The 57,671-nt window shown below is 75.2% G+C and carries 40 protein-coding genes (1 of these 40 only partly in view); 6 read left to right on the top strand and 34 right to left on the bottom strand.

The features are described 5' to 3' along the window. Nucleotides 1-163: 163 nt before the first annotated feature. The 20 genes from ACZ7JZ_RS14080 to ACZ7JZ_RS13985 form a co-directional block, all read right to left on the bottom strand. Complete coding sequence (locus tag ACZ7JZ_RS14080) at nucleotides 164-832, bottom strand: 4'-phosphopantetheinyl transferase family protein (RefSeq protein WP_470937875.1); 669 nt, start codon at nucleotides 830-832, stop codon at nucleotides 164-166. A 49-nt stretch (nucleotides 833-881) separates the two neighbouring features. After that, on the bottom strand, nucleotides 882-1,919 hold the full coding sequence (locus tag ACZ7JZ_RS14075) for a C45 family autoproteolytic acyltransferase/hydolase (RefSeq protein WP_470937872.1): 1,038 nt from the start codon (nucleotides 1,917-1,919) through the stop codon (nucleotides 882-884). Continuing rightward, nucleotides 1,916-2,521, bottom strand: a complete 606-nt coding sequence (locus tag ACZ7JZ_RS14070) for a GNAT family N-acetyltransferase (protein ID WP_470938100.1) — start codon at nucleotides 2,519-2,521, stop codon at nucleotides 1,916-1,918. Before ACZ7JZ_RS14070 ends, ACZ7JZ_RS14075 begins: the two co-directional genes overlap by 4 nt. Before the next feature lie 92 nt (nucleotides 2,522-2,613). Beyond that, complete coding sequence (locus ACZ7JZ_RS14065) at nucleotides 2,614-2,907, bottom strand: phosphopantetheine-binding protein (protein WP_470937869.1); 294 nt, start codon at nucleotides 2,905-2,907, stop codon at nucleotides 2,614-2,616. Beyond that, on the bottom strand, nucleotides 2,900-4,462 hold the full coding sequence (locus ACZ7JZ_RS14060) for an AMP-binding protein (RefSeq protein ID WP_470937866.1): 1,563 nt from the start codon (nucleotides 4,460-4,462) through the stop codon (nucleotides 2,900-2,902). The genes ACZ7JZ_RS14065 and ACZ7JZ_RS14060 overlap by 8 nt, the downstream gene beginning before the upstream one ends. Continuing rightward, the gene (locus ACZ7JZ_RS14055) at nucleotides 4,459-8,064 is read right to left on the bottom strand and encodes a non-ribosomal peptide synthetase (RefSeq protein WP_470937863.1); all 3,606 of its coding nucleotides are present in this window, start codon (nucleotides 8,062-8,064) and stop codon (nucleotides 4,459-4,461) included. The genes ACZ7JZ_RS14060 and ACZ7JZ_RS14055 overlap by 4 nt, the downstream gene beginning before the upstream one ends. Continuing rightward, nucleotides 8,061-10,358: a class I tRNA ligase family protein gene (locus tag ACZ7JZ_RS14050; protein ID WP_470937860.1), complete on the bottom strand. Its 2,298-nt coding sequence runs from the start codon at nucleotides 10,356-10,358 to the stop codon at nucleotides 8,061-8,063. Before ACZ7JZ_RS14050 ends, ACZ7JZ_RS14055 begins: the two co-directional genes overlap by 4 nt. Beyond that, the gene (locus ACZ7JZ_RS14045; protein ID WP_470937857.1) at nucleotides 10,355-11,503 is read right to left on the bottom strand and encodes an NAD(P)/FAD-dependent oxidoreductase; all 1,149 of its coding nucleotides are present in this window, start codon (nucleotides 11,501-11,503) and stop codon (nucleotides 10,355-10,357) included. The genes ACZ7JZ_RS14050 and ACZ7JZ_RS14045 overlap by 4 nt, the downstream gene beginning before the upstream one ends. Then, a complete protein-coding gene (locus ACZ7JZ_RS14040) occupies nucleotides 11,503-12,819 on the bottom strand; it encodes a lysine N(6)-hydroxylase/L-ornithine N(5)-oxygenase family protein (RefSeq protein WP_470937854.1) in 1,317 nt (438 codons plus the stop codon). Before ACZ7JZ_RS14040 ends, ACZ7JZ_RS14045 begins: the two co-directional genes overlap by 1 nt. A 110-nt stretch (nucleotides 12,820-12,929) precedes the next feature. Continuing rightward, nucleotides 12,930-14,288, bottom strand: a complete 1,359-nt coding sequence (locus ACZ7JZ_RS14035; RefSeq protein ID WP_470937851.1) for an MFS transporter — start codon at nucleotides 14,286-14,288, stop codon at nucleotides 12,930-12,932. Beyond that, complete coding sequence (locus ACZ7JZ_RS14030; protein ID WP_470937848.1) at nucleotides 14,285-15,691, bottom strand: ATP-grasp domain-containing protein; 1,407 nt, start codon at nucleotides 15,689-15,691, stop codon at nucleotides 14,285-14,287. Before ACZ7JZ_RS14030 ends, ACZ7JZ_RS14035 begins: the two co-directional genes overlap by 4 nt. Then, nucleotides 15,688-16,902 (bottom strand): saccharopine dehydrogenase C-terminal domain-containing protein, encoded by a 1,215-nt coding sequence (locus tag ACZ7JZ_RS14025; RefSeq protein ID WP_470937845.1) that lies wholly within the window; start codon nucleotides 16,900-16,902, stop codon nucleotides 15,688-15,690. The genes ACZ7JZ_RS14030 and ACZ7JZ_RS14025 overlap by 4 nt, the downstream gene beginning before the upstream one ends. Beyond that, a complete protein-coding gene (locus tag ACZ7JZ_RS14020) occupies nucleotides 16,892-17,947 on the bottom strand; it encodes a saccharopine dehydrogenase (protein ID WP_470937842.1) in 1,056 nt (351 codons plus the stop codon). Before ACZ7JZ_RS14020 ends, ACZ7JZ_RS14025 begins: the two co-directional genes overlap by 11 nt. A gap of 277 nt (nucleotides 17,948-18,224) precedes the next feature. After that, the gene (locus ACZ7JZ_RS14015) at nucleotides 18,225-19,370 is read right to left on the bottom strand and encodes a cytochrome P450 (protein ID WP_470937839.1); all 1,146 of its coding nucleotides are present in this window, start codon (nucleotides 19,368-19,370) and stop codon (nucleotides 18,225-18,227) included. Nucleotides 19,371-19,428: 58 nt separating this feature from the next. Beyond that, nucleotides 19,429-20,610 (bottom strand): acyl-CoA dehydrogenase family protein, encoded by a 1,182-nt coding sequence (locus ACZ7JZ_RS14010; RefSeq protein ID WP_470937836.1) that lies wholly within the window; start codon nucleotides 20,608-20,610, stop codon nucleotides 19,429-19,431. Between the two features lie 14 nt (nucleotides 20,611-20,624). Beyond that, a complete protein-coding gene (locus ACZ7JZ_RS14005) occupies nucleotides 20,625-23,033 on the bottom strand; it encodes an iron-containing redox enzyme family protein (RefSeq protein ID WP_470937833.1) in 2,409 nt (802 codons plus the stop codon). A 2-nt stretch (nucleotides 23,034-23,035) separates the two neighbouring features. Next, a complete protein-coding gene (locus ACZ7JZ_RS14000; protein ID WP_470937830.1) occupies nucleotides 23,036-24,103 on the bottom strand; it encodes a 3-oxoacyl-ACP synthase in 1,068 nt (355 codons plus the stop codon). Then, complete coding sequence (locus tag ACZ7JZ_RS13995; protein ID WP_470937827.1) at nucleotides 24,100-24,981, bottom strand: isocitrate lyase/PEP mutase family protein; 882 nt, start codon at nucleotides 24,979-24,981, stop codon at nucleotides 24,100-24,102. Before ACZ7JZ_RS13995 ends, ACZ7JZ_RS14000 begins: the two co-directional genes overlap by 4 nt. A 76-nt stretch (nucleotides 24,982-25,057) precedes the next feature. Further along, the gene (locus tag ACZ7JZ_RS13990) at nucleotides 25,058-25,891 is read right to left on the bottom strand and encodes a thioesterase II family protein (protein WP_470938096.1); all 834 of its coding nucleotides are present in this window, start codon (nucleotides 25,889-25,891) and stop codon (nucleotides 25,058-25,060) included. An 87-nt stretch (nucleotides 25,892-25,978) separates the two neighbouring features. Then, nucleotides 25,979-26,473, bottom strand: coding sequence for a hypothetical protein (locus ACZ7JZ_RS13985; RefSeq protein WP_470937824.1), 495 nt, complete (start codon nucleotides 26,471-26,473; stop codon nucleotides 25,979-25,981). Between the two features lie 267 nt (nucleotides 26,474-26,740). Here ACZ7JZ_RS13985 and ACZ7JZ_RS13980 point away from each other — a divergent pair, with 267 nt between their 5' ends. Beyond that, nucleotides 26,741-27,625, top strand: a complete 885-nt coding sequence (locus ACZ7JZ_RS13980; RefSeq protein WP_470937821.1) for a helix-turn-helix transcriptional regulator — start codon at nucleotides 26,741-26,743, stop codon at nucleotides 27,623-27,625. 63 nt (nucleotides 27,626-27,688) lie between these two features. On the opposite strand, the gene ACZ7JZ_RS13975 is transcribed toward ACZ7JZ_RS13980, so the two are convergent. Next, nucleotides 27,689-28,648 (bottom strand): DMT family transporter, encoded by a 960-nt coding sequence (locus ACZ7JZ_RS13975; protein ID WP_470937818.1) that lies wholly within the window; start codon nucleotides 28,646-28,648, stop codon nucleotides 27,689-27,691. A 108-nt stretch (nucleotides 28,649-28,756) separates the two neighbouring features. Beyond that, nucleotides 28,757-30,715, bottom strand: coding sequence for an APC family permease (locus ACZ7JZ_RS13970; protein WP_470938092.1), 1,959 nt, complete (start codon nucleotides 30,713-30,715; stop codon nucleotides 28,757-28,759). Nucleotides 30,716-31,292: 577 nt separating this feature from the next. On the opposite strand from ACZ7JZ_RS13970, the gene ACZ7JZ_RS13965 reads away from it, so the two are divergent. Then, complete coding sequence (locus tag ACZ7JZ_RS13965) at nucleotides 31,293-31,505, top strand: hypothetical protein (protein WP_470937815.1); 213 nt, start codon at nucleotides 31,293-31,295, stop codon at nucleotides 31,503-31,505. A 76-nt stretch (nucleotides 31,506-31,581) separates the two neighbouring features. Here ACZ7JZ_RS13965 and ACZ7JZ_RS13960 read toward each other — a convergent pair whose 3' ends face one another. The 3 genes from ACZ7JZ_RS13960 to ACZ7JZ_RS13950 form a co-directional block, all read right to left on the bottom strand. Then, the gene (locus ACZ7JZ_RS13960) at nucleotides 31,582-32,058 is read right to left on the bottom strand and encodes a cupin domain-containing protein (protein ID WP_470937812.1); all 477 of its coding nucleotides are present in this window, start codon (nucleotides 32,056-32,058) and stop codon (nucleotides 31,582-31,584) included. A 161-nt stretch (nucleotides 32,059-32,219) separates the two neighbouring features. After that, nucleotides 32,220-32,579 (bottom strand): hypothetical protein, encoded by a 360-nt coding sequence (locus tag ACZ7JZ_RS13955; RefSeq protein ID WP_470937809.1) that lies wholly within the window; start codon nucleotides 32,577-32,579, stop codon nucleotides 32,220-32,222. A gap of 133 nt (nucleotides 32,580-32,712) precedes the next feature. Beyond that, nucleotides 32,713-34,797, bottom strand: coding sequence for a glycosyltransferase family 4 protein (locus tag ACZ7JZ_RS13950; RefSeq protein WP_470937806.1), 2,085 nt, complete (start codon nucleotides 34,795-34,797; stop codon nucleotides 32,713-32,715). Between the two features lie 173 nt (nucleotides 34,798-34,970). On the opposite strand from ACZ7JZ_RS13950, the gene ACZ7JZ_RS13945 reads away from it, so the two are divergent. Then, complete coding sequence (locus tag ACZ7JZ_RS13945; protein ID WP_470937803.1) at nucleotides 34,971-36,350, top strand: glycosyltransferase; 1,380 nt, start codon at nucleotides 34,971-34,973, stop codon at nucleotides 36,348-36,350. Between the two features lie 22 nt (nucleotides 36,351-36,372). On the opposite strand, the gene ACZ7JZ_RS13940 is transcribed toward ACZ7JZ_RS13945, so the two are convergent. Next, nucleotides 36,373-36,789, bottom strand: coding sequence for an RNHCP domain-containing protein (locus ACZ7JZ_RS13940; protein ID WP_470937800.1), 417 nt, complete (start codon nucleotides 36,787-36,789; stop codon nucleotides 36,373-36,375). A 28-nt stretch (nucleotides 36,790-36,817) separates the two neighbouring features. Next, nucleotides 36,818-37,201: an RNHCP domain-containing protein gene (locus ACZ7JZ_RS13935; protein ID WP_470937797.1), complete on the bottom strand. Its 384-nt coding sequence runs from the start codon at nucleotides 37,199-37,201 to the stop codon at nucleotides 36,818-36,820. A gap of 433 nt (nucleotides 37,202-37,634) precedes the next feature. Between ACZ7JZ_RS13935 and ACZ7JZ_RS13930 the strand changes: the two genes are divergently transcribed. Together ACZ7JZ_RS13930 and ACZ7JZ_RS13925 are read left to right on the top strand one after the other, a co-directional pair. Further along, nucleotides 37,635-38,237 (top strand): TIGR03086 family metal-binding protein, encoded by a 603-nt coding sequence (locus tag ACZ7JZ_RS13930; protein ID WP_470937794.1) that lies wholly within the window; start codon nucleotides 37,635-37,637, stop codon nucleotides 38,235-38,237. A gap of 185 nt (nucleotides 38,238-38,422) precedes the next feature. After that, nucleotides 38,423-39,535, top strand: coding sequence for a sugar ABC transporter substrate-binding protein (locus tag ACZ7JZ_RS13925; RefSeq protein WP_470937791.1), 1,113 nt, complete (start codon nucleotides 38,423-38,425; stop codon nucleotides 39,533-39,535). 112 nt (nucleotides 39,536-39,647) lie between these two features. Here ACZ7JZ_RS13925 and ACZ7JZ_RS13920 read toward each other — a convergent pair whose 3' ends face one another. From ACZ7JZ_RS13920 to ACZ7JZ_RS13910, 3 genes are all read right to left on the bottom strand, one after another. Then, on the bottom strand, nucleotides 39,648-40,076 hold the full coding sequence (locus tag ACZ7JZ_RS13920; protein ID WP_470937788.1) for a hypothetical protein: 429 nt from the start codon (nucleotides 40,074-40,076) through the stop codon (nucleotides 39,648-39,650). A gap of 109 nt (nucleotides 40,077-40,185) precedes the next feature. Further along, nucleotides 40,186-41,205 (bottom strand): ArsR/SmtB family transcription factor, encoded by a 1,020-nt coding sequence (locus ACZ7JZ_RS13915; protein WP_470937785.1) that lies wholly within the window; start codon nucleotides 41,203-41,205, stop codon nucleotides 40,186-40,188. 194 nt (nucleotides 41,206-41,399) lie between these two features. Then, nucleotides 41,400-41,879: a MarR family winged helix-turn-helix transcriptional regulator gene (locus ACZ7JZ_RS13910; protein WP_470937782.1), complete on the bottom strand. Its 480-nt coding sequence runs from the start codon at nucleotides 41,877-41,879 to the stop codon at nucleotides 41,400-41,402. 107 nt (nucleotides 41,880-41,986) lie between these two features. Here ACZ7JZ_RS13910 and ACZ7JZ_RS13905 point away from each other — a divergent pair, with 107 nt between their 5' ends. Continuing rightward, the gene (locus ACZ7JZ_RS13905) at nucleotides 41,987-42,466 is read left to right on the top strand and encodes a MarR family transcriptional regulator (RefSeq protein ID WP_470937780.1); all 480 of its coding nucleotides are present in this window, start codon (nucleotides 41,987-41,989) and stop codon (nucleotides 42,464-42,466) included. A 58-nt stretch (nucleotides 42,467-42,524) separates the two neighbouring features. Here the strand turns inward: ACZ7JZ_RS13905 and ACZ7JZ_RS13900 are convergent, their stop codons facing one another. From ACZ7JZ_RS13900 to ACZ7JZ_RS13885, 4 genes are all read right to left on the bottom strand, one after another. Beyond that, entirely contained in the window at nucleotides 42,525-43,496 is a 972-nt protein-coding gene (locus tag ACZ7JZ_RS13900; RefSeq protein WP_470937777.1) for an AraC family transcriptional regulator, read from the bottom strand. 329 nt (nucleotides 43,497-43,825) lie between these two features. Further along, nucleotides 43,826-44,074, bottom strand: a complete 249-nt coding sequence (locus tag ACZ7JZ_RS13895; protein WP_470937775.1) for an MbtH family protein — start codon at nucleotides 44,072-44,074, stop codon at nucleotides 43,826-43,828. A gap of 37 nt (nucleotides 44,075-44,111) precedes the next feature. Continuing rightward, nucleotides 44,112-56,183, bottom strand: a complete 12,072-nt coding sequence (locus ACZ7JZ_RS13890) for an amino acid adenylation domain-containing protein (protein ID WP_470937772.1) — start codon at nucleotides 56,181-56,183, stop codon at nucleotides 44,112-44,114. Then, nucleotides 56,180-57,671: the end of an amino acid adenylation domain-containing protein gene (locus tag ACZ7JZ_RS13885; RefSeq protein WP_470937769.1), read on the bottom strand. It continues 3,833 nt past the right edge of the window; 1,492 of the gene's 5,325 nt are visible here — the last part of the coding sequence; the start codon falls outside the window, past its right edge; the stop codon is at nucleotides 56,180-56,182. Before ACZ7JZ_RS13885 ends, ACZ7JZ_RS13890 begins: the two co-directional genes overlap by 4 nt.

Genomic DNA, 57,671 nt, shown 5'->3' with positions numbered 1-57,671 from the left:
GCCCCCACCCCCCCCTCCCCGCCGGCTGCCGGTGTCAGCTCCCGCCCGCGTCCGTGGGCCGCTGCGGGTGCGCGAAGGGTACGGGCGCCCGGAAGCGGGCTCGGCGGGCGCCCCTCCCCCGGCGCACCGGGGGAGGGCAGGTGCGGCCCTCCCCCGGTTCCGGTTACGCACGTCCCGTCGCCGGGGGCCAGCGGATGAAGCGGGTCGGGGTGCGGTCGTGGGAGACGACCGCGGTCATGGCGGTGGGGGCCTCGTGGACGGTGGTGTGGCCGTGCCAGGGGGCGGTGTCGCGGCCCGTGATCCCGCGGAGGGTGACCGTACCGTCGGGGGCGAAGGCCAGGTCCACGTCCGCGGCGCCCTTGGCGAGGCCGCGGCCGGTGGCCTTGACCGCGGCCTCCAGCAGGGTCCACGCCGGGTAGAACGCCGTACCCGGCGCCGTGCCCGGCAGGGCCGGGTAGACGAAGGAGAGGACGTCCATGTTGGCCGCCTCGGGTCGCAGCAGCTCTATGTCGACCCCGAGGGGGCCGGTGTCGGTGGCGCCGACCAGCAGCAGTCCGTCGGAACGGGACCAGCTGACGTGGGTGCCGGGGTGGTCGGGGAGGTGGGGCTTGCCCTCCCCGTCGTAGGCGATGGAGAGGTCGCGGGCCGGCAGGCCGAGGCGGCCGGCCAGGAGGGTGCGGACGGTCAGGCGCGCCCGGTAGAAACGGTGGGCGGCGCGGGCGTGGGCGAACTCGCAGCCGCGGCGCAGCTCCTCCTCGGTGAGGCCGTCGGGGTAGCGGTCGCTGATCTCGGAGGGGTCGACCCGGTCGAGGTCGACCAACCAGGCGTCCATCACATGCGTTTCCTTTCTGCTCCGGAGCTCCGGGTCCGCAGGGGGCGGACTAGAGCGCGAACTCCTCCGTGGTCGAGCGGGACGGGTCTCCGGGGCGCAGGTGGAGGCGGCCCCGGGCCGGTTCGAGCACCACGGCGGCGACGGTGCGCTCGGCGCGGATGTCGCCGCGGTCGGGGACGAGGACGGGGGGCTGCGCGAGGTGCGCGAAGTGGGCCTCGGGGGGCGCGTCCGCGGGGAGCGCGTCGAGGATCGCGGCGGCGGCGCGCAGTCGGCGCAGGGAGGAGTTGCGGGCGAAGACGTTCAGCTCGTCGGCCGCGGTGAAGTCGGGGTGGAGGAAGTGGTTGGTGTGCGCCACCCCGGGTCTGCCCTCGGTGATGCGGAGGTCGCCGCCGAGGAACTCGACGTACAGGGCCCGTTCGCGGTCGCAGAGGGTCAGGGAGCGGGAGCTGGCGAGCGGCAGTTCGGCGAGGATCTTGAGGGCCTGCCGGGTGTCGGCCGCCGTGTCGAGGACGTGGCGGATCGCGAGGTACGGGGGCACGCCCGGGCGCCAGTCGCCGCCGAGGACGAGGTTGAGGCCGACGGCGAGGCCGTCGCTGTTGACCCCGAGATAGCCCAGGAGGCCGGCGAAGGAGAGGACCAGGGAGCGGCGCGCGCTTCCCTCGCGGGCGATGCGCAGGACGCTGATGTGGTCGTCGAGGTTGCCGTTGAGGTCGACGGTCTGGGCGAGGACGGGCGACGCGGGGTGGTGGCGGGCGTAGGTGGTGCAGTCCCCGGCCGTGGGGATCCTGGAGTAGCCCATGATCTCGCGGCGGAGCTGGAGCAGCCACGCCTCGTCCCCCGTGATGCGGGCGCCCGCGGCCAGGCCGCTGACCTCCTCGGCGAGGTCGGGGAGGGCGGCCGCGACCGCCGCGCGGTACGCGGCGATCGTCGGCGTCAGGGCGGACAGGGTGAACGGCTTCCCGGGGGCCAGGTGGTTGAGGCGGGCCAGGCCGTCGTCGAGGAAGGCCCGCAGGGGGCCGGCGAGGGCCTCGCCGTGGGTGCGGCCGATGTCGTAGGGGCTGCCGGAGGCCTCGATGAGGATCGTCATGACGGCCCGGCCACCTTGGGGCGGGCGGCCAGGGCCGCCTTGACGGCGGGCCACTCGGCGCGCAGGACGCTGTAGAAGACGGCGTCGCGGCGGCGGCCGCCCGGCATGTAGTTGAAGCTGCGCAGGACCCCCTCCTCGGTGGCTCCGATGTTGCGCAGCCCGCGGCGGGCCTGGGTGTTGAGGACGTCGGTCTTGAACTCGACGCGTTCGGCGCCGAGGGTTTCGAAGGCGTGCTCCAGCAGGAGGTACTTGGCCCACCGGTTGATGCCGGCGCCGCGGAAGTCGCGGCCCAGCCAGGACCAGCCGATCTCCAGGCGCCGGTCGGCCTCGGCCATGCTGCCGATGCTCATGCTGCCGGCGATGCGGCCGGTGCTGCGGTCGGTGATGGTGAAGACGGCCCGGCGGCCTGCGGCGTGGTCGGCGAGGTTCGCGGCGAAGAAGGCCTCGAAGTCGGCGTCGGTGTCGACGGCGGAGACGAAGTAGCGCCAGATGTCGGGGTCCATGGCGACGGCGTGGATGCCGGCCCGGTCGGCCTCGGTGAGCGGGGTGAGGGCGACGTGCTCGTTGCCGAGCGCGGCGGCGGCGGTCTCGGCCCAGGGCAGGGCGGCGGGGGGTACGGCGAACGGTGCGGCGGGGGCGGCCGGGGCAGGGGCGGCGGCGGGCGCGGCGGCGGGGGCGGTCTCGGTGCTCATGCTCAGGCTCCTGCGGTGGCGGGGTGGTGGCGGGTCAGGGCGGTGGTGACGTCGCGCAGCGTACGCATCGCCGCGAGGTCGTGCTCGGTGAAGTGGGCGAGGTCGACGCCCGTCTCCTCGCAGAGCTCGGTGAGGAAGAGCACCTTGTTGAGGGAGGTCAGTCCGTACGCGGCCGTCATGTCGGCGTCGGCGTCGAGGGCCTCGGGGTCCATCTCGGGGATGAGGACCAGGGAGAGCTGGTCGCGGGCGGCGGCCTCGATGGCCGGGGACGCGGCGGCGGGGGTGTTCTCAGGCATGGATTCCGGTCTCCTGGTCGTGGAGGGAGGCGTGGTAGGCGGCCCGGATGGCCGGGCGCTTGGGCTTGAACTGGGAGGTGAGCAGGCCGTTCTCGACGGTGAACGGGGTGTCGGCGACCACGGCGCGGGCGATGCGCTCGTCGGGTCCGGTCGCGGCGTTGGCCACGGCCAGGCGGGCGGCGATGGCCGCGTGGTCGGCCGGCAGGGCCGCCGGGGAGACCACGGCGACGAGGTCGGTCTGGGTGGGGCTGAACAGCACGCACTCGCCGACGGCCGGATCGGCCTTGACCAGCTCCTCGATGGGCCGGACCACGATCTTCTTGCCGTTGTCGAGGACGATGACGTCGTCGGCGCGGCCCAGGACGAAGAGGTAGCCGTCCTCGTCGATCCGGCCGAGGTCGCCGGTGCGGACCGTGCCGTCGGGGGCGAAGACCTTCTCGGAGTCCCCGGGCCCGGCGTACGCGTAGCGGGTGGCGACGGGGTGGGTGCTGCGGACGTGGATGACCCCGTCCGCGTCGAGGACGACCTCCTTGCCGGTGAGGACCCGGCCCACGCTGCCCTCGCGGTGGGCGCCGGGGTGGTTCTTGGTGACGATGCAGGTCTCGTTCATGCCGTAGCCCTCGTAGAGGGGCAGGGCGGCCTCGGCGTAGAAGCGGTGCAGGTCGGCGGAGGCGGGGGCGGAGCCGGTCCACAGGTAGCGGATCCGGTCGCCGAACAGGGTCCGGCAGGTCGCGGCCAGGGGGGTGCCCTCGGGGGCGCGCCGGTGGCGGGCCGCGAGCTGGCGCCGGGCCGACTCGAAGAAGGCGGGGACGCCCATGACCACGGTGGGGCGGGTGCGGCGCAGCGTGGCGAACGCGGCCTCGTAGGTGGTGACGGTGATGTCGTGGCCGTGCAGCAGGGCGGAGTAGACCCAGTAGCGCTGCTGGAGGAGGGAGAGCGGGAGGAAGACGAACAGGTGGTCCTGCGGCCCGTGGCCGAGGATCTCCTGGACGGCGGCCAGGGAGCTGTCGATGCTGCCGGCGGTGGCGGCCAGCCCCTTGGGCGTACCGGTGCTGCCCGAGGTGAACTTGACCGTGGTGGCGTCCCGGGGGCCCCAGGAGACCGGCGGGAGCGGGTCGGCGGCGCTCTGCGCGGACTCCCCGGCGTACTCCTCCGTGGCGGGCAGTACGCCGTCCAGCGGGTGGATCCCGGCGGCCGGGGCGGCCGGCGGCCGGTCGGTGAACAGCAGGCTCAGCCCGTACCGCTCCATGAGCTCCCGGTCCGGCGTGAACTTGCCCGGCTCCAGGCCCGCGGTCTGGGCGCCCAGGCGCAGGGCCGCGAGGTCGAGCAGCACCCATTCGAGGCCGTTGGCGGCGAGGATCCCGATCCGGTCCCCCGGGCCGGTCCCGAAGGTGCGGCGCAGATGGCGGGCGAGCGCTCCGGCCCGCTCCCAGACCTCGGCCAGGGGCAGGGTGCGGGTCCCGTCGAGCCGGGCGACGGTGAGGCTGCCCCCGGCCTGCGGGGGTTCGGAGGCGATGCGCTGGACCGCGGGCGGCGGGAACGCGGGGCGGTTCACCGGCCGGTCCTGGCGGCGAGGGCGCGGGCGAGGGCGCGGACCGTGTCGAGTTCGGCGAACTCGTCGAGGGTGAAGGTGGTGCCGCACTGCTTGCGGATCGCGGTGAGGATGCGGGCCGCGGCGATGGAGTCCCCGCCGAGGGAGGCGAGGGTGTCGCGGGGGCCGACGGCGGGCAGGCGCAGCACGGTCGCCCAGATGTCGGTGAGGAGCTTCTCCGCGGCCGCGACCGGGCCCGGGAGGGGTCCGTCGGACGCGCCGGACCCGTCCGGAGCGTCGGTGCCGTCGGTGCCGTCCGCGGCGCCGGACGGCCCGCCGGATGCCTCCGCGCCGCCCGGCTCGGGGACGAAGGCGGCCAGCGCCGTGCGGTCGACCTTGGCGTTCTTCGTCAGCGGCAGGGCCTCGTGCCAGACCACCACCGACGGGACCATGTAGTCGGGGAGGTCGGTGCGCAGGGCCCGGCGGATCTCCGCGGCGGCGGGGCGGTCCGCGCCCGCGGGCACCAGGTGGGCCACCAGCCGTCCGCCGTGGGCGGCGACGACGGCCTTGGCCACGGCGTCGAGCGCGGCGAGCCGGGTCTCGACCTCGCCGGCCTCGATGCGGTAGCCGTTGACCTTGATCTGGAAGTCGGTGCGCCCCAGGATCTGGATGTCGCCGTCGGGGAGGTAGCGGCCGAGGTCGCCGGTGCGGTAGAGGCGCTCGCCGCGCCCGGGGTCGTGGTGGAAGCGCTCGGCGGTGCGCTCCGCGTCGTTCCAGTAGCCGCGGGCCAGGCCCGTGCCCGCGGCGACGATCTCGCCGGTGACCCAGTCGGGGCAGTCCTGGCCGTCGCGGTCCAGGACGTACGCGCGGTTGTTGGCGTTGGGGCGGCCGTAGGGGATGGACTCGCTGCCGTCCTCGTGCGCGCCGACGGGGTGGAGGATGTTCCAGATGGTGGTCTCGGTGGGGCCGCCGAGGGAGACGACGTCCAGGCCGGGCACGAGCCGGCGCAGGGCGGCGGGCAGGGCCGGGGGCAGCCGGTCGCCGCTCATCATCACCAGGCGCAGGGCGGGCGGGACGTCCCCGTCCGCGCGCGCCTGGTCGTGGAGCAGGCCGACGATGGCGGGTACGGAGTTCCAGACGCTGACGGCGTGGGCCCGGCACAGGTCGAGCCAGTGGGCGGGGTCGACGGCCTTGTCCCGGTCCGGCATGACCAGGGCCGCCCCGGCGGACAGCGCCCCGAAGACGTCCCACACCGACAGGTCGAAGTTGAAGGCGCTGATGGCGAAGAACCGGTCGCGGGGGCCGATGCCGAAGCGGGTGTGGCAGTCGGCGACCACGTTGGCGACGTTGCGGTGGGTCACCATGACGCCCTTGGGGGCCCCGGTGGTGCCGGAGGTGTAGAGGACGTAGGCGAGGTCGTCGGGGTCCGAGCCGGCCGGGCGGGGCGGGACGGAGGCGGGTCCCGCGGCCGGTGCGGTCAGGTCCAGCACCGCGGCCGTGCGGCCGGGGCCCCCGGACTCCGGCGCCGTCCAGCCCGCGTTGGTCAGCACGCAGCGGACCCGGCCGTCGGTGAGCATGTACTCCTGGCGGGCGGCGGGCAGGGCCGCGTCGACCGGGAGGTACGCGGCGCCCGCCAGCACGGTGGCGAGGATGCCGATGATCTGCTCGGGGCCGCGGTGCATGACCAGACCGACGAGCTCGTCGCGGCCGACTCCGTGCGCGCGCAGCCAGGTCGCGGCGTGGGCGGCCCTGCGGAGCAGTTCGCCGTAGCTCAGGGCGGTGTCCGAGGTCAGGACGGCGGGTGCGTCCGGGGTGCGCGCGGCCTGTGCGGCGATGGCGTCGCCGAGCATCTCGGCGGGCCGGGCGACCCGGGTGTCGTTGGCGGCGCGGCGCCGCTCCCGCTGGGCGGGCGGCAGCAGGTCGAAGCGGTGCCGCTGCCAGGCGGCGGGGTCGGTGAGGGTGCCCAGGAGGCCCTCGTAGCCGTGCGCGAGGTCGTCGAGGAGGCCCTCGGGGAAGAGCTCGTCCACGCCGTCGAGCTGGACGACCAGTCCCCCGTGCTGCTCCATGGCGAAGGCGTTGAGCCAGATCTGCGGGGTCTGGCTGACGGTGAAGACCTCGGGGCCGAACAGTTCGAGGGTGGAGCCGTCCACGTCCGAACTTGCGTGTCCGATGGCGCTGTTGAAGGTGAACGGCATCCGGGCCGCGGTGACCCCGCCGCGGCGGCGCGCCAGTTCGGCGAGCACCTCGGTGCCGGAGTGGTGGCGGTGGTCGAGGTCGGAGTGCAGGCGCTGCTGGAGGGCGCGGGCGCGGTCGGCGAAGGGCCGGGACCGGTCGACCTCCGCCTCGACGAGGAGGGTGTCGGAGAACTGGCCGATCGCCTCGAAGACCCGGGGGTGGACGGGCGGCCGCTGGGCGAGCGTGGTGGTCAGGGTGAACCGCTCCCCCGCCCCCCAGACGGCCAGCGTCTCGGCGTAGGCGGCGATCAGCAGGGCCGAGGGGGTCAGGCCGGCGTCCTCGGCACGGGCCTTGAGGGCCGTCCAGGCGGCGCGGTCGAGGCGGACCTGCCGCTGTGTGAACCGGCTGGCGGCCAGGGCGGCGGGGCTGGTGCGCAGGGGCAGGTCGGGGTGCGGGGCGAGGTCGTCGGCGCGGGAGTTCCAGTGCTCGCGGGAGCGGCGGGCCGGGGCGCGGCCGCGGGCCGCTTCGAGGGCCGCGAGGTAGTCCTCGTAGGGGAGTTCGGCCGGGGCGCCCTCGCCGGCGGGTCCGGCGGCGGGGCTCTGGTAGGCGTGCCACCAGGCCCGGAAGAAGAGGAACATGCTGATGCCGTCCATGACGAGCCCGTCGTGGCTGACGTGCAGGACCATGGCCCCGTCGGTGAGGAGGGTGACGTCCACGGCGAGCAGCGGGCCGGTGTCGGCGGGCAGCACCCGGTGGGAGCGCTCGGCCCGCAGTTCCCCGCGGATGCGGCGCTGTTCGGCGGGGGTGCGGCCGCGCAGGTCGAGCCGTCCGATGCGGGGCAGGGCGAGGGGGCCGGTCGCGGTGGTCTGCCGGAGGCCGGAGGCCGCGCCGGTCGCGGGTTCGTCGGCGGGGAAGCGGGAGCGCAGGGCGCTGTGCGCGGCGACGACGGTGTCCAGGGCGGACTGGAGCCGGTCGAGGTCCCAGGCCCCTTCGATCTCGTGGTAGACGTGGCTGGCCACGTCGCCGATCTCGAAGATGCCGCCGCGGCCGAGCAGGTAGCTGCGCTGGAGCGGGGTCAGGGGGAAGCCGGGGCCGCCGCGTGCGGACTCGTCGGCCAGGTGGGCGACCAGGGCGGGTTTGGCGGCCTTGATGCGGGCGATGAAGGCGGGGTCCATGCGGTCGCGGCTGCCCTGGAGGTGCAGGTCGCCGTCGACGAGGCTGACGGCGAGGCCGCGTTCGGCGATCTCGCGCAGGACCTCGCGGGGGTCGCCGCCCCCGGGGGCGGGGTAGGCGGCGGGTACGGGGCCGGGTCCCGTGTGGGCGTTCACTCGGGGTCCTTCGTCGGTGGGCCCGGGCGCGGCGGACGCTTCGGGCACTGCGGGTACGGACGGCACGGCGGGCGCGGCGGCAGCGGTGGATGCGGCGGGCGCGGTGAGCGTGTCCGGGCTCATCGGGCGGCCTCCTGCCCGGTGAGGGCGGCCACGGCGGCGGGCTCGGCCCGCCCGGCGAGGACGGCGGCGAGTTCGGCGACGGTGCCGCCGTGCAGGAGCTCGTCCATCGACAGGTCGACGTCCAGGGCCTCGAGGATCTGGTACTGGACGGTGACGGCCTGCAGGGAGCCCGCGGCGAGCTGCACCAGGGTCCGCTGGGAGACGTCCTCTCCGGCGTCGAGCCGCAGCGCGGTGCGGACGACCTCGCTGAGCCAGGGGGTGAGCGGCGGTGCGGCCGGGGCGGTGGCGGCGGCCGGGCCGGTGGCGGTGTCCGCCGAGGGGCGGAAGAACACCGCGTCGGCGAGGGTGACGGTGCTGCCGGGGGCGAGGAGTTCGACGGTGGTCGGCCAGTCGGCGGGGGCGGCGGGCATCCCGAGGGCGGCGGCCAGTGCGGCGGCGAAGCGCGGCATCAGCGGGGCGGCGGCGTGGGCGAGCAGCCGGGCCGCGGCGAGCTCCAGGGCGAGGGCGGTGCGGCTCTCGTCGGACCAGTCCTCGGCGTCGGCCAGCAGTTCCTCGCCGCGGGCGAAGCGCAGGGCGTCGCGGACGATGCCGTCGAGTTCGGCGGCGGCCTGGTTCAGGGAGAACGCCTCGCCGGAGAGGGCTCCGGTGACGGCGGTGAGGCGGCTGCCGAGGCGGGACAGGAAGGCCGTGTGCTCGGGGGTCCAGTTGCCGGCGTCGGGGGCACTGCCGCCGTGCCGCTTGGCGACGCGGGCCCCGAGGTCGTTCAGCCAGCGCTGCCAGGTGCCGATGAGGGTCTCGTCGAGGGCCTGCTCGTAGGCCGCGCGCCGGAAGTCGGTGCGCTGCCCCTCGGGCCGGGTGGCGGAGAGGAACCAGCGGACTGCGTCGACGGAGTCGGGGCCGAGGATCTCCTTGCCCCAGATGGCGTGGCGCCGGCTGGTGGAGAACTTCTCGCCCTCCAGCAGGTAGAACTCGTTGACGTGGTAGTCGATGTCGGGCTTCCAGCCGGGGTGCGCCAGGCCGTACAGCACCGGGTAGAGCACGGAGTGGTAGAAGCTGTTGTCGTAGCCGAAGAAGTGGACGATCTTCCAGTCGTCGGCGGGGGCGTCCGCCCGCCAGTCCCGGCCGAGGCGGGCGCCGAGGGCCTCGATGCCGTGGAGGAAGCCGAAGGACATCTCGGGCCACACCCAGACGACCTGTCCGCTGGTGTCCTGCTCCTTCGGCTCGATGCCCCAGCCGGAGGGGTGGGTGAGCGGGATGTCCAGGGCGGGCCGGCGGAACAGCCGCTCGGCGAGGTCGCGCAGCCGCGCCGGGACCCGCCCGGTGCGGTGGTGCGCGGTGATCTCGGCGCGGAACTCGTGCAGCGGCAGCGACCAGCGGACGGCTCCGGCGCGGCGGACGGCGCCCGCGGCGGAGGCCGTCGACCGCGGGGCTTCCAGGTCGGCGACGGTGTTGGGTTCGCCGCACTCCTCGCAGATGTTGCCGCCGGTGGGGTGGGCGCAGCCGGGGCAGCCGCCCCTGACGTCGACCTCGTACAGGTAGCGGCCGGTCTCGGCGTCGTAGAGGGCGCCGTGCTCGGCGGTGGAGATCCGGCCGGAGGAGGCCATGCGGGAGAAGAAGTCCTGGAGGCCCTCGCGGTAGCCGGGTGCGGTGCCCGTGACGGTGTACTGGTCGAGGGGGATGTCCATCAGCCGCAGGGTCTCGGCGATCTCGGCGCTGTAGTGGGCGGCCGTCTCGGCGGGGGTGCGGCCCTCGCGCTCGGCGGCGGCCAGGACGTAGCTCTGGAAGTCGTCGCTGCCGGTGAGGTGGTAGGCCTCGGTGCCGGTCATGCGCTGGTGCCGGACGAACACGTCGGCTCCCAGGTAGGGGCCGGAGAGGTGGCCGAGGTGGAGGTCGCCGTTCGGGGTGGGCGGGGTGGAGAAGACGAACACGGGCCGGTCGCCGAAGGCGGTCCGCACCGGGGCGGCGGCCCCGGCCAGGGCCCGTCCGGCGTCGCGCCAGTACTGGGTGAAGAACACCAGGTCGGTGTCGCCGGTGTTGGTCAGGACGTGGGTCTCGAAGGGCTCGAAGAGGACCACGGTGCCCGGGGCGGCGGCGTGGCGGCCGGTGTCGGTGTCGAAGGCGCCCGAGCCGGCGACGACGACGAACAGCTCGGTCTCGTCGTGGTGGTGGCGGTCGGCCGCGGCGCCGGGGGCCACCCGGCCCCAGCCGGCGCCGGTGCCGAGCCCCTCGACGGAGCTCATGTCGATGCCGAACGCCTCGTGGAGGGCGTCCGTCCCGTAGCGGGTGATGATCATTTCGTGGCCTTTCGGAGGGCGGGGACGACCAGGTCGGCCGCGCGGGAGGCGAGGGCGGGCGCCAGGCGGTAGCCGGAGCCGGAGGCGGCGCCGGCGAAGACCAGGCGGCCGGTGCCGTCGAGGGGGCGGACGATCGGGGGGCCGCCGCCGGGGGCGTACGCGTCGCAGAACACGCGCCCGGAGTCGCAGGCCGCGGCCATCGCGGGGGCGTAGCGGGCGAGCAGGGCGCGGGCCTCGGCGAACTGGTCCGCGGAGACGGCGGGTCCGGCGGCGGCGGGCGGGACGTCCCACTCCTGGCAGGTGTAGCTGAACAGCCAGTGCCCGCGGTGGTGGAGGGGGAGCAGGAAGGCGTCCTCGGCGTGGAAGACGACGGCGCGGTCGTCGGGGGCCGGGGGGAGGTCGACGTGCAGGGCGACGATCTTCTTGACGCGGGCGCCCAGGGGGGCGACGGCCCCGGCCCAGGCCGGCTCGTCCAGCCAGGGTCCGGGGGCGAGCACCACGTGCTCCGCGGTCAGTTCGGCGCCGCCGCTCAGGGTCACCCGGACGGATGCGGGGCCGGTTTCGAGGGCGGTGACGGCCACCCCCTCGCGGAAGGAGACCTGCGGCCGGAGTCCGGCCGCGAGCTGCTGGGTGAGGGCGTGGACGTCGGCGTACTGGCAGCCGTCTCCCTCCCAGAGCCCGTACCCGGCGGGCAGGGCGGGGACCTGCGGGGGCAGGGCGGTCGAGCGGCGGAGCCGGGCGCCGGGCAGGTACGCCTGCCGCAGGGCCGGCTCGTCGGCCTCGGGGGCGAGGACCGCCATGCCGAGGGGGTGGACGGGCAGGGCGGGGCGGGCCGCGAGGAGGTCGGCGTAGAACCGCTCGCTCTCGGCGGCCAGTTCGCGGGTGGCGGGGTGGGCGCCGCGGGGGAAGTGCAGTCCGGCCGAGCGGCGGGTGGCGCCGCTGCCGATCAGGTCGCGGTCGAGGACGGTGACGCGGGTGCCGGGGGCGCGGCGCACGATCTCCCGGGCGGTCAGGGTGCCGAGGATGCCGGCGCCGACGACCGCGACGGTGGTGCGGGCGGCGCGCGCCGGGGCTGCGGGGCTCGTCGCGGCCGGGGCGGCGGGGCCCGGGGGCGGCGCGGCGGGGGCGGCGGGGGCGGTGGGCATCAGGCGCTCCACTCCGGCGCCGACTGCTTGCCCGCCCAGTCGATGAAGGAGGCGAGCTGCTCGTCGCCGCGTACGCCGCTCAGCCGGTCGGCGATCCGGCGGCTGCGCCAGGCGTTGAGGCTGAGGTTGGGGTCGGCCAGGCCGCGCTGGCCGCGGACGGCGTTCTGGAGGAAGACGGAGCGGTCCGGGGGCCCGTCCCACAGGACGGCGTAGTCCTCGTCCACGCGGAACTCGTCGCCCTCGCGGGCGAGCCGGTCCGCGATCGGGGCGAGGAAGTCCGTGGGGGCCGGCCGGTAGCCGGTGGCCCAGACGACGAGGTCGGCGTCGAAGCGCTCGGCGGTGCCCGGTTCGCCGTTGTGGCGGGCCGTCACCTCCCAGCCGCCGTACGGGCCGGGCCGTACGTCGCACACCTCGCGGTGGGGGTGGAGGGCCACCAGGTCGGTGTGTCCCTCGATGAACCGCTGTACGTAGATGCCCTGGTAGATCTCGCGGAGGGTGGACTCGGAGATGCCGTCGCTGGTCAGGATGTGGCGGGCGTTGAGGGAGTGCCGCGCCTCGCGCGGGAGTCCGTAGAAGTAGTCCGCGTGGCTCGGCATGTACATGTCGTTGGTGAACGGCGAGTCGTCGATCGGGAAGTAGTTCTGGCGCCGGGAGATCCAGGACACCCGGCGGGGCAGGCCCGCGCCCTGGCGGGAGATCAGGTCGAGGAAGGCCTCGGCGCCCGACTGGCCGCCGCCGATGACGACGACGCGCTTGCCGGCCACGTCGGCGGCGCGGGTGAGGTAGTCCGCGACGTGGAACTGGGTGGGGCAGAGCAGCCCCTCGGCCAGCGCCGGCACCCAGGGCCGGGTGCCGACGCCGACGACGATGTTGTCGGCGGTGAGGGTGCGGCGGTCGGTGCGGACGGTGAAGACGGAGTCGAAGCCGACCTCCTCGACGGACTCGCCGAACACGATGTTCTCGTTGCGGCGGCTGGCCCAGGCCAGGTAGTTGCGGAACTCCCGGCGCGGGACGTCGGCGAACTGGGCGTTGAGGAAGTGGTACACCCGGCCCTGGTCGTGCAGGTAGGAGAGGAAGGAGAACGGGTTCCCGGGCTCGGCCAGGCTGACCAGGTCCTTGAAGGTGGAGACCTGGAGGGTGGTGCCGGGGATCTGCTGGCCGTCGTGCCAGGTGAAGGCTTCCTTCCGGTCGATGAAGGCGTTCGTCACGCCGGGCCGGCCGTGCAGCATGGACGCCAGGCTCAGATTGGCCGGGCCCGCCCCGATGCCGATGCAGCGGTAGTGCGCCGCACCGGGCCGTATGCTCTCGTGCCCCATGTCGGACCTCTCGTTTTCGGGCAGCGCGGGGCGCCGCCGTGTGCGTGGATGCGGTGAGGGTGTGGCGGTGGGGGTGCGTGTGCCTGTAGGGAGGCGGGAGGTGCGCGGTGTCAGCGGGCCGCGGAGGACGCCTGCGGGAGCTCGGCGGCGGCAGGCTCGGGCCGGGCCCCGGCCGGGGGCTCGGCGGCCTGCGGGGTCTTCGCCCCGGCCGGTCCGGCCGGTCCTGCCGGTCCGGCAGCCCGTACGGCGATCAGGCCGAACACCGTCGCCACCAGCGAGAGGGCGCCGACCAGCGGCCAGACCAGGGCGCCGGTGTGCAGGTAGAGCCAGGTCCCGGCCATGGGGCCGAGGGCGGAGCCGAGGCCGAACACGAACTGGAAGCTGCCGATGTAGCGGGACCGCAGGTGCCGGGGGCCCGCCGTGCCGGGGTAGGCGAAGACGGCCGGGCCGCCGAGGATCTCGCCGAGGGACCACACCAGGGTGCCGATGACCACGGCGGCCGGGCCCAGCGGGAGCCCGTAGCAGGCCACCCCGGCGCCGACCAGGGCGAAGCCGAGGCCCACGGTGATCTTCAGGGGCCAGTGCTGGGACAGCTTGGTGACCAGCAGTTCGAAGGCGATGACGATCACGCCGTTCAGGGCGACCGCGAAGGTGTACCAGAAGAGCGCGATGCCGGTGTCCGCCAGGAACAGCGGGAGGGTGGAGAGGTACTGCATGTACACGGCGGAGTGGAAGAGGGCCGCGACCAGGTACAGCAGGTAGCGGCGGTCGCGCAGGACGGCCCGGTAGCCGGAGCCCGCCCCCGCGCCCGGATCCGCATCCGCTGCCGGGGCCGCGGCCGGCGCCGGACCGCCCCGCCCGGTGCGGGGCTTGGCGGGCAGCACGGCGCGGGCGGCGACGGCGTAGCCGAGGGCGATGGCGGCCTCCGCCCAGAAGAGCAGCGTGTACGTGCCGCCCCCCGCGTGGTAGAGCGCGTATCCGAGCAGTGGTGCGGCGGTGGCGCCGATGTTCAGCCCGAACCGGTACATCGCGAAGATCATGATCTGCCGGTCGCCGTCGGTCTCCTCGGCGAGCAGCGTGGCCGAGGCCGGCCGGAACAGCTGGGCGGCCAGGCTGACCAGCGCGATCGCGGCCAGCATGAGGCCGTACGAGGGCAGGTAGAGCAGCGCCGCGGTGAGCACGGCGGTACTGCCCATCGACAGGGTCGTCGCGCTGCGGATGCCCAGGCGGTCGGCGAGGGCCCCGCCGACGAGCGAACCGGCGACCGCCCCGGCCCCGTACACCCCCAGGGCGATGACGGTCCGGCCCTCGGAGTGGCCGCGGGCGGTGAGGAAGAGGACGAGGAAGACGTGGAGGAACCCGCTGAGGCGGTTGACGAGCACTCCGGCGAGGACGGTCTTCACGGCCGGGCCGGAGTCCCGGAACGTGGCCCACACGGTGGGGCTCGTGGCGGGACCCGCGGCGCTCATCCGCGCTCCTGCGGTGCGACGGTGACGGTGACGGCGGCGCGGACGCGGGCCTCCAGGGCGTCGAGCCCGGCGGGGGTCGGGGCGTCGATGAGGAAGGTGACGGCCCGGTCGTCGGAGCTGGCGGGCGGGCGCAGCACGGCCCCGGCCTCCTTCAGGACGAGTACGGCGCGCAGCGCGGGCGGGTCCCCGGGCAGCCCCGGCGCCATGGCCGGCCAGGCGGCGGCCCCCGCGGTCCAGTACGGGGTGATCCCGGGGTCCTCGGGCCAGTCGAGGCGGACGTCGGCGAGGGTGCCGGCCTCGTGCTCCAGGTAGACCTGGCGGGTGAAGCGGCGGGGCTGCGGGTAGGCGGCGGGCTCGCCGAGCGCGATGCGGACGATCTCCGGTTCCAGCGGGAGGCCGGTGGCCAGGTGGTACAGGGCGAGCAGGCCGTCCCCGGGGGTCCGCGCGGCGGCCTCCATCAGGCGGGGGCTGCCGTCGGCGGCGATGCGCCACTCGGTGTGGGCGATGCCGTCGCGGAAGCCGAGGGCGTCCAGCATCCGCCGGTTGGCGTCCTGGAGCACGGAGTCGGCGCCGCCGGGCTCGCTGGGCACCGAGTGGGCGAGCTCGACGAAGGTCTGGGCGCCGGACTCGGTGGTCTCCTTGCGGGTCACCGAGGCGAAGACGACCTCGCCGTGCTGGACCAAGGTCTCCACCGAGTACTCCTGGCCGGTGACCTTCTCCTCGACGAGGAGGGTCTCGTGCGCGGGGTAGGTCCCCAGCAGCTCCCGCAGCTCCTGCGGGCCGTCCACGGCGACCACGCCCGAACTGGAGTGCCGGGTCGCGGGCTTGACGACCACGGGGAAGGGGACGGCCGACAGGTCGGCCTCCTCGCGGGCCCCGGGCGGCAGGACGAGGCAGGCGGGGCTGAACCCGTCGAGGTACCAGCGCTGGAGGTACTTGCTGCGGCAGACCCGGGTGGCACGCAGCCCGGGTCCCGGCAGTCCGAGCGCGTCGCACAGCAGGCCGGTCTGCTCGACCAGGGTCTCGCCGACGGCGTAGGCGCCGACGATCGAGTAGCGGGTGCGCCAGGTGCGGGCGGCGGCGATGGCGGCGGGGGTGAAGGAGCCCTCCTGGTCCAGCGAGCCGTCCACGTAGGCGATCTCGTCGATGAGGGAGGCGGGGTGCTCGGGGTCCTTGCGGGCGGTGTCGGCCGCGGTGCGGTACTCCTCCGGGGTGATGAGCAGGATCCTCAGGCCGCGGTCGGCGAGCTCCTCCAGGTAGCTGGGGTTGCGGCACACGACCCGGAAGGCTCCGGTGAGGACGAAGGCCTCGGGGCGCGGGCCGGGCGCGGAGCCGGGGGCGGGGGCGGGGCCGGCAGCGGGTGCGGTGCCGGGTGCGGCGGTGCGGGACGGTATGGCGGTCATGCGGATGCTCCTGGTGAGGTGGTCTCTTCGTAGGTGCCGCGCAGCCCGTGGGCGGCGAGGAAGTCGAGGCGGAGGGCGGTCTCCGCGGGGGTGCCGGCCGCCCGGGTCAGGCCGGCGGGCAGGGCGCCGTCGAGGATCCGGGCCGCCCCGTGGGCGAGCGGGAGGGACACGCAGCGGGCCATGGCGGACTCCTCCGCGCTGCCGGTGAGGTCGAGGAGGTGGGAGCCCTGCCAGCGGGCGCCGCCGGGGGTGCGCAGGTCCAGGGCGACGGAGAGCACGACCCGGTCCCGGTCCTCGGGCGTGGTCGGATGGCGGGCGGCGAGCTCGGCGGCGAGGGCCCGGGTGCGGGCCCGGTCGGGGTCGCGGTCGGCGGCGACGGTGTCGAAGACCTCCTTCCACGCCGTGCGCCAGCCCGCGTTGCGCAGGGTGCCGCGGACGAAGGCCTCCAGCTCCCAGTGGCCGGGTATGCCGTACTGGGCGATGAAGGGGACGCTGTCGCGGTTGGGGTAGACCTCGAAGTCCTCCCCGGCGAGCCGGAGCGGGCGGGTGGCCTCCCAGGGGCGGTCGGCCGTGCGCTCGGCTCCGCCGGCGACGTGGCGGGCGGGGTTGCCGAGGGCGGCGAGGACCCCGTACGGGGCCCAGCTGAACCGGTAGCGGAACTCGTTCGGTTCGGCGGGTACGCCGCCGCAGTAGGAGGTGAAGGAGGCCGTGGCCGGGGTGTCGGGGCCGATGGCGGCCCGGCCGCGGGCGACGAGGTCGTGGGCCATCAGGTGGTCGATGCCGGGGTCGAGCCCGCACTCGGCGAGGACGGCGAGCCCGGCGGAGCGGGCCCCGTCCGCGAGCGCGCTGAGCTCGGGGGTGGTGTAGCTGCTGCACGCGAAGTGGCAGCCGTGGTCGAGGGCCAGGCGCAGCAGCGGGGCGTGGGCGGCGGCGGGGAGCATCGAGACGACGACGTCGCCGGGGCGCAGTGCGGCCGCCAGGGCCTGCGGGGTGTACGCGCCGGTCCCGGCCCGGTCGGCCAGGCCGAGGGCGGCGAGGCGTTCGGCGGCGCGCTCGGCGGTGCGGTCCCACAGGACGGTGCGGGTCGCGGCCCGGCCGGTGAGCAGGCTCAGGCCGGACCTGCCGGTGGACAGGCCGGTGCCTATCCAGTGGACGGTGGGTGCGGGGCCGCTGCTGGCGGGGCCGCTGCCGGTGGGGCCGCTAGTGGACAAGGGAGGCCTCCTGGTGGTGGCGGAAGGTGCCCAGGGCGCGGGACCAGACCGGGTCGGCCGGGTCGGCGAGCGCGGGCAGGAGCGGGGCCAGGTCGGCGGAGAAGGCGGTGCTGGCCTCGACGGGCAGGAGCGAGGGGAGGTTGTCGATCGCGACGAGGTCCAGGGGGCGGGGGCCGGCGCGCAGCCGCCGGACCGGCTGCTGCCAGTCGGTGGTCTCGTCGTAGACGGGCAGGACGTTGCAGTCGGAGGTGACGTCGCAGGTGACGTCGGAGAGGACGGAGAGCCGCCGGCCGGGGTCGTCGAGGTCGGCCGGGGTGAGGAAGGGCGGTACGGGGTCGACCGTCAGGACGGTGTTGACGAGCAGGTCGTGGGCGAGGAGCGCGGGCCGGTCGATGCTGCGGGTCTCGGCGAGGTCCCAGCGGGTGGGGCGCAGGCCGGCCGTTTCGAGGGCGTCGCAGGCGCCGCGGCCGCAGCGGCCGAGGGCTCCGATGACGAGGGCGGTGGCGGGGTCGGGGCCCGGGGCGTCCTCGCGGAGGAGGGCGTCGAGGGCGGGGCGGTCCAGGGGGGTCAGCGGGGGGCGGAGCCGGCCGCGGTGGTGCAGGACGGCGAGGGCCGCGCCGACGTAGCCGGCCCAGTACCCGAAGGCGGCCAGGCGGCGCCCGGAGTCGTCGGTGAGGTACTCCAGGTCGAGGAGGGCTCCGCCGCCCCCGGTGAACCGCGAGAGCAGTGCGGCGGCGCCGGTCTGCCCCTTGTAGGCGTGGCCGAAGTAGACGTGGCGGTGGCTCAGGGGGCCGGTGGTGTCGGGGAGTTCCTTCAGGCCCACGACGAAGGCGTCGGCGGGGGCGTCCGGCCAGCTGCCCGCCGGTGCGGTGGCGCAGCCGGCCGCGGCGTAGGCGGCGAGGGGGAAGGCCCGCTGCTCCGACTCCTCCACGGTGATCCGCAGCCCGGCGGCGGCGAGGCGGGCCGCGTCCGCGGGGACGATCGGGGTACGGCGTTCGCCGGGCCGGGACTCGGCGCGCACCCAGAGGTGCGGAAGATATGACATAAGACCTTTTGTCCTGTCTATGGGTGTGCGGCTGTGCGCGTCGGGGCGGCCGGTCGGCCGGGGGGATGTGCGGAGGTCGGCGGTTCCGGAGCTCAGGAGCTCCCGGGTCCCGCTGCGTGCGGTGCCTTGTACGCGGTGCGCGGTGCGCGGTGCGCGGTCCCGGTGCGGGTGTGCCGGTACGGGGCCGGATGCGTCGGCCCGTGTGACGTGCACCCGGTGGCCGTCCCGTACGGGCCGCCCCCGGTCGGTGGGCGGCGGCCCGTACCGGGCCGGGGTGTCAGAGGACGGGGATGCGGGCGTTGGCGAGGGGCTGGTAGTCGGGGGTGGCGGAGACGGGGGGCAGGCCTGCGGCCAGGATCCCGGAGACGACCGCGGTGGCGATCGCCACGGCGAGCTCCCCGCCGGGGCAGCGGTGGTGCCCGGAGCCGAAGGTGAACACCTGCGGGTTCACCCGACCGGGGAGCAGTGCGTGCGGATCGGGGTTGACCGCGGGGTCGCGGTTGGCGGCCGCGAGGAGGACGAGCACCTGCTGTCCGGGTTCCACCTTGGCGTCGCCGTGGACGAAGGGGCCGGCCGCGAAGCGCCGGGTGTTCTGGACGGGGGCGTCGTACCGCACCACCTCGCGGACCAGGTCCGCGGTCTCGCGGCCGCTGCCCGGCGCCCCGGCCGCGCCCTGTGCGAGGGCGACGAGGGTGTTGCCGATCAGGCCGGCGGTCGCGTCGTAGGTCTGGGAGAGGAAGCCGACGGCGTTGGAGAGCAGCGGCCCGCGGTACGGCCAGGAGTCGGCGTCCGCGGCCCGGACCAGCTCGGCGAGGAGGCTGCCCGGGCCCCCGTCCGCAGGGGTGCCGGGCGCCGGGAGGGCGGGGCCCAGCAGCGCGCGGAGCCGGGCGGCCGCCCCGGCCGCGGCCGCCTGCTGCGCGGGGGTGGCGGTCGCGGGGATGCACTGCACGAACCGGCCGATCTCCCGGGCCGCCTCCTCGTCCGCCCCGTCGGTGAGCCCGCACAGGGTGGCCACGACGCGGGCCGGTACGCCGAACATGAGCGCGTGCAGCGGGGCCCGGCCGCCGCCGGCCAGCACCGATGCGGTGAGCCCGGCCGCCACGGCGGCGGCCCGCCCGGTGTCCGCACGGCCCAGGGCCTGCACCACGAGCGCCTTGAGCCGCCGCGGCAGGTCCCCGTCCGTCATCCGCACCAGGTCCCCGAACACCTCTCCGGCCGGGGTCCCGGCGATACCGGCGGGCACCGGCTCGCCCGGCGGGCGGACCCGTAACGCGTCGCCGTGCAGGACCGCCCGGACGGCGGCCGCGTCGGCCGCGACCCAGGCGCCCAGCGCCTCGTCGAAGGCGAAGGGCCGCTCTGCCGTGAGGGACGCGTAGGAGGGGTAGGGGTCCGGGAGCCGGACCGCCGAGACGGGGGTGTGCATCAGTGCTCCTTGTTTCGTGGTGCGGGGGTGGTGCGCGCCGGCCGGGTGCGCCGGAGCCTCAGACGGCCGCCCGGGCGGCCCGGCGCATGTCGAGCGAGCCCGCGATGGCCAGCCGGAGGACCTCGGAGGTCCCCTCGTAGATCCGCAGCGAGCGGACCTGCCGGTAGAGGCGCTCGGTCACGCTCCCCTGCAGGATGCCCGCCGCGCCCAGCAGTTGGACGGCGCCGTCGACGACCTGCTGGGCCGCCTCGGTGGCGTGCACCTTGGCGACGTTGGAGTGCAGGGCGAACCGGCGGCTGCCCCGGTCGGCCTCCCAGCCCGCGCGGGCCACCAGCAGGGCCGCGGCGTCCAGTTGGACCTGCATGTCCGCCAGCGAGGCCTTGACCAGCTGGAGGTCGTACAGCGTGCCGCCGTACGCCCGGCGGTCGCGGACGTGGGCGAGCGCGGTGTCGAAGGCCCGCCGTGCGAAGCCGACGGCCGCCGCCCCGACGGTCATCCGGAAGCGCTCCAGCAGGTCGACGGCGATGACGAAGCCCTTGCCGGGGCGTCCGAGGACGGCGTCGGCAGGCAGCCTGCAGCCGTCCAGGACCAGGTGGGCGAAGGACCGGGGGGCGACCGCGTCGAGCCGCTCCACGCGCAGCCCCGGGGTGTCGGCCGGGACCAGGAAGGCGGTCAGGCCGAGCGGGCCGGGGCCCTCCCCGGTGCGGGCGACGAGGACGAACACGTCCGCGATGGTGCCGTTGGCGATCCACGCCTTGCCGCCGTCGAGGACGTACGAGCCGTCGGGGGACCGCTGCGCCGTGAGGCCGACGGCCGCCAGGTCCGATCCGGCCTCCTTCTCCGAGACCGCGAAGGCCCCGATGAGGGAGCCGTCGGCCATCCCGGGCAGGTAGCGGCACTGCTGGGCGTCGGTGCCGTGGTGCAGCACCGGCATCGCGGCCAGGCTCTGGATGGAGTAGGCGAAGTCCGCGAGGTCCTCGGCGTAGGCGAGGGCCTCCCGCCGCAGGCAGACGGTCCGCAGGTCGCCGCCCCCGAGCAGGGGGGCCAGCCAGTCGGCCTCCCCCAGGGCGCGGACCAGGCGGCGGCCGGCGCGGTCGGGGTCGGAGGTCTCGCGGACCTCCTGCCACAGTGCGGTGTTCGCGTCGCACCAGGCGCCCGCCTCCTCGGCGGTGCGGCGGTGGCGGTCCTCGTAGAAGGGGAGGGCGAGGACCTCCGGGTCGAAGCTCGTCAGGGGTTCCATGGTGGGCGGTCTCCTCAGATGACCAGGTCGGTGACGGCCTGCGGGCGGGGCGCAGCGCAGGCGGCCGCGTCGGCGAGGGCGACGGCCTCGGACACCGGGTCGCACTCGGCCTCCTCGCCGCCGTCGTCGTGCTCCCCCCGGTGCGGGGCGGCCGCGCGGACGCGTTTGACCAGGTCGTGCTCGACGAAGTAGGCGAAGGAGGCGTAGCCGCGCCAGATCCGGCGCCACTCCTCCTGGACGGCCGCCTCGCCCGAGGCGCGGCGTACGTCGTCCAGGTAGGACACGATGATGTCGGCGGACTGGCGGGCGTGGCCCGCGGAGAAGTTGTCGATGGAGAGGTGGGCCTCTTCGTAGCTGGTGTCGAGTCCGTGGGCGCGCAGCTTCTGGATCTCGTGCAACCGCACCTCTCCGAGGCCGAACATCTCGATGCCGAGGTTGTAGCCGAGGATCTCGTTGTAGAGCGAGTCGGGGAACAGCGACAGGGCGACCTGGTGGATCGAGAACCCGTACAGGTGGTCCGGGAGGTCGGACTGCTCGCGGAAGGCGGCCTCGCGGATGTGCGGCAGGTCCATGCCCATTCCGGCCAGGACCTTGTGGATGATCGTGATGTGGTTCTTCGCCATGTCGCCGCGGCCCATCTCGTCGGCGTAGATGGCGAAGAGCATGTCGTCGCTCTGGCGGTGCCTGCGGCCGAGGTTGCCGATCCGGTGGGCCCAGGCCCCGTCGATGAGGCTGCCCAGGGCGTATGTCGACTGCTGGAAGACCACCTCGTCGCGGTCGGGGATCTCGGTGAGCGGCCGGTAGGGGTTCACCAGCTTGTCCCAGTAGATCCGCTCGACCCGGTCGAGCAGGGCCTCCGGGGTGTACGCGAACCAGGACGCGTCCGTGAGGCGGCCGCCCGCCCCGTGCGCGAAGAGCAGTTCCGCGTCGGCGAGTCCGGCCTCGGCGCGGGCCCGCGCGGCGGGCAGGACGCTCGGGTGGTGCTCGAAGTTGACCAGCCGGTGGAAGAGGGCGCGGTGGTCGCGCTCCTCCTCCGGTTCCGGCTCGCGGACCAGCAGGTCGGCCGGTTCGGTGCGGGCGAGGCGGTCGCGCCAGGCCTGCGCGTCGGCGTCCCCGGCGGTGGCCGGGCGGTAGTCGGCGCCGGCCGGCTCCCCCGCGGCGATCGCGTCCGCCCAGGCGGTGAACACCGCGGCCTCGTGTGCGTCGAAGATGCCGAACATCGGCCCGCCGAACTTGATCGACTTCAGGAAGCGGCAGGGGCCGCCGTCCCGGGCCGGGCGCAGCTGGCGCGAGGTGCGGAACTCCCTCACGAAGGCGGCCGGGTCGGGGCGGGCGCTGTCGAGCCGGTCGGACAGCCGCTCGGTGCCGAGGCGGACCCCGCGGTGCTGGCGGCCCGCGTGCGGGGCGTGCCGGGCGATGATCTCGGCGACCCGGGCGTCCAGGGACAACCCGGCCCGCCAGTCGGCGAGTTCGGCGAGGGCCCCGGTGTGCTCGTCCTCGAGCCGGACCAGCAGGCGGACGGCTGCCAGGGTGCGGCGGCGGTCCTCGGGCCCGGTGGGCGAGTGGCGGGTGAAGTCCAGGTACGCGGCCAGGACGGGCCGTACGTCGGCTTCGGTGAGCAGAGGTTCGGTGCCCAGGAGCAGGTCGTCGAGGCCGAGGGCGTGGGCGGCGTAGTGGACGCCGACGACCTCGGGGAGGAACGCGGCCGGCAGCCGGGAGAGGGCGAGGTGGAAGGCGCCGTGGAGGGCGGTGAGGGGGCGGGCTCCCGCCGCGTCGAGGAAGCCGGCGGCCCCCGCCTCGGGGAGGAACACCCCGAGGCCGGCCAGGGCGCGGCGGCGGCGTGCCGGGGCGCTGTCCTGGCCGGTGCCCCGGCCCTGGAGGAGGAAGTGGTGGCCGAAGAGGCGGCCGACGATCTCCGCGGGCTGGGTGGCGGCCTGCGAGACGGTGTCGAGCCAGCAGCCGCCGATCAGGGCGAGGGGCGCCCGCTGGCGCAGGACCAGACCGCGGGCCTCGGCCCGGGCTGCGCCGTCCGCGCCGTCCGCACCGTCCGCGGCCCGGCGGAGCCGCTCGGCGAGGGTCGTACGGGCGCCGAGGACGTACGCGGCGACCTGGTCCGCACCGGCGTCGTCGGGCAGGTCCTCCGCGCCCTGCCGGCCGGGGGCGTCGAGGAAGGCGGCCAGCACCCGGCGGGCGGCGACCAGCACGGTCTCGCTCTCCTGGTCGGCGAGCAGCCGGCGGAACAGGTCGGCGGGGGCGGCGGCCGCGAGGGCGGCGGCTTCGGCCGCGGCTGCGGGCGAGGCCTCGAAGGGGGCCGGGGGCAGGGAGGTGGTCCGGTCGGGGAGCGGGAAGGCCGGGGCGGGGGCCGGGCCTGCGGCTGCGGTGGACGGGGTGGCGGTGGAGCGGGTCGCGGGTGCGGTGGTCATGGTCAGGAATCCCCCTGGGGAGCGGCCGTCGGCAGTTTGCGGAGCAGTACGGCGACGCGGACTCCCGGGACGCTCGATGCCAGGAGGTAGTGCCCGTGGGGCCGCAGCCCGCCCGCCCGGTCCCGGTCGACCAGGTTGATCAGCGGGTCCGCGGCGAAGCAGTGCCCGACGCGGGCGATGTTGTCGAGGTAGAGCTGGGCGGTGGTGAAGCCGGCCTGGCGCTCCTTCATGACCACCACGGGCCGGTACAGGTTGGGGTGCATGACCCCGTCCACGTCGCCGGGCTTCATCCCCGCCCCGGCCAGGATCCGTTCGGTGACCGTGCGGGCCAGGTCGGCGCTGATCTCGTGGGACCAGTCGAGGGCGCGGGTGTCCTGGGCGGACGCCCCGCCGACGATCTCGTACGCGTCCGGTCCGAGCGGTTCGCGGCTGACCAGGCAGGCTGCGGAGCCGTCGCTGAAGAGGGCGAAGCTCTCCATGCGGACGGACTCGTCGGTGATGCGGTCGGCGGTGACGACGAGCACGCGGCGGTACTGCCCGGCGGCGACGAGGGCCTGTGCGGTCCGGATGCCCACGAGCAGGTTGGTGCAGCGGTTCAGGGTGATCCCGGTGAAGGCCGCGTCGACCAGGCCCGTCCCGGCCATGACGTCCTCGACGAACGCGCCGTGGGTGCGCGGGCCGCCCGGGAAGCGGGTGGAGCACAGGACCAGGCAGTCGACGGACGCCGGGTCGACCCCGGCGGCGTCCAGGGCCGCCCGGCCGCTCTCGGCGGCCAGGACCTGCAGGCTGCGGGCGGTGCGGTGGACCGTGCCCCAGCCCCAGAGCGCGGCCCTGGGCGGCATCCCGAACTTCCGGGCCCGCTCGGCCAGGTGCTCGATGGTGGTGTGGTCGCACGCGCTCTCGCCCAGGACGTAGCGCGGGGCGGAGAGGTGGACCGCCGGGGCCGCCCCGCCGCCGGGGGCCCGCGCCGGGGAGGGCGCGGGGCCGGGGCCGGCGGCGGGCGGGGCGGCGGGCTCCGGGACGGGGGCGGGCTCGGGGCCCGGAGCGGTCGGGGGCGCGGGAAGGCTCACGGTGCCGGATCACTCTCTCGGTCGGCGGGCGGGGACGGGTGGGCGGACAGGAGCGCGTTGACCTCGGCGTACGGGAGGGCCTCGGAGCCGAAGGCGAAGCTGCCCAGGTCGCGGATCTCGCGGGCGGCCCGGGCGAGCGCGCCGAGGGCGGCGCGGGCCATGGAGGAGCCCACGCTGATGCGCCGTACGCCCAGGGCGCCGAGCTCGTCGACGGTGAGCCGGAGCGCGCCGCCCATCAGCACGTTGACGGGCCGTCCGACCGCGGCGCAGACGGCGCGGACGGAGTCGGCGTCGGGCAGGGCCGGGGCGTAGAGCACGTCCGCGCCGGCCTCCTCGTACGCGCGCAGGCGGCGGATCGTGTCGTCGAGGTCGGGCCGGCCCTGGAAGAAGTTCTCGGCGCGGGCGGTGACGGTGAAGGGGAAGTCGAGCTCCTTGGCGGCGGCGACCGCCGCCGCCACCCGCTCCACGGCCTCCCCGAGCGGGCGCACCGGGTCTTCGGGGCGCCCCGTGGAGTCCTCGACGGAGCCTCCGACCAGTCCGGCCGCGGCGGCGAGGGCGATGGTGCGGGCGACCTCCCCGGGGGTGTCGCCGAATCCGCTCTCCAGGTCGGCGGTCACGGGCAGGTCGGTGGCGGCGACGATGGCGCGGGCGTTGTCGAGGACGTCCTCGCGGCTGAGGGCGCCGGTGCCGTCGGGGCGGCCGAGGCCGTAGGCGAGTCCGGCGCCCGTGGTGGCGAGGGCGGGGAAGCCGTGTGCGGCCAGGAGCCGGGCGGTGCCCGCGTCCCAGGGGTTGGGCACGACGAAGGGGCGGGGGCCCTCGTGGAGGTCGCGGAAGGCGGTGGCCCTGCGGTACTGGTCGTCTTCGGCGGTACGGTTCATGAGGGTTCCTCAGGTGCGGTGGGCTGCGGGATCCCGCATCGGGTCCGGGGCCGGGTCCCGGGTGCGGATCCGCGGGTCAGATCAGTTCAACGTAGTCATCGGCGGGGCGGGCCGCGGACGCCCCGTGCGCCGTGCGGGCCAGGGAGCGGAGCACGCCGGTGACGGCCTCCGCGTCCTCCTCGAAGTAGAAGTGGCCCCCGTCGGCCCAGACGCGGGCCGGCTCCCCGGCGCACTCGCGGGCCCAGGGCGCGAGCCCGGCGGTGTCGACGTGCGGGTCGTCGATGCCGTTGACGAGGGTCACGGGCGCGGTCAGCGGGGCGGCGGGGCGGTAGCGGTAGCCGGCGACGGTGCGGAAGTCCGCCTTGAGGTGGGGCAGGAGCAGTTCCTGGAGGACCTCGTCCTCGACGATCTCCGGCGGCAGGCCGCCGAAGAACCCGACCGCCTCGGTGAACCGGGAACCGTCGAGCCGGGCCGTCTCCTGCACGCGCCGGGACGGCAGCAGGGCGGGTGCGGAGCAGCCGGAGGCCACGAGGGCGGCCGGGCCGCCGGGGCCGTCGAGCCTGCGCGCCACCTCGAAGGCGAGGACCGCGCCGAAGCTGTGGCCGAAGAGCAGGTAGGGGCGCCGGGGTCCGGTGCCGGGCGCGGTCCGGGCGGCGATCGCGGCGGCCGCCCCGTCGGCGAGGGAGTCGACGCTGCCGAGGGCCGGTTCGCGGAAGCGGTGGCCGCGGCCGGGCTGGCAGACGGCGAGGACGCGGGCGGCGGAGCCCAGGTGCTGCTGCCAGGGGAGGAAGGTCCGGGGGTTCCCGCCGGCGTGCGGGAAGCAGTAGACGTCCACGGGCGGTTCGGCGGCGGAGGAGGTGGCGGGTGGGGCGGGCGTGTCGGAGGTGAGGAACCACGGGGAGGCGACCACAGGGATCAAGCCATTCTCATGTCGGCCGCCAGGGGCGGGTTCGTCGGGTATCGGGGGTATTGCAGATCGCTGCAGGGAGCGGATGGATCAGTTCCAGCCGACGTCGCCGTCGGTGCCGGGCTCGGTGCCGGGGTCCGTTCCGGGCTCGGTGCCGGGGGCGGTACCGGGGTCGGTCCCGTTCCAGCCGACGTCCCCGTCGGTGCCGGGGGCGGTGCCGGGGTCCGTTCCGGGGGCGGTACCGGGGTCGGTGCCGTTCCAACCGACGTCCCCGTCGGTGTTCTGGGCGCCGTTCCAGCCCACGTCCCCGTCCGTGGACTGCACGCCGTTCCAGCCCACGTCCCCGTTGTCGGTCGGGGCGGCGGGGTCGGAGGGGGCCGCCGGGTCGACCGGGGCGACCGGGTTGCCGCCGTTCCAGCCCACGTCGGAGAGGGTGTGGGCGGGGCCGGCGGCGAGGGCGGGCTGGGCGAGGCCGAAGACCGTCGCGCCGAGGGCGAGCACGGTGGTCGCCGCGGCGAGTCCCGCACGGCCGGCCAGCACTCGGCGGGCTGCTCCGGTACGGGCGTTGCGTCGGTTCTTCGTCATCTTCCCCAGTCCCCTCACCACATCGACGACCCCGGCCATCCGAAGGAACGGAATGGAAGATTCCGTTTGAGGCCGACAGCGGTTCGGCGGCGGCCTCCCGGCCCTCGTTCCTTCGGTGAGACCAAATCTCCCCTGCCTGGCTCCGACGAGGTAGCTCTACGATGGCTCCGGTCTCCGCATTGCGGGTTTCCACGGGGTCTTTATCGCGCCGAACAAGTACATATCGGGCTCACGAGGTGACGGATGAATGTAGCGAAGGGTTCCGGAATGGGACAGAACGGAAGACCGATCGCGCTCCCCGCTTCTCCTGCCGAGGCACAGGCGTTCCTGCTGGACCTCGCGTCACACCTCGGCAAGCTCGCCGAGGAGGCCGCGGAGCAGGCGGCCCACTCGGCACAGACGGCGACCGCTCCCCCCGCCGCCTCCGGCGGGGCCGTGGACGGCCCGGCTGCGGACGGCCCCGGCGGCGGCCCCCCGGACGGGGGCGCCGGCCCCGGGATCCGGTACCTGCACGGCCTGGAGACGATCGGCGCGGCCATCGGCGAGGCCCTCGCGTCGGTCCGGGGGGAGATCCTCACCGCCCAGCCCGACGGGGCGCGGCCCAGCGCGGTGCTGAAGGGGGCGCTGGAATCGGTGCGCCGCCACATCGAGAACGGCATCGCGATGCGGACCCTCTACCAGCACACCACGCGCTTCGACGAGGCCACGAAGGAGTACGTGCGGGCGGTCACGGAGTACGGCGCCCAAGTCCGCACCCTGGAGGAGTTCTTCGACCGGCTGATCATCGTGGACGACACCGTCGCGTTCATCTCCGCGAACGACGACAGGACCACCGCGATCGCCGTCTCGGAGCCGACGATCGTACGGTTCCTGCGGGACACCTTCGAGAAGGCGTGGGACCGGGCGAAACCCTTCCCCTTCGTGCCGCTGCACGCCGCGAAGGCGGCGGACCAGGTGATGCCCGCGATCCGGGAGTCCATCACCCGGCTCCTCGTCGAGGGCTACTCCGACAAGGTCATCGCCCGCCGGATGGGAATCAGCGAACGTTCTTTACAGGCGCACATCGCGGCGATGAAACAGGAACTCGGCGCGCTGAACAGGCTCCAGCTCGGATACCTCCTCGGCCGCAACGAGACCACGTTCGTCATCTGACAGCCCGTCACACGCGCGCACGGCGGGCTCCCCGCGCGGGGAGCCCGCCGTGCGCGCCGGCTCTCAGTCCGTACGGCGGACCGGCTCGGGGGCCGCGCCGGAGGCCGGGGCCGGAGCGGCAGCCGCAGCTGCGGCCCCGCGGGACGGCCGGCGCGAAACGCCGACGCCCGCGAGGCAGATGGCGCCGCCGAGCAGGGTCAGCCAGGCGGGCATCTCCCCCAGGGTGGCCCAGGCGATGAGCACCACGACGGCGGGCACGGCGTACGTCGTGGCCCCCATCTTCCCCGCGGTGGTCCGGGACAGCGCGTACGACCAGGTGGTGAAGGCCAGGGCGGTCGGGCCCAGGCCCAGGTACACCATGTTCAGCACCGCCGACAGCGGGGCGTCCGGCAGGTCGGAGACGAGCTGCCCGGCGAACGGCAGGGTGAACGCCGTGCCCACGAAGCACCCGTACGTCGTCACCTGGAGCGGCGTCCCGTGCCGCAGCGCCGGCTTCTGCGAGACCACCCCCGCGCCGTACGCGAGCGCGGCGAGCAGGCAGAGCAGTACGCCCGACAGCGAGTTCCCGCCCCCGTCGGAGGTGGAGAACCCCACCACGACGGCCCCGGCGAAGGAGACGGCCATGCCGGCCATCAGGCCCGGCGGGAAGCCCTCCTTGAGGAGCCAGCCGCTGAGCAGGGCGATCACGATCGGCCCGATGTTCACCACCATCGCCGCCGTACCGGCGTCCACCTGCTCCTCGCCCCAGTTCAGGACCACCATGTACAGCCCGAACCACAGCACGCCCGAGGCCAGGATGCCCGGCCAGGCCGCCCGCGGCGGTAACGGCACCCGCCGCACCAGCAGGACGCAGCCCAGCGCGAGCGAGGCGGTGAGGAGCCGCCCCAGAGCGAGCGCCCCCGGGGCGAAGTGCTCTGCGGCGGATCTGATGGACACGAACGCGGAGGCCCACATCACCACGGTGACGGCAGCCGCGGTCAGGGCACGGTGGTCGTTCTTCAAGTCGCCAGCCTTCTGATCCATGCGGGGAACCTACTCATCCCCGCGCACGGGGGCCAGACCGCCCGGTACGGGCGTCGGTGAATCGCGCGTGACTGGCGTGAAACCGGGGGTGCGCGGCGGCCCGGCCCTTCAGCCCCCGACGTGGATGCCCGGGCGGCGGGCGGGGTCCGGTTCGTGGCTGCGGATGATCTCGCGGGTGACGGGGGCGGTGTCGCCGCGGCCGAGCAGGAAGTAGCGGACCATGTGCACCAGCGGGCTGCCCTCGGCCCAGGCGAAGTGGCAGTGCGGCCGCACCCCGGTGGCGTCCCGCAGGGCCAGCAGGACGGCGGCGATGGCGTTCGGCGCGGCCGGCGCCTCGGCGCGCAGGACCCGGTGACCGCCGACGTCGGCGCCGTGCACGGTCAGGGTGTCGCTGAAGTCGGAGGGGTCGACCACGTCGATCTCCAGGAAGAGGACGTCGGCGCGGCCCGGCACCGGGTTGACCCCGCGCTGTTCGCGCTCCTTCTCGCGGTACTCGGCGGCGTCACCGGCCTGGCGGCGGTTGGCGATGATGTTGATGGCGCCGTCGTGGGCGAGGGTCGCGTCGATGAACTGGCGGGCCTCCGCATCGAAGACGATGCGGTCGGCGCGCAGCTCGGTGGTGCGCGAGATGCGCGATATCAGCGACACGGCGATGATCCCGGCGATGAAGAACGCGGAGATGACGATGCCGTCGGGCTTGTCGACGATGTTCGCGACCAGGGCGTAGAGCAGGACGGCGGTGAGCAGCCCGAAGCCGGCGGTGGCGGTGCGCCGGCGGCGGCGCGCCACGGAGACCGTGACGGCGAAGGCGCCGGAGACCATCATGGCGAGGATGCCGGTGGCGTAGGCGCCCGCCTGTTCGTCCACGTCGGCGTCGAAGGCGATGGTGATCGCGATGCACAGGACGGTGTAGACGATCACGACGGGGCGGACCGCGCGTCCCCATTCGGGGGCCATGCCGTAGTCGGGGAGGTAGCGGGGGACGATGTTGACCAGCCCCGCCATCGCGGAGGCCCCGGCGAACCACAGGATCAGGATGGTGCTGATGTCGTACACGGTGCCGAAGGCCTCCCCCACGTGCTCGTGGGCCAGCCAGGCCAGGGCGCGGCCGTTGGCGGCGCCGCCCGGCTCGAACAGCTCGTGCGGGATGAGGACCGTGGTGACGAAGCTGGCGGACAGCAGGTAGACGCTCATCACGAGCGCGGCGGTGGTCAGCAGCCGGCGGGTGTTGCGGATCCGGGCGCGCAGGCGCTGCCCGTCGTCCTCCCCCTCGGCGGCGACCAGGGGCATCATGCTCACCCCGGTCTCGAAGCCCGACAGGCCCAGGACGAGGAGGGGGAAGGCCAGGAGTGCGGGACCCGCGAGGTCGCCGAGCCCACCGCCGCCCGAGGTGAGGGCGCCGGTCCACTCCGACCAGGCGCCGGGGGTGGTGAACACGTGGACCAGGCCGGTGCCGATGACGACCGCGTTCAGCCCGAGGAAGACGGCGACCAGGGGGATGGCGATGCTCACCGCCTCGCTGAACCCCAGCAGGAACACCCCGCCGAGGACCAGGAGCAGCACCACGGTCAGGGCGACCTCGTGCCCGTGCAGCACCGAGGGGAAGAAGGGGTTCTCCACGACGTGCACGGAGGCGTCCGCGGTCGACAGGGTGATCGTGATGATCCACGAGGTGGCCACGAAGCCGAGGAGTACGAGGACGAAGAGCTTGCCCCGCCAGAACGGCAGCAGGTCCTCCAGCATCGCCACCGACCCGGCGCCGTGCGGGCTCGCCTTCGCCACCCGCCGGTACATCGGCAGCATCCCCAGCAGGGTCAGCGCCACGATCAGCAGGGTCGCGAGCGGCGAGACCGCCCCGGCGGCGAGGGCCGCGATCGCGGGTACGTAGGCCAGGCTGGAGAAGTAGTCGACGCCCGTCAGGCACATCACCTTCCACCAGGCCTGCGGCTCGGCGTGCCCCTCGCCCGCGGCGGGGCCCACCGGCTGCACCTGGTGGCGCAGCATCCACCGCGACAGCCGGCCCGACGGCTGGGCGCGCGGGGCAGGGCTGTCCACCGCCTCCGGCATACCGGCCTGGTCGTCGGCCTTCATGTCCCCCATCAACCCTTCCCGGCTCCGGTGCACTCATACGACGGCCGCCGGTGCAGGGTCCGGCGGCGATCATCGAGTATGGGCCCGCCGCGGGGCGGGCCCGTACCGGACGGACCGGGCGGACGACCGCGCCCGGGCCCGCGCCCGGCGCCTGCCGCCGCGGGCGCCCGCGGGCCCAACCACCCCGTGGGAGCTGGGCGGAGAGCGGTCCGGCGGCGGGGTCCGCCGCCTCCGCCGGCCGCTCCCGGAGGCCGCCGCAGGGCCTCTCGCCGCACCCCGGCCGTCAGGAATCCATACGCATCCTTAACGCCGGGCGCACGGCAGCCGCGCCGCCCGGCCCGCCCGGCGCCACGTGGACGAAGACCGGCCTGCCGACACCATGGGCCGGGCAGCCGAGAGGCTCGAGCGAAGGCTGCCCGGCATGGCGCCGTATCGTTTCACCGCTCGTGCGTGGATGATCCAGTCTCACGGGTTGCGTTCCGGGGCACCCCGCCTCACCGGTGGCGCCGGCCCCGGGCAAGGACCCACGTAGCGACGTCTCTCGGGAGTGTGTGTGAACGAACGTGCATTTTTCTGGTGCCGTTCCTGTCTGCAGCCGCTTTACGTCACCAGTTCGGTGGCCGGCGGGGCGGTCGGCGAGTGGGAGGTCGACCACCAGCAGGCGGGGTCCTGCCCCAGCGGACACCTGCTGCCGCTGACGGGCACGGCGCCCCGCCCCGAAGCCCTCCCGGGCGCCCCCCGCGTCCTGCGCCCCGCCCGGGGCTGACGCCCGGGATCGGGGCAGCAGCCGTTACGAGCCGACTGCACCACCGGCTCGGCCCCGGCATCCGGCGCACGGGGCCTCAGGCGTGCTCGTCCGACGGCGGCCGGCCGGGCTGGACCGACCAGCCCGGCGGCTCGTCGCCGCCCGCCTCCTCGTCCCGCTCCGCGTCGGCGGCTGTCGGATGGATCCGGCCCGGCGCGTGGTGGACCGGGGCGTAGACGGCGTAGAGCTGCAAGGGCTCGTCACCCATGTTGGTGACGTTGTGCCAGGTGCCCGCGGGTACGAAGACCGCCCAGCCGTCCTCGACCTCCCGGTCGAAGTCGAGGCGGTCCTCCGTACGGCCCATCTGGACGCGTCCCCGGCCCGCGTCGAGTCGCAGGAACTGGTCGGTCTCCGGATGCGCCTCCAAGCCGATGTCCCCGCCCACCGGGATCGACATGAGGGTCAGCTGGAGGTACTTTCCGGACCAGGCGACCGCACGGTAGTCCGTATTGGCGAGCGTCGCCTCCTCGAGGTCGAAACTCTGCGGTTCCGGTCCGATGTCCTTGACGGCCATGCTTCTCTCCCGGTCGACGGCGGCAGTGCGCGGCGCACGGTCGCGGTGTCGCGCCGGCCCCCGTCAACCTTCCCAGAGGCCCGCGCCCCCGGCTTCGGGACGCGGCCACTCGGGTGAGACCGGCGGGGAGGACGGGCGCGAGCCGGCCCCCCCGCGGGCGGTCAGCGGTCGGAGTAGCTGAAGTCGCCCACGGTCCAGGCGGTGACGTCCTCGATCGAGACGCGGTACATGCCGCCCGTCTCCGGGATGCCCATGGCCCCCTGCAGGATCCGCGCGACGTGGAAGTGGAGGTGGGTCGGCGGCTCCTGCGACCGCGTCGCGGAGGTGAACGCGGCGGAGAACTCGCCCAGCCGGTCGGAGTCCTCCAGCACCTCCGACACCCGCTGCCGCCACACGGCTTCGGGAGCCAGCCGGCCGGTGATCACAGCGCCTCCGGCGACCACGGTCAGGGACATCTGGTTGCTCTGCCCGGACTCCACCAGGGCGGCGACGTTCACGAGCAGTGCGTCAGGCTTCGACATGGTAGGCAAGTGTACGACCCGCCCCGCGGACCGGGGGCTGTGGGCCACCCCGCCGTTGCGGGGCGGGGGCGCCGACCGGAGCCGGATTCGTTTCCGCGGGCAGCCCGTGGCGTGTGTACGCGATGCGGCCCGGCTACGGACCCGGCCGAACCCCCTCCCTGCGCAGCGCCGGTGCGGACGGGGTGGTCGCCAGGTAGCCCGCCGTCAGGGCGCGGGCCATCTCCGCGACCGTGTAGCGGGCCGCCACCGTCTCCCTGCCGGCGCGCGCCAGGCGGCGGCGGCCGTCTTCCGGCAGGGCCGCGATCCTGCGGAGGCCGTCCTCGATGCCGGCTGCGGTGGCGGTGTCCACCAGGATCCCGCTGATCCCGTCGCGCACGTAGTGGGGCACTCCCCCGCGACGGGGTCCGGCGACGGGCAGCCCCGCCTCCATCGCCTCCAGCACGGCGATTCCGAACTCCTCCTTGGCACTGGGGCAGACGTACCAGGCGGGTGCGCCGTGTCCGGGGCCGGCCAGGGCGTGCTCCAGCCGCCGGACGTCCTCGTTCGGCATCGCGGGGACGAGCGCCAGCCGGCGTGCCGCCTGGTCCCGGCCGCGGAGCAGGCGGTCGATCACGGCGCGCATCCGCTGCTCGTGGGGGTCGGGGTCGCGCGGTGCGCCTCCGACCACCACCAGTGTCGTCGTGCGCCACAGCCCGGCGGCCAGCCACGAGCGGACGAGGAGGTCCTGCTGCTTGACCGGGTGCAGCCGGCCGACGCACAGGAGCAGGGGGAGGGTCCTGTCGTCCGGGGACAGCGCGTCTGGGCGGCTGCCGTCGGCGAACAACCCGTCGAGCAGCTGCCGGCGCCGGGCGGCCTCGTTCCCCGCCGGCGCGTACGGGGCGATCCCTTCGGGCGGGGCGGGCGGGCCCTGCGGACCGTACCGGGTGCGCAGGACCGGGAAGTAGCGGAGCAGGTCGCGGGTGCCGGTCCGGCCCGGTATCGCGACCACCGTGTCGGCGCGGGCCACCAGGCGGTCGGCGCAGAAGACCCGGTGCAGGCCGTCCCGGAGGGCCCTGTCGGCCTCCTCGCTGCCGGGGCCGGCTTCGGCGTGTTTGCGCACCAGGGTGCGGTGGGGGTCGGGGGTCGCGGTGAAGAGCAGGCGGGCGCCGGTCGTGGCCGCGGCGTGCGCGAGCGCGAGAGAGGCGTCGTCCGCGTACCGCACGTGGACGACGTCCGGCGGCCGGGACAGGGAGCCCAGGAGGCGGGAGGCCCACCAGGCGAGCGCGGCCCGGTGTACGGGCCACTCGTCGGGTCGGGGCGGTCCCGGGGAGTCCACGGGCAGCCGCAGCACCCAGTGGCCGGGGCCGCGCTCGCGCAGGAGGCGGGCGTCCCGGGCGAGGGCCCGGCGGCCTGCGGCCACCACGGTGAGCACGCGGCCGATGCCGTCCCCCCGGGCCAGCTCGTCGCCCAGTGCTCCGAGGAGGACGGCGAGTCCCCCGCTCGCTCCCCGCCCGGGGGTGTCGAGGTCGCCCTGGAGCATGGTCTGCACCACGGTGATACCGCGCGGGGTGCCGTCGTCGTGCGGGTCGGGGGCGGGCGGTTCGAGCAGGATCCGCTCGTACGCGTCGCGGGCCCGGTCCGCGGCGGGCAGCCGGACCGGGCCGTCCGGCAGGAGGTGCAGGTAGCGCCAGGCGGCGTGGCGTGCCCCCCGGTCCGGGGTCACCGCGCGCGCCGCGGCCTCCCCGGCGGACAGCGGGCGCAGCCCCGCCGCTGCCGCACAGTCCAGGAGGAATGCGGTGCGGGCGGGGTCGGCCGCATCGCGCAGCAGCGCCGTCCTCAGGGTCTCCTCGGCGTACGCGGCGCCGTGGCGGCGGACCGTGTCCGGCCACATCTCGCCCATGGCGGAGGAGACGGCCGGGGCACCGGGATCGTGCGCGAGCAGCGCCTCGGGGGTGAGGGGGGCGTCGAGGCGGCACGCCCGGCGCAGCGAAGCGGCGACGGCGTCCTCCCGGCTGAATCCGGGGGCCGCGGCGGGCGGGGGGAGGAGCACGGGGCGGAACCCGTATTCGGCCTCCAGCAGCACCTCCGCGGTACCTGCGGGAGCCCCGGCCGGGCCGGGCCTCCGGCCGTCCGCACGGGAGCCCGCGAAGAAGGCCTGCCGGGACGCTGCGAGCGGGTCCGGATCCGCCGGGGGCGGCGCGGCCGGCGCGTTCCACTGCTCCGTCGTGAAGTCGAACACGGGGGCTCCCTGGTACCGAGGACGGCGACGCAGCACATTCCCGTGGCGGGGGGCTGCCGGATGCAGGCGGCCGGTGCGCGGGGCGGGGCGCGCGGGGCGGCCGGGCCGCTCCGGCGCGCCGCCGGCGCATCCGGCGGCGCCGCGGGCCCGGAAGTGGGGGTATGCCTCGCGTCGTGGTCATCAGCCCCCCGTTCCTGTCCCATGCCGCTCCCCTGTCCGTTCTCGCCGCCGCACTGCGCAGGCGGGGAGCGGACGTGTTCTTCGCCTGTACGGAGGCGTTCGGGGACCTGGCTGCCGGCGCGGGGGTCCGCTTCGTCCCCCTGAGCGTCTCGCGCAACGCGAACACGGGAGTGGCCGAGGCGACGGCTCAGGGTGCCGCGGAGTCCGCGCGGCTGGCGGAGTTCCTGGAGGCCACCAGGCTCGGCGCGGTCCGCACCCTGACCGTGCAGGCGCTCCACCGCCGGGCGGACATGCTGGCCGATCCCGATGCCGTGTACACCGGGCTGCGCGCCCTCGACGAGCGCCTCCGCCCCGACTGGTACGCGGTGGACCAGCTCTCCTACTCCGCGACGCTCGCCCTGCACTGCATGCGGGCGCGGTACGCCACGTACTGCCCGGGGCATCCCACGTACATCCCGGGCGCGCCGGAGCACCTGTTCGGCGTCCCCTACGACTGGCCCGCCGCCCTGCGCCCGGACCCGGCGGAGCTGGCACCCCTCCGGCGGGCCGCGGAGGACAACGACCGGGTCTTCACGGACCTGTTCGAGTCGTTCCGGCTCCGCGCTGCGCCCGGTGCGCCCGGTCCGGGCCGTGCCTTCGCGCTGGCGTCCCCCCGTGCGGTCGTGTACGCGTACCCGCAGCTGCCCTGGCTGCCCGAGCCCCCGCCGGGGCCGGAGCACATCTTCGCCGGGCACATGGCCGGCCGGCCCGCTCCGCTCGATGACGCGTGGGCGGGGAGGCTGCGGCAGCTGCGCCGCAGGGCCCACAGGGTCGTCCTGCTGGCGCTGGGCACCTTCCTGTCGGCGCGCGACGACGTCCTGCGCGCCGTGGTGTCCGGGGTCCTCAGGGCCACCACCCGCACCGCCGTGATCGCCTCGGCCGGCGCACGGGCCGCCGCGCTCGCCGACCTGGCCGGCGAGCGCGTCCTCGTGTTCCCGTCCGTCCCGCAGCAGGCCCTGCTGCCGCACGTGGACGCGATGGTGCACCACGGCGGGAACAACTCCTTCACCGAATGCCTGCGTTCCGGGGTACCCGCGCTCATCCTGCCGTTCTCCAGCGACCAGTTCGCCGTCGCCCGGGACGCGGAGCGCACCGGCGTGGCCCTCGTCCGGGACCCGAACCGGCTGGCGGCGGAGGACATCCCCCAGGCGCTCGACACCTTGTACACGGTCATCGGGCCCAGCGCGGCCGGCTGGGCCCGCCGCCTCGGCGGCGCGGGCCCGGACCACGCGGCCGGCCGCCTGCTGGAGCTGATGCGGCGGCCGGACCCGGCGGCCCCGCCCCCGCCGCCTGCCGGGCGACAGGTGCCGACGGCTGTGCCGCGGCGGGGGTGACCGCGGCGGCACCCGGGCCGGGTCACAGGGTGAGCAGGGCGCGGGTGGCGGCCGCGGAGCCGGCGAGGGGTCTGAGGGCGAGGCGGACCAGGGCGCGGGGGTTGTCGTCCCCGGCGATGCGGTTGGCGCTGAGCTCCCCGCAGGCGGCGCACTGGTGGATGATCATCCATTCGCCGTCGGGGCGGACGGTCATGCCCAGTGCCTCCATCCGGCCTCGGCAGTCCGCGTCGCGGTCGCCCGGGATCTTCCGGTCGACGTGCAGGCTGGCCAGGCAGTTGGGGCAGTGGTTGCGGTGTGCGGTGCCGGGTGCGTCCAGGGGGACGTCCAGGCGGCAGGAGGTGCACCGGAAGGCGCGGGACCGGTGGCCGCCCCGGGTGTGCAGGACGTCCTTGCGCCGCTGCGGACGGCGGTCGCGGCGGTTGCTGTTGTGGCGTGACACGGGTGTCGCTCCCTTCCTGTCGGGGCGGTCAGAGGGTTCCGAACGCTTCGAGCGGGAAGGGGGGTTGGGCCAGCGGGCGGACCGCCGTGCGCATCAGGATGAGCTGGTTGTCGTCCCCGCAGACCGGGCTGGAGGTCAGCTCGTCGCAGCGTACGCAGCGGTGGACCACCCGCCAGTCGCCCGTGCGGAGCACGGCGATGGCGATCGGGGACATCCGGCCCGCGCAGTCGCTCGGGCCGCCCTCGACGTGGTCGAGGACGTGCCGGGATTGCAGGCAGGACGGGCAGTGGTTGCGCGGCGCGCCGTCGGCGGCGTAGGCGGACACGGTCAGCCCGCACCACGCGCAGGCGAAGGTGCTGAGGTTGAGGGTGTTGTTGCTGGTGCTGGTGTTACTGGTGTTGGGGTTCGACACCCGGGTGCTCCTTGCTGGGAAGTCGGTCGCGACAGCAAGAGCAGGCCGAGTGGCCTCGTCGAAGGGTGGCCCGTACACACCACCGTACGGCGGACGGGCAGGTCAGAGCACCGGAGGACACGTCCGGCAGCGGCCCGCAGGAGCGGGCGGCAGAAGGCTGCGGAGGACGGTTACGCGGTACCGCGAGGCGCACTCGGCGCGGGCCGGGTCATCAACACCCCATTTCCGGGACCGGTCAGGCCCCAACGGACTTCAGAACGACCCGGCCAGGCTAACAACGCCCCTCCCGGCACCGCCAACGCATTTACGGCAGGGGGCCGATGCCGCCGCGGGACGGGACGGGCGGGACGGGGCGCGGCATCGCAGCGGCGGCGGTTACATTCGACGGGCACGTCACCACGTACCCGGGACAACGGACAACGGAGGCCGGCGGATGACCGTCGACGGATTCAAACTGCTCGCTGACGCGCACGACTACCTGCTGACCGCCGTACGGGGTGTCCCCGCCGGCGCCTGGGGCGATCCGACCCCGTGTGCGGAGTGGACGGTGCGCCAGGTGCTGAACCACGCCCGGCTCGACCAGCAGGCCCTGACCATGCAGATCTCCGGGGTGGCGCCCGCGGGGGACCCCTTCGACCCGGCGGACGCCCTCGGCGGCGACCCGGCCGCCGAGCTCGCCGCGGTGCTGCGGGCGGCGGCCGCGGCCTGGGAGTCGGAGCGGGACGCCGAGAGCGTGCCGACCCCGATGGGCCCGATGCCGGCCGCGTCCGGCGCGGCCGCAGGGGCGCTCGACGCAGCCGTCCACGCCTGGGACATCGCCCGGGCCACCGGCCAGGACCTGCCGCTGACCGAGGAGCTCGCCGAGGGGCTGGAGGAGATCGCGGCGCAGCTCGTCGACTTCGTGCGCGACTCCTTCGGGAAGTACGCCCCGCCGGTCCCGGTGGCGGCAGACGCGGGCCGGGCGGCGGCGCTCCTCGCCTTCACGGGGCGCGACCCCCACTGGTCCCGGCCCGGCGGCCCGGCGGTGGCTTCATAGCTTGAATGCGGGACCGCCCGCAGAGGGGCCGCGGGATGCCCGGTGTGCAGCATTCGCCCTGCTCGTCAAGGAAACCGGGGTTGCGGGATCGTTAAGTCTTCCTATCTTGACGGAGCTCAGACAAGCGGAGTTGACTGCCTCCACTTCGGCCGGAACCAGCACGGCCGCATGGAGAGGTTCACGACTTGAACGCACACCGGTACCGCCCCGCCGCCCTCGTCTGCACCGCTGCCGCGGGGCTGCTGGCCCTCGGCGGGTGCGGGGCCCCGGACGGCGGCGGGGACGGCGGGACCGGCGGCGGGGCGGTCACGATCGGGCTGTTGCTGCCCGAGCGGGAGGCCGCCCGCTACGAACGGTTCGACAAGCCGCTCATCGAGAAGAAGGTCGGCGTCCTCACCTTCGGCAAGGGCAGGGTCGTCTACGCCAACGCACAGGGCGACCCCGCCGAGCAGGACGCCCAGGTCGACGAGATGATCGGCGCCGAGGTGGACGCCCTGGTCATCGGCGCCGTGGACGCCAGGGCCATCGCGGGCGCGGTGGGGCGGGCCAAGGCCGCCGGGATCCCCGTCGTCGCCTACGACCGGCTGGCAGAGGGACCCGTCGACGCGTACACGTCCTTCGACAACGAGGACGTCGGCAAGGTGCAGGGCCTGGCCCTGCTCGACGCCCTCGGCGGCAAGGCCGGCAGCAGCAGCAGCAGCAGCCGGATCGTCATGGTCAACGGCGCGGTCACCGATCCGAACGCCGCCTCCTTCCGTACCGGCGCGCTCTCCGTCCTCAAGGGCAAGGTGGCGATCGGCAAGGAGTACGACACCGACGGCTGGAAGCCGGAGACCGCCCGCAGCCACATGGCGTCCGCGATCGCCGCCCTCGGCGGGGACTCCATCGCCGGGGTCTACTCCGCCAACGACGGCATGGCCGGCGGCGTCATCGAGGCCCTCAAGGCCGCCGGCGTGAGCCCGCTGCCCCCGGTCACCGGCCAGGACGCCGAACTGGCCGGCGTCCAGCGGATCGTGGCGGGCGACCAGTACATGAGCGTCTACAAGCCGTACGCCGGCGAGGCCGCGGCCGCCGCGGAACTCGCCGTCCTCCTCGCCCGGGGCGAGCGGATCGACGGCCTGATCAACCAGCTGGTCGACAGCCCGACCAACAAGCGGGTGCCCGCCGTACTCCTGCCCGGCATCCCGGTGACCAGGAAGACGGTGGGGGCCACCGTGGTCCAGGACGGGATCTACACGGTCGAGGAGATCTGCACCCCTGAACTCAGGGCCGCCTGCAAGGAGATCGGGCTCCAGTAGCGCGCGGCCGGCGCCCCGGACGGACGGCCGCGGCCGCACCCCGGCCGCGGGGGCCGGGGGCGGACCGCGGCCGCCGGTGGGGGGTTCGGGGAAGGGGATCAGAGGAGGGGGGTCACCCGCAGTCGCCGGTGAGCCGGGTGACCCCGACCCAGACCTGTCCGTTGTAGTTCACGTTGACGTTGGTCCCGCCCGTACCGCGGGTGTGGCTGGCCCAGACCGCCTGGCCCGAGGCGTTGTAGATGACGAAGTTCCCGTCGCTCTGGTACACCGCCCGGTTGCCGCCGCTGCCGTAGGTGTGGGAGGCCCAGCACACCCCCCGGTTGTTGCCGTAGAGCACCAGGTTGCCGTCGGCCTGCATCACCAGCCGGGCGTACCCGTACCGGGTGCTGCTCTCGATCTGGCTGCCCGCCCACAGGGTGGAACCCCTGTTGAGGTGGTCGCCCGTGGTGCCCGTCGCATCGGCGGACGCCGTCCCGGCGACGCCCAGCAGGGACGTCAGGGCGAGGGTCAGCGCTGCTGCTGCGGTCCTGCCTCGGTGCATGGTCGAGCCTCTCGTGTCGTGGAGGGTGCTGCGGACGGACCGACTCTCGGATGCGGGGCGGTGCGCGGTCCACGTCATTCGACGAGGTTCGAAAGACGTGGACGCGGCCTCAGCCGCGCAGTAGGAGTGATCCCAGCGGGGTCACCGCGTGCAGGACCGTGTTCCGGTGCCGGGTCGAGCTGATCAGGCCCGCCGTACGCAGCACCGCCGTGTGGTGGCTGACCGACGCCTGGGACATTCCCACCAGGCGGGCGAGTTCCGACGTGCTGAGGGAGGACTCCGCGGTGTACTGGAGGATTTCCGTGCGGGTGCGGCCCATCAGGGGGCCGAGCCTGCCGCCCGCAGCCCCTTCCGCGGAATCGGGCCGGCGCGCCGGATAGGTGAGGACCGGGGGAAGTTCCGGATCGAGCAGCGAAACCGGATAGCGCGTACGGAATAAGGTCGGTACGAGCAGCAGCCCACGGCCGTTCAGGTGCAGTTCCTGGTTGACGGAATACTGGACCTCAAGCACGGGCGGATGCCACCGCGTGTTCGGCCCGAGGCCCGAAAGGATTCCCTCGATTCCGGATTCTCCGGCCGCTTTCACCTGTGCCTCGTATTCCACCCGGACGGTATGGGACATGACCTGCTCCAGGGGCGCCACGGCAGCCTCGTAGTATCCGCGCATCGCCCGGGCGAGCCCGCGCAGCGCGCCGGCCCGGCCGGCTCCGAGGTCCCCCGCCCAGGCGGGGAGGGCGCCTCCCGCCGAGAGGGCGGCCAGGTCGCTCCGCAGGTGGCGGGCGGGGGTGGCGGTCAGCGCGTCAAGGCCGTGCTCGAAGCCCAGGACCCCGTCGGAGGGCGTGAGGAAGTCGGGGAAGTACCCGTACGGGCGCACCAGGGGAAGGAGCGTCCGCAGGTTCTCGGCCTGTCCGGCCCGCACGTCCCGCGCCCAGCACCCGGCCGCCGGACTTCTGGCGGGGTGCTGCAATACCCGCAGGCTCAGCACCGTTTCCCACAGCGGATCGGGCCGGCAGGCCACACTCGTGCGCGCCAAGTCGGCACCCGTGAAATGAATACGCAGCAGCATGTCCCGCCCCCTGGATGAGCCCGAAAGTCCACGGCGCGTTCCGGGCCGGGCTTTCCCCCTCACCGGCCGGCCGTGTGCCCACCATATTGCGCCGATACCGCACCGGGTTTTCCAGGCGCTTTTGCGCCTTTCACGGGAAACCCGCCGGGCCGGTTCCGGCGGGGCGGGGCACCTTCGGGACGCCGGTGCGCTGATCGCCCCCTTGCCGGCTCCCCCGGGGCGCCGGCGGATCCGCGGTGCCGGGCGCCGGAGACCCTCTACGGCCGGGCGTGGTGGTCCAGCAGGCGGGTGAGCAGCTGCGTGAACTGTTCGCGCTCGGCGGGGTCCAGGGGGGCGAGCAGTTCTTCGTGGAGGGCGTCCAGGGCCTCGTCGAGCCGGTGGAGGCGGCGGCGGCCCTCGGCGGTGGCCGTGATGACGTTGCGGCGGCGGTCGCCGGGGTCGGGGGCCCGGTCGACGAGGCCGCGGTCGGACAGTTCGTTGAGCACGCCGACCATGTCGCTGCGGTAGATGCCGGTGCGCCCGCTCAGTTCCGCCTGGCTGCCGGGGCCGTGCTCCTCCAGGGAGGCGAGTACGGCGTAGTGCCACTTGCGGGCGTCCAGGCGGCTCAGCCCCTCGCTGACCAGCCGGTCCGACTGCGCGGACACCTGGGCCAGCAGCCGGCTCGTGCGCCGGCGCAGCCGCACCGGGGTTCCCGGCCGGCCGTCGGGTGTGTCTGGGGTTTCAGCGGGGCTGGTCATGGTCCCACCCTACCCCGTTGCGTTAGTCACACTAACGATGTACGTTCATCCCTGTCGAAATCGTTAGTGCCATAAACGTTAGTGTCACCAACTGAGTGGAGACCGCCATGACCGGCACCACCGCCCAGCCCTTCGGCGCCGCCCTCGTCGGCCAGACCGAAAAGGCCCTCAACGCGATCCTGGACCGGCAGCTCGCCGCCACCGGCATCACCGAGCCGCAGTGGGTGACCCTCACCCTGACCGTGACCGGCACAGCGGGCGGCGGGGACGTGGACCGGGAGGAGCTCGTGCGCCGGGTCAGCCGCACGACGAGGTCCGGCCGGGCGGCGGTGGCCGAGCGGATCGCCGAACTGACCGCCGCGGGGCTGCTGGACGAGGCCGGCGGGGGCCGCGTCCGGGCGAGCGACGCCGGGCGGGCGCAGTGGCAGCAGGTCCGGACCGCCCTCGCCCCGGTCACGCAGGGGCTGTGGGGCGACCTGCCCGCCGGGGACCTGGCCGCCGCCGCCCGGGTCCTGAACGCCGTCCTCCAGCGGGCCGACGCCGTACTGGGCGGGGCGGCCGCGGCGGCCGGGGCCGCCGAGGCCTGAGCGGCGCACCAGCGCGCGGCTTCGGGGGCGGGAGGCGGGGAGCAGGCAGGCGGACCGGTCAGCCCCGGTCGCGCAGGACCTCTCCCGGGCTCGTGCCGTACGCGGCGCGGTGGGCTGCGGCGAAGCGGCCCTGGTGGGCGAAGCCCCAGCGGTTCGCGACCCCGGTGACGGTCGTGGCGGCGGGATCGGCGGCCTTCAACTCCTCGTGGGCGCGGCCGAGCCGGACCCGCCGGAGGTGGGCGAGGGGGGTCGTGTCCGCATGGCGGGCGAAGGCGTACTGGACCGCCCGCGGGGTGACCGGGACGGCCGCGGCGATCTCCGCGAGGCCGATGTCGCGGTGGGCGTTGTCCTCGATGAACCGGACCGCCCGGCGCAGGGTGTCGTTGTGGGCGTCGCGCAGGTCGCGGCGGTGCGGGTCCGGGGCGTGGCGGACGGGGCCGCGGACGGCGGTGGGGAGGGTGGTGAGGGTGACGGCGGCGAGGTGGCGGACCGCGGTGCCCATGATGAGCGGGGAGGCGGCGGCCGCCGGTTCTGCCGCCAGTGCCCGTACGTGCGCCGTCGCGGCCGCGAGGAGGCGGTGGGCCTCGGCGGACAGGGGGCGGCTGCCCGACAGGCGCGGGACGGGGCCCGCGTCCGGGCCCGCGATATCGGTGCGGGCCCGGTCCAGGAGCCGGGTGGAGAAGGACGTCAGGCTGTACCGGGCCGCGCGGACCTCGCCCGCGTAGGGCCGGTCGGGCGGGGCGATGAGGAAGGTCGAGCCGGGGCCGAAGGCGTGCTCACCGTGCTCACCGGAGGTGTGGACCCCTTCGGCGACCTGCGCGAGGACCACCTGCTCCAGCGGCCCCGCGTCGAAGGACATGGTGTACCCGAACGCGAGCTCGTCCAGCATCAGGTCGCCCACCGCACGGCGCGAGATGCTGGCCCGCCGGTCCTCGGGGCGCCCCCCGATGGTCATGGGCGTATAGGCCTCGGACAGGAACGCCTCGGTCTCCGCCAGGTCCCCGCTCTCGAACGACGAGCCCTCCGACACCGCCTACCTCCTTGCTGCCCCGTACCACCCGCACGCAGGCCCGCCTGGGCGGGCGCAGCAGCGGTGAGAGCCGGATGCCCTCACTGCGGACCGTACGCCCCTCCCCCGGCCGGGCACACACCGCGCCTGCCCTCGGAGCCCGGGCAGCCGGGCGACGGCCCTCAGTCCCGCCTCTCCGGGCCCCGCGGTGCCGGGTCGGCCAGGGTGAGGGTGAGGCGCCGTCCACGCGTGGCCACGCGGCCCGGCCTCCCCTGCCGCGGGCCCCGGTCGGGGCCGAAGGGCGATCATCGTAGGTGACCCCTGCGCGGGGTGGTCGCTGTGCGCGGTGGTCACTGCGCCGCGTGGTCACCTCGCAGGCTGAGCGGGCGCATGTCCGTCCAGACCTCGTCGATCCTCGCCAGGCAGGCCTCGCGCGGGGCCACCGTGCCCTCCTGCCGCCAGCCCGCCGGGAGTTCGCGGCCGGCCGGCCAGAGGGAGTACTGCTCCTCGGTGTTGACGACCACGGCGAAGAGCTCTTCTCGTTCTGCGCGCTCTGCGGGCTGTTCGGTGGTCAGGGGTGACTGCTGCGGGTCGGTCATCGTCTTCGCTCCGGGTTCGGGTGGGTGCTGGTGCTGGTCAGGAGGTGAGCTGTCGGTCTGCCGCTGCCTGGAGGGCGTCCTTGTCGCCGTGGATGACGGCGTCGGGTATCGCGTCGGGCAGGTGGTCCTCCAGCAGGCGGACCGTCTCGTACCTGTGGGCCGTCAGGGCCAGGAGCAGGGTGCACAGGCCGGCGGTGATCACGAGGAGGGCGGTGCCGCGGCCGGTGCCCGTGCCGGTGAACGCGCCGACGGTGTCGGCGAGGGCGCCGCCGGTGGCGAGCAGGGGCTCGAAGACGTGCTCGGACAGGGGGCCCGCCGTCAGGAACCCGGCGGGGACCATCGCCCAGCTGCACATCAGGGTGGTGGCGATCACCCGCCCCTGGAGTTCCAGCCCGACCTTCGCCTGGACCAGGGACATCCAGTGGGTGTTGAGGAAGGCGGTGGCCAGGCCCATGCCGAACAGGCCGAGGGCCGGGAAGGCCGGGTGCGGGCGCAGGCCGATGACCAGCATGGAGAGGCCGATGAGGCCCATCGCCCCGATGATGCCGGTGGTCCTGCGGGGGAAGCCGCCCCAGACCGACATGACCAGGCCGCCCGCCAGCAGGCCCGCGCCGCTGCCGGCGAGTACGAGGCCCAGCGTGGCGGTGCTGCTGAAGGAGAGGACGAGCGGGGTGGCCAGCACCTCCACCATGCCGAACATGAAGTTGAGCACGGCGGTGACGGCGATGATGGACACCAGGCCCCTGCGCTTGGCGATGTAGCGCCAGCCGCCCAGGACTTCGCGGCCGAAGGACTCCTCGCGCCGGTTGAACAGGCTCGCGGGGAAGCGGACGGCCAGGGTGGCCGTGATGGCGACGGCGAAGGTGGCGAGGTCGATCAGGACGATGCCGCGCAGGCCGATCACCGCGGCGAGCGCGCCGCCGAGCAGCGGGCCGAGGACGGTCGCCCCGGCCGTGCCCAGCTGGGCTATGCCGTTGGCCCTGCCGTAGTACCGCTTGGGGACGAGCTGGGTGATGGCCGCCGCGAAGGCCGGCTGCTGGAAGGCGTTGGCGACGGCTCCGAGGGTGACCGCGGCGTACACGTGCCAGAGCTGGAGCCCGCCCGTCCACAGGAGCGCGGCGAGCCCGACGGTGCCGCAGGCGGCGGCGGTGTCGGCCGCGGCCATGACGCGGCGCCGGGAGAAGCGGTCGGCGACGGCTCCGGCCACGGGGGCGAGCAGCACGGCGGGGAGCAGCGCCAGCATGGACACCAGGGCGAACAGCGAGACGGAGCCGCTGCGCTGGTACACCCACAGGCCGAGCGAGAAGCCGGTGAGGCCGGTCCCGATCAGGGAGGCCGCCTGGCCCGCCGCGATGATGCCGAAGGAGCGGAGGGAGGGGGCCCGCCCGGGTGCCGGTACGGGCAGCCCTGCGAGCGGGGTCGCCCGTCCGGTCCGGTCGGAGGCGGAAGCGGAGGCGGAAGCGGAGGCGGAAGCGGAGGCGGAAGCGGAGGCGGAGGCGGAGGCGGAAGAGGAGGCTGCTGACGCAGCGGGTGAGGGTACGGGAGCGGGTGCGGGATCCTCTCGGGGCGGGGTGTGCTGCGGGGCTCCGGCTGCCGGGTGCGGGGCGGCGGTGAGGATCTCGACCAGGTCGGCGGCCTGGTGCTTCTGGAAGTAGTGGCCCGCCCCCTTGATCACGTGGAGCCGCACCTCGTCCGTGAAGTGGTGCCACTCGGACACGCGCTCCTCGTACAGCTCGGTGGCCCGGTCGCGGTCGCCGATGACGCAGTCGACGGGGGTCTTGAGCTTGGTGAACTCCGGGTCCCGGTAGACGGCCGAGTAGTAGTCCTCGCCCTCCTGGGTGTCCCGGAGGAACACCCGCATGGCGAAGTCCTTCTCCTGCTCGCTGAGCACGTCGGTGAAGAAGCCCATGGCGCGCAGGAAGTCCAGGGCCTGGCGGCGCGAGGTCCAGCGCTCCATCGGGAACTTCTCGCGGACCCAGCGCGAGAAGCGCCCCGGCAGCCGCGGGGCCGGGAAGTGGCCGCCGATGACGATGCGGTCGACGTCGACGCCGTCGTCCTCCAGGAGGCGGGCCACGGCCATCGTGGTCGCGCCGCCCATGCAGTGCCCGTACAGCGTGACCGGGCCGCTGACCTGCTCCTTGACGGCGTCGGCGCAGGCGCGGGCCAGCTCCGGCAGCGGGAGCTGGGGCTCCTCGGTGCGGTTGACGTCGTGGCCCGGCGGTTCCAGCGCCCACAGGGCCGTGCCCGCGGGCACGGCGGCGGCGAGGGCCTGGTAGGTGATGGCACCGCCCCCGGCGAAGGGGATGCACACCAGCGAGCGGGCCGTCGGGCCGGTCTGCGGGGTGAGCAGGTGCAGCAGGCCCTGCGGCTGCCGGCCGCCGGGCTCGTCGGCGCCGAGCTCCTGGAGTTCGGCGAGCGCTGCGAGTCCGGCGACGGTGGGGTTGCGGAACAGGTCGAGGACGCCGATCTCCACCCCGTTCTCCCGGGCGGCCCTGACGGCCAGGACGGCCTTGAAGGAGTCGCCCCCCAGGTCGAAGAAGCTCTCGTCCACGCCCACGGAGTCGACGGCGAGGATGTCCGCCCACCGCCGGGCCAGCGCCTCCTCCCTGGGGGTGCGCGGAGCGGCGCCCGCGCTGCCGGCGCGCCGGGCGCTCCCCGGGGCCGGCAGGGCCCGGCGGTCGGTCTTGCCGTTGGGCGTGAGCGGCATGACGGGCAGCACCGTGAAGGCCGCGGGGACCATGTAGTCCGGCAGGGTGCGGCGCAGGAAGGCCCGCCATGCGGCGAGGTCCGGTTCCGCCGCCCCCGGGCGGAGGGTGACGTAGGCCGCCAGGGTCTTCTCCCCGGAGTCCTCGCGGACGGTGACGGCGACGTCGCGGACCAGCTCGTGTGCGCCGAGCGCCTTCTCCACCTCGCCGAGTTCGATGCGGAAGCCGCGGACCTTCACCTGTGCGTCGTTGCGGCCGAGGAGTTCGATGCTGCCGTCGGGGCGCAGGCGCGCCAGGTCGCCCGTGCGGTACATGCGGGCGCCGGGCGCGGTGGCGAAGGGGTCCGGGACGAAGGCGGCCGCGGTGGCGGCGGGCTGCGCCGCGTAGTCGCGGGCCAGGCCGTCGCCCGCGATGCAGAGCTCCCCGACGACCCCGGCGGGTACGGGCTGCAGGGCCCGGTCCAGGACGTAGGCGCGGGTGTTGCGGATCGGGCGCCCGATGGTGATGTCGCCGGGCGCGTCGATGCGGACGGCGGTGGAGTAGACGGTGGTCTCGGTGGGCCCGTACAGGTTCCAGACCTCGGCGGCCCGGTCCCGCAGGGAGTCGGCGAGCTCGCGCGGCAGCGCCTCGCCTCCGCTGAGGGCCTTGAGGCCCGGCAGGCCCTGCCATCCGGAGGCGAGCAGGAGCTTCCAGGTCGCCGGGGTGGCCTGGAGGACCGTGGCGCCCTCGGCGTGGAGGAGCGACGCGAGGCGTTCCGCGTCCTGGGCGTCCTCGCGGGTGGCGAGGACGACGCGGCCGCCGACGGTGAGCGGTGCGAACAGCTCGAACACCGAGATGTCGAAGGCGAAGGTGGTGACGGCCAGGAGGACGTCCGAGGCGTTGATGCCCGGTTCGCTGGTCAGGGAGCGGATCAGGTTGACCACCGAGCGGTGCGTGATCCGCACGCCCTTGGGCCGCCCGGTGGATCCGGAGGTGTACAGGATGTAGGCGAGGTGCTCCGGGGTGGGGGCGGGGCGTCGGACGGCGTACGGGCGGGCGGGGCCCCCGCCAGGGCTCTCGACGCCATCGGCCGCATCCGCAGCGTCCGGGGCTTCGAGGGCGTCAAGCACTTCGAGGGCTTCGAGGGCTTCGAGGGTGAGGACCGGTCCGTCGAACTCCGCGAACGCCCCGGCCAGCGAGGACTGGGTGACGACGGCGGCGGCCGCGGAGTGGCCCAGGATGTACGAGCGCCGCTCGTCCGGGTAGGCCGGGTCCAGCGGTACGTACGCACCGCCCGCCCCGAGGACGCCGAGCAGGGCGGCGGGCAGCTCGGTCGTGCGCTCCAGGCACACACCGACCGGGGTGTCCGGGCCGATGCCCCGGGCGGTCAGCCAGCGGGTGATCCGGTCGGCGCGCTCCTCCAGCCCGCGGTAGGTGAGGGCCTCCCCGGCACCGCGGACGGCCGTGGCGTCCGGGGTGCGGCGGGCCTGCTCCCGGACGAGTTCGTGGAGCAGGGCGGGCGCGTCGGCCTGCGGGGCGGGCTGCCACTGGTCGAGCTGCTGGCGCAGCTCGTCGCCGCCGAGCATCACGGCGTCCTGGAGGAGGGTTCCGGGGGCCTCGGTGAAGGCCCGGGCCAGGTTCTCCAGGTGGCTCAGCAGCCGGTCGGCGGTGCGGGCCTCGAACAGGTCGGTGTTGTACTCCAGCCGGCAGTCCAGGACCTCGTCCCGCTCGTAGACGTACAGGGCCAGGTCGACCTGGGAGGTGTCCAGGTCGAGCGGGAGCCACTCGGTCTCGGCGCCGGGGATCCGCAGCGCCTTCTCGGGCAGGTTGAGCAGGTTGAACATGACCTGGAAGAGGGGGTTGCGGCTCAGGTCCCGGGGCAGCCGCAGGGCCTCGACCAGCCGCTCGAAGGGCAGGGCCTGGTGGGCGTACGCCTCCAGGGCCGTGGTGCGCACCCCGGTCAGCAGCTCCTCGAAGGACTGCGTGCCGCGGAGGGTGGAGCGCAGGACCACGGTGTTGAGGAACAGGCCGACCATGTCCTCCTGTTCGGCACGGGTGCGGCCGGCCACGGGGGTGCCCACCAGGATGTCGCGCTGGCCCGACCAGCGGAACAGCACGGTCTGGAGCACGCCGAGCAGGGTCATGTACAGCGTCGCCCCGTGCTTGCGCCCCAACTGCCGCAGTGCAGAAGTCAGTTCGGGCGACAGGGTGCGGGCGGCCACGGCTCCGCCGAAGGTCTGGACCGGGGGCCGGGGCCGGTCGGTGGGCAGTTCGAGGGCGCGCGGGGCGCCTTCCAGGCGCGCGGTCCAGTAGGCGAGGTGGGCGCTGCCCGATGCCGCGACCTGCCCGCGCTCCCACAGCGTGTGCTCGCGGTACTGCTGCGGCAGCGGCGGCAGGGGCGGGGGTCCGCCGGCGAGGAAGGCGGCGTAGAGGGCGGACAGCTCCCGGCCGATGACCGACAGGGACCAGCCGTCGGAGACGATGTGGTGCATGGTCAGGGCGAGGATGTGGTGGTCCTCGTCCACGGCGATGACCGCGGGGCGGAACAGCGGCCCCTGCTCCAGGTCGAACGGGGCGCGTCCCAGCCGGTGCAGCAGGCGCAGCGCGTCCTCCTCGCGCTCCTGCGCGGTACCGCCTTCGGCGCGGAGTACGGGCAGCTCCACCGGTGCCGCCTCCCGCACCTCCTGGACGGGCTCGCCGTCGGGTGCGGGGAAGACCGTGCGGAGGGCTTCGTGGCGGCTGACGAGGGCGTCGAGTGCAGCGCGCAGGGCCGCGGGGTCGAGTGATCCGCGCAGCCTGATGCCGGCCGCGATGGCGTAGGCGGCCGCCGAGTCGGCGTGGACGTGGTCGAGGAACCACAGGCGCCGCTGGGCGAAGGAGAGGGGCAGGGGCGCGTCCTCCGCCGGGCCGGCGGCCACAGCGCTCGCAGCGGTCTCGGATGCGGCTACGGGTACGGAGGCCGGTGCGGGCAGGGCTGCTGATGCCGGTACCGGAGCCGTACCGGGGCCGTGGCGGGCGACCAGGCCGGCGACGGTCGGTTCCGCGAAGAGGGCGTCCAGCGACACCTCCATGCCGCAGGCCGCGCGCAGGCGGGCCGCCAGCTGGGTGGCCATCAGGGAGTGGCCGCCCAGGTCGAAGAAGTCGTCGTGGACTCCGACGGGGGCGACGCCGAGCAGGTCCTCCCAGAGGGCGGCGACCGCGGCTTCCGCCGGGGAGCGCGGGGCGGTGTACCCGGTCGTGATGCCGGGCCGCTGGAAGAGCGGTTCGCCGCCGGGTACCGGGGCGTCCGGCACCTCGGCACCCGGCGCGTGGGCGTCCGCCTGCTCAGCGGTCCCGTACAGCCCGGTGTCCCCTCCGGGGGAAGGCCGCGCACCGGGGGCGGCGGGCCGCCGGGCGGGCACCCAGTACGACTGCTCGTCGAACGCGTACGTGGGCAGGGCGATCTTGCGGCCCGGTGACGCCACGCCGAAGGCGGTCCAGTCCACCGGGGCGCCGGCCAGCCACAGGCGGCCGATGCCCTCCAGGTAGTACCGGTAGTCGTCCCGCTCGTGCCGCTCGTCCCGGCCGTCCCGTGCTGCTGCGCCGCCGCGGGGCATCAGCGGGACCGCGCGGGCGGGGTCCAGGCCCTGGCGGCGCAGGAGTCCGCTGAGCGTGCGGCCGGGGCCGGCCTCCGCGGCGACCGCGCCGGATCCGGTCAGCAGCCGGGCGCAGTCGGCGAAGCGGACCGGTTCGCGCAGGTGGGAGGCCCAGTACGCGGGGTCGACGGCCTGCTCGGCCGTGATCCAGGTGCCGGTGGTGTTGGAGAGGTAGGGCAGGGTCGGCGGGTGCAGGCCGACGGTGCGGACCAGCTCCTCGAAGGCCTCCGCCGCGGGCTGCACCATCGCGGAGTGGAAGGCGTGGGAGGTGTCCAGCTCCCGGGTCTCGACCCCCTGGTCCAGCAGGTGCGCGCACAGGTCGCGGACCGCGGCGGCGGGGCCCGCGACCACACAGCTGTCCGGCGTGTTGACGGCGGCGAGCGAGACCTCGGGCCCGAGCAGGGCGCGTACGGCCTCCTCGGGCAGCGGGACGGCGGCCATCACGCCCGCGGGCAGGTCCTGCACCAGGCGGCCGCGGGCGGCGACCAGACGCAGTCCGTCCTCCGGGGAGAACACCCCCGCCACACAGGCCGCCACGTACTCGCCCAGGCTGTGCCCGGCCATGGCGGCGGGCCGGATACCGCGCCGCAGGAGCGAGCGGGCGAGCGCGTACTCGACGGTGAACAGGGCGGGCTGGGTGAGCCAGGTCTGCGCCAGCTCCTTGTGGGCGCGCTCCCGGTCACCGGGCCCGGGGTGCAGCAGGGTGCGCAGGTCCAGGCCCAGCAGCGGGCGCAGGACCTCCGCGCACGCGTCGACGGTGCGCCGGTACTCGGCGTCGTGCGCGTACAGCCCGGCGCCCATGGCGGCGTACTGGGCGCCCTGGCCGGGGAAGAGCAGGGCGATGCCCTCCGCGGTCTCCGGCGCCTGGGCGCCGAGCACCCGGCCGGGCTGCGCCGCCCGGAGGGAGTCCCGGGCTTCGGCGCGGTCGCGGGCGACGAGCACGCGCCGGTGCGCGAGCTGCCGGCGGCCGGTCCGGAGGGTGGTCGCGACATCGCGCAGGGAGCCGCCCGGGTCCGCGTCGAGGAAGTCGGCCAGGCGGGCGGAGGCCGCGTCGAGGGCGGACGGGGTGGCCGCCGACAGGACGAGGAGTTCGGGCTCCTGGGCGGGGTCGGTGCGGGGGGCGGCCGGGGCCTCCTCCAGGACGACGTGGGCGTTGGTGCCGCCCATGCCGAAGGAGCTCACGCCCGCGCGCCGCGGCCCGCCGTCTTGCGGCCAGGGCCGCAGGGTGGTGTTCACGTAGAAGGGACTGTCCTCGAAGTCGATCGCGGGGTTGGGCGAGCGGAAGTTCAGGCTGGGGGGCAGCGCGCCGTGCCTGAGGGCCAGAACGGCCTTGATGAGGCCGGCGACCCCGGCGGCCGTGTCGGTGTGGCCGATGTTGGACTTCACCGAGCCCAGGGCGCAGAACCCGGCGTCCGGGGTGTGCGCCCGGTAGGCCTCGGTGAGGGCGGCGACCTCGATGGGGTCGCCCAGGGCGGTCGCGGTGCCGTGCGCCTCCACGTACCCGACGGTCCGCGCCGGGACCTCCGCCTCGGCCAGCGCCCTGCCGATCACCTCGGCCTGGCCGCCGACCGAGGGGGCGGTGTACCCCACCTTGCCCGCCCCGTCGTTGTTGACGGCCGAGCCGCGGATGACGGCGTACACGGTGTCGCCGTCGGCGAGGGCGTCGCTCAGGCGCTTGAGGACGACGACGCCGACTCCGCTGGAGCCGACGGTGCCCGCGGCGTCCGCGTCGAAGGGGCGGCAGTGCCCGTCGGGGGAGGCGATACCGCCCGGCTGGTAGAGGTATCCGCGGCGCTGCGCGGCCTCCACGCTCGCCCCGCCGGCGAGCGCGATGTCGCACTCCCCCGCGAGCAGGCTGCGCCGCGCCGTGTGGACGGCGACCAGCGAGGTGGAGCAGGCCGTGCTCACGCTGATGCTCGGGCCGCGCAGGTCCAGGGCGTAGGACGCGCGGGTGGCCAGGAAGTCCTTCTCCGTGCTCAGGGTGATCTGGTACTCGCCGACGGCCCTGACCAGCTCGGGGCGCGAGAGCAGGTTCTCCAGCAGGTAGCTGCTGCGCCCGGCCCCGGCGAAGACGCCGACGGAGGCCGGGCCTGCGCCGGGGGCGTGCCCGGCGTGCTCCAGGGCCTTCCAGCAGCTCTGCAGGAACAGCCGGTGCTGGGGGTCGAGGATCTGCGCCTCGCGCGGGGTGAGGCCGAACAGGGCCGCGTCGAAGAGGTCGATGCCCTCCAGGACCGTGCCCGCCCGGACGTAGTCGGGGTGGGCGAGGTCCCCGGGGTCCGCGCCGTCCGCGAGGAGCTCCTCGTCGGTGAAGGCCCGTACCGCCTCCTCGCCGTCGCGGATCGTACGCCAGAAGGCCTCGGGGTCGGGCGCGCCGGGGAAACGGCAGTCCATGCCGATGACGGCTACGGCCTCCGCCCCGGCGGCCGTAGGCCCGGCCCCCGGCTCTGCCAGTGCCGCTGCCGGGAGGCCCGTACGCGCTGTCAGGACCGCCGGCTCCGGGGTGCCGGGGTCCGGCTGCGGGGCGGCGAGGTGGCGGGCCAGGCTTCGCACGGTCGGGAAACGGAAGAGGTCGGTGACGCCCAGGGCGGGGAAGCGCCCGCGCAGGAGCGCGTGCACCCGGAGCAGGAGCAGCGAGTGCCCGCCCGCGTCGAAGAAGTTCTCGTCCGGTCCGACGCGGTCCACACCCAGGACCGTGCACCAGGCCTCGGCCACGGCGCTCTCCGCGGGGTCGCGGAGCGGTTCGTCCCGGGGCCCGGCGGCCGCCGCGGGGCGGGGCGCGGGGAGGGCGGCGCGGTCCACCTTGCCGTTGACGGTGAGCGGCAGTTCACCGAGGACGACGACCGACCGGGGGACCATGTGCTCGGGCAGGGTGCGGGCGAGGGCGCGGCGCAGCTCCTCCGGGTCCGGCGGCGGGCCGGACGCGCCGGCGGTCGCGTAGGCGGTCAGCTCCCGGTCTCCGGGCCGGTCCTCGCGCAGGACGGCCACGGCCTCGCGGACCCCGGGGAGGGCGGCGAGGGCGCTCTCGATCTCGCCGGGTTCGACGCGGAAGCCCCGGAGCTTCACCTGGTCGTCGGCCCGGCCCAGGTAGGCCAGTTCTCCGGTGTGCAGCAGCCGGACCAGGTCGCCGGTGCGGTAGAGGCGTCCGCCGGGCGGGCCGAAGGGGTCGGGGACGAAGCGCTCCGCGGTGAGCGCGGGCCGGTTGAGGTAGCCGCGGGCCACACCGCGGCCGCCGACGTAGAGCTCGCCGACCGCGCCGGGCGGCACCGGTTGCAGGCGGGCGTCGAGCACGTGGAGCGCGGTGTGGGCGATGGGGCGGCCGATGGGGACGGAGCCGCTGTGCGGGGTGTCGGCCGCGACCTCGTGGACCGCGCAGCCGACGACCGTCTCCGTGGGCCCGTACTCGTTGACCAGGCGGGTTCCGGGCGCGTGGGCGCGCCAGAAGGCGACCTGGCGGGCGCCCAGGTCCTCCCCGCCGATGACGAACGTCCGCACACGGCCGGCGGCCTCGGCCGCGGGCAGCTGCCGGGCCACGATGTCCAGGTGTGCCGGGGTGGTCTTCACCAGGCCGTGGGCGGCGTCCCGGAGGGCCTCGCCCAGGGCGGCCGCGCCGGCCCCGGAGGGCAGCATCCCCACGGCGCCGCCCGCGAGGAGCGGGACGAGCAGGCTGGTGACGGTCAGGTCGAAGGCGAAGGACGAGTGGACCGGCGAGACGTCCCCGGGCCGTACGTCGTAGAACTCGCGGGCCCACGTGGCGTAGTTGACCACTCCGCCGTGGGTGACCATGACCCCCTTGGGGCGGCCGGTGGAACCGGAGGTGTAGATGACGTACGCCAGGTCGCCGGGTGCGGCGGCGGGCCCGGGGAGCGGCTCCGCACCGCCCTCGGCGAGGTCCTCCGGGGTCAGGACGCGGACCCGGCCGTCCGCCGTGGCGCGGTCCGCGAGCCCGGGTGTGGACACGACGACGCGGGCGCCGGTGTCGCGGAGGATGTCCGCCAGCCGCTCGGCGGGGTGCTCCGGGTCGAGCGGCACGTACGCGGCGCCCGTCTTGAGTACGGCGAGCAGGGCGGCGGCCAGGTCGGCGCTGCGCTCCAGGCACAGCCCGACCAGGTCGCCGCGGGCGACGCCGTGGTCCCGGAGCGCCGCGGCCCAGGTGTCGGAGCGCCGGTCGAGCTCCCCGTAGGTGAGGGTGCCGGAGGCGTCGTGGACGGCGGCGGCACCGCGGTGGGAGGCGGCCGCGGCCCGGAACAGCTCGTGCACCGCGGCGGCCGGCGCCGTGGCCGGGGCTGCACCGGCGCCGTCATCGGACAGCAGGGCGCTGCTCTCGCCCTCGGCGAGGAGGGGCAGCTCCCGGAAGCCGGTCAGCGGGGCGGCCGCGGCGGCGGTGAGGAGCCGGTCGAAATGGGCGAGGAACCGGCGCACGGTCGGCTCCTCGAAGAGCTCGGTGCTGTACTCCAGGAGCCCTTCGAGTCCGTCGGCGCCCGTGCGGAGCGCCATGGTGAGGTCGAACTTCGCCGTCTCCGCCGGCACGTCCACCGGGACGGCGTCCAGTCCGTCGAACTGCGGGGACCGCTCCCCCTCCTCCGCCTGCATGAGGAACATCAGCTGGGAGAACGGGTGCCGTCCCGCAGTCCGCTCCGGGCGGGCCTCCCGTACGAGGCTGTCGAACGGGACGGCCTGGCGGCCGTACGCGTCGAGGAGGGCCGCGCGCACCCGGGAGGCGACCTCGTCGAGACCGGGGTTTCCGGACAGGTCGGCCCGGATGGGCAGGGTGTTGGTGAAGAAGCCGATCAGGCCCTGCACTTCGGGCCGCGTGCGGTTGGCCACCGGGGTGGTGACCACCAGGTCGCTGCGCCCGGTGTAGCGGGCCGTCAGCATCAGGAAGACGGAGAGCAGCACCATGTACGGGGTCGTGTCGGTGCGCCGGCAGACCTCCTGGAGCCGGGCGCCGTCGAGCCCGAGGCGGAACGGCAGGGACCGGCCGCGGCCGGACGGGTGGGCGGGGCGCGGGTGGTCCGTGGGCAGTTCGGTGGCGGCGGGCGCGCCGCGCAGGACGCCGCCCCAGTACGCGAGCTGTTCGCGGTACTCCGCGCCCTGGGCCCAGTCGTGCTGCCATTCGGCGAAATCGGCGTACTGGACGGCGAGCGGGGCGGGTTCGGTCCCCTCGGCGCGCAGGAGGCGGTTGTAGGCGGCGCTCAGCTCCTGCCAGAGGATCTGCAGGGACCACTCGTCGGCGACGATGTGGTGCAGGGTGAGCACGAGGACGTGCTCCTGCGGCCCCAGGCGCAGCACGGCGGCGCGCAGGAGGCCTCCGGCGGACAGGTCCATCGGGGCGGCGGCCTCCGCGGCGAGCCGCTCGGCGAGCGCGGCCGCTGCTGCCGCTGCGGCTTCCGGGGACTGCGGGTCGTGCCCGTCGGAGCCGGCTCCCAGGTCGGTCACGTCGAGGGTGAAGGGCGCGGGTTCGCCGATGACCTGGCGGAAGCCGGTGGCGTCGGCGCGGAAGGCCGTCCGCAGCGTCTCGTGCCGCCGTACGAGCTGCTCGAAGGCCCCTTCCAGCGCCCGGACGTCGAGCGGCCCGGACAGCCGGAAGGCGGAGGGCAGCAGGTACGAGGCGCTGCCCGGCGCGAGCCGGTCCAGATACCACAGCCGCTGCTGCTCCAGCGACATGCGGGCGGCCGGCCCGTCGGGCCTGCGGGGGATGGCGCCGTCACGGGCGGGCGTCCTGCCCCGTCGGGCGAGCAGGAGGCGGCGCTGCCGGTCCGTCAGGGAGGGGCGCGGGGTCGAATCGCTCATGGTGCGCTGTCCTGGGTCTCGTGTGCACTGGATACGGCGTCGAGCAGGGCGTCGGCTTCCTCGTCGGAGAGTCCGGCGACCAGCAGGTAGTCCTCTGCTGCCCGTTCGATGTCCGGGCCGTGCTCCTGGTGCAGGACACGGGCGTACGAGGCCGGCGTCGGGTGGTCGAAGAGGGTCTTCAGGGGGACGGTGACGCCGAGGTCCTCGTCCAGGCGGGCGGCGAGCCGGGTGGCGAGGAGCGAGTGGCCGCCGAGGTGGAAGAAGTGGTCCCCGCGCCCCGCGGACTCCAGGTGCAGTACGTCGGCCCAGGCCCGGGCGAGTACGGTCTCCAGCGCACCGCGCGGCGGTTCGCAGGCGCGGGCCCGGACCGGCGCCGGTTCCGGCAGCAGTCGGCGGTCCACCTTCCCGGAGGGGGTGAGCGGGAGCGCGTCGAGGACGGCGAACGCCTGCGGCACCATGTACGCGGGCAGCCGGTCGGAGAGCTCCTCGCGCAGGCGCTGGCCGAAGTCCGCGTGGTCTCGGGCGTCGTGGCCGGTGCCGTGGTCGCGGGCGTGGTCCTGGTCGCGACCGTGGTCCTGGTCGCGGCCGTGGTCCTGCCGGTCGACCGGGTCCCGCGGGACGACGTAGGCGCACAGGTACGGGCCCGTCTCGCCGCTGCGGGCGGTGACGGCCACGGCGCCGACGCCGGCGAGGCGGGAGAGCTCGGCCTCGACCTCGGCCGGTTCGACCCGGTGTCCGCGGATCTTGACCTGGTCGTCCGCCCGGCCGAGGAACTCCACGGTGCCGTCCCGCGCGATCCTGACCCGGTCCCCGGTGCGGTAGACGCGCTCTCCGCCGGGCCCTGCGCAGAACCGCTGGGCGGTCAGGCCTGGCTGGTCCAGGTAGCCGTCGGCGAGGCAGGCGCCGCCCAGGACCAGTTCCCCGGGGACCCCGTACGGGACCGGCCGCAGCCACCCGTCGACGGCGGCGGCGCTCACGGCGGCCACGGGCCTGCCGATGGGCGGGAGGTCGGGCCAGTCGGCGGGGCTCCCGCGCAGGGTGTGGGCGGTGGCCACGTGGGTCTCGGTGGGGCCGTAGTGGTTGTGCAGGGTGCTGCCGGGCAGCGCCGCGAAGAACTCCCGGACGGCTGGGGTGATCCGCAGCTGTTCGCCCGCCGTGACCACCTCCGCCAGCCGGAGCCGGACCTCCGGGCTCCAGGCGCGCGCCAGCTGGTCCAGGGCGACGAACGGCAGGAACACGCGCTCGATGCGGGCCTGCTGGAGGAAGCGGAGCAGTTCCCGGGGGTCGCGCCGGGTGTCTTCGTCGACCAGGACGAGCGTGCCGCCGCCGGCCCAGGTGGAGAACAGCTCCTGGCAGGAGACGTCGAAGCCGAGGGAGGCGTACTGGAGCGTACGGGCGGCCCCGCCGAGACCGCCCGGGCCCTGCTGCCAGTCGACGAGGTTCGCGACCGCACGGTGCGGCATGGCCACGCCCTTGGGCACCCCGGTC

Source organism: Streptomyces sp. NPDC038213, assembly GCF_055600495.1.
The sequence above is the reverse complement of the archived record's forward strand: the minus strand, read 5'-3'. Positions and strand labels throughout refer to the sequence as shown.

Coding starts and splice junctions, on each gene's coding strand:
- ACZ7JZ_RS14080 (WP_470937875.1), bottom strand. CDS start 832: ATGGACGCCTGGTTGGTCGACCTCGACCGGGTCGACCCCTCCGAGATC.
- ACZ7JZ_RS14075 (WP_470937872.1), bottom strand. CDS start 1,919: ATGACGATCCTCATCGAGGCCTCCGGCAGCCCCTACGACATCGGCCGC.
- ACZ7JZ_RS14065 (WP_470937869.1), bottom strand. CDS start 2,907: ATGCCTGAGAACACCCCCGCCGCCGCGTCCCCGGCCATCGAGGCCGCC.
- ACZ7JZ_RS14055 (WP_470937863.1), bottom strand. CDS start 8,064: ATGAGCCCGGACACGCTCACCGCGCCCGCCGCATCCACCGCTGCCGCC.
- ACZ7JZ_RS14050 (WP_470937860.1), bottom strand. CDS start 10,358: ATGATCATCACCCGCTACGGGACGGACGCCCTCCACGAGGCGTTCGGC.
- ACZ7JZ_RS14045 (WP_470937857.1), bottom strand. CDS start 11,503: ATGCCCACCGCCCCCGCCGCCCCCGCCGCGCCGCCCCCGGGCCCCGCC.
- ACZ7JZ_RS14040 (WP_470937854.1), bottom strand. CDS start 12,819: ATGGGGCACGAGAGCATACGGCCCGGTGCGGCGCACTACCGCTGCATC.
- ACZ7JZ_RS14035 (WP_470937851.1), bottom strand. CDS start 14,288: ATGAGCGCCGCGGGTCCCGCCACGAGCCCCACCGTGTGGGCCACGTTC.
- ACZ7JZ_RS14030 (WP_470937848.1), bottom strand. CDS start 15,691: ATGACCGCCATACCGTCCCGCACCGCCGCACCCGGCACCGCACCCGCT.
- ACZ7JZ_RS14020 (WP_470937842.1), bottom strand. CDS start 17,947: ATGTCATATCTTCCGCACCTCTGGGTGCGCGCCGAGTCCCGGCCCGGC.
- ACZ7JZ_RS14015 (WP_470937839.1), bottom strand. CDS start 19,370: ATGCACACCCCCGTCTCGGCGGTCCGGCTCCCGGACCCCTACCCCTCC.
- ACZ7JZ_RS14010 (WP_470937836.1), bottom strand. CDS start 20,610: ATGGAACCCCTGACGAGCTTCGACCCGGAGGTCCTCGCCCTCCCCTTC.
- ACZ7JZ_RS14005 (WP_470937833.1), bottom strand. CDS start 23,033: ATGACCACCGCACCCGCGACCCGCTCCACCGCCACCCCGTCCACCGCA.
- ACZ7JZ_RS13995 (WP_470937827.1), bottom strand. CDS start 24,981: ATGAACCGTACCGCCGAAGACGACCAGTACCGCAGGGCCACCGCCTTC.
- ACZ7JZ_RS13985 (WP_470937824.1), bottom strand. CDS start 26,473: ATGACGAAGAACCGACGCAACGCCCGTACCGGAGCAGCCCGCCGAGTG.
- ACZ7JZ_RS13980 (WP_470937821.1), top strand. CDS start 26,741: ATGGGACAGAACGGAAGACCGATCGCGCTCCCCGCTTCTCCTGCCGAG.
- ACZ7JZ_RS13975 (WP_470937818.1), bottom strand. CDS start 28,648: ATGGATCAGAAGGCTGGCGACTTGAAGAACGACCACCGTGCCCTGACC.
- ACZ7JZ_RS13970 (WP_470938092.1), bottom strand. CDS start 30,715: ATGCCGGAGGCGGTGGACAGCCCTGCCCCGCGCGCCCAGCCGTCGGGC.
- ACZ7JZ_RS13960 (WP_470937812.1), bottom strand. CDS start 32,058: ATGGCCGTCAAGGACATCGGACCGGAACCGCAGAGTTTCGACCTCGAG.
- ACZ7JZ_RS13955 (WP_470937809.1), bottom strand. CDS start 32,579: ATGTCGAAGCCTGACGCACTGCTCGTGAACGTCGCCGCCCTGGTGGAG.
- ACZ7JZ_RS13930 (WP_470937794.1), top strand. CDS start 37,635: ATGACCGTCGACGGATTCAAACTGCTCGCTGACGCGCACGACTACCTG.
- ACZ7JZ_RS13920 (WP_470937788.1), bottom strand. CDS start 40,076: ATGCACCGAGGCAGGACCGCAGCAGCAGCGCTGACCCTCGCCCTGACG.
- ACZ7JZ_RS13910 (WP_470937782.1), bottom strand. CDS start 41,879: ATGACCAGCCCCGCTGAAACCCCAGACACACCCGACGGCCGGCCGGGA.
- ACZ7JZ_RS13905 (WP_470937780.1), top strand. CDS start 41,987: ATGACCGGCACCACCGCCCAGCCCTTCGGCGCCGCCCTCGTCGGCCAG.
- ACZ7JZ_RS13895 (WP_470937775.1), bottom strand. CDS start 44,074: ATGACCGACCCGCAGCAGTCACCCCTGACCACCGAACAGCCCGCAGAG.
- ACZ7JZ_RS13890 (WP_470937772.1), bottom strand. CDS start 56,183: ATGAGCGATTCGACCCCGCGCCCCTCCCTGACGGACCGGCAGCGCCGC.